43 protein-coding genes and 2 tRNA genes are annotated in these 57,521 nt (G+C 53.5%); 30 read left to right on the top strand and 15 right to left on the bottom strand.

The features are described 5' to 3' along the window. Window positions 1-139: 139 nt before the first annotated feature. Window positions 140-511: a hypothetical protein gene (locus JXO48_01945; GenBank protein MBN2282630.1), complete on the bottom strand. Its 372-nt coding sequence runs from the start codon at window positions 509-511 to the stop codon at window positions 140-142. A gap of 313 nt (window positions 512-824) precedes the next feature. Between JXO48_01945 and JXO48_01940 the strand changes: the two genes are divergently transcribed. The 5 genes from JXO48_01940 (at window position 825) to glk (ending at window position 5,896) form a co-directional block, all read left to right on the top strand. Continuing rightward, entirely contained in the window at window positions 825-2,402 is a 1,578-nt protein-coding gene (locus tag JXO48_01940; protein MBN2282629.1) for an NAD(P)H-hydrate dehydratase, read from the top strand. 257 nt (window positions 2,403-2,659) lie between these two features. Further along, window positions 2,660-3,847, top strand: coding sequence for a pyridoxal phosphate-dependent aminotransferase (locus JXO48_01935; protein ID MBN2282628.1), 1,188 nt, complete (start codon window positions 2,660-2,662; stop codon window positions 3,845-3,847). 36 nt (window positions 3,848-3,883) lie between these two features. After that, window positions 3,884-4,222, top strand: a complete 339-nt coding sequence (locus JXO48_01930; protein ID MBN2282627.1) for a phosphomannose isomerase type II C-terminal cupin domain — start codon at window positions 3,884-3,886, stop codon at window positions 4,220-4,222. 114 nt (window positions 4,223-4,336) lie between these two features. After that, a complete protein-coding gene (locus JXO48_01925; GenBank protein MBN2282626.1) occupies window positions 4,337-4,831 on the top strand; it encodes a hypothetical protein in 495 nt (164 codons plus the stop codon). A gap of 75 nt (window positions 4,832-4,906) precedes the next feature. Further along, complete coding sequence (gene glk / locus JXO48_01920) at window positions 4,907-5,896, top strand: glucokinase (protein ID MBN2282625.1); 990 nt, start codon at window positions 4,907-4,909, stop codon at window positions 5,894-5,896. 302 nt (window positions 5,897-6,198) lie between these two features. Here the strand turns inward: glk and JXO48_01915 are convergent, their stop codons facing one another. Further along, window positions 6,199-7,107 carry a DMT family transporter gene (locus tag JXO48_01915; protein MBN2282624.1) on the bottom strand — a complete coding sequence of 303 codons (909 nt, stop codon included), beginning with the start codon at window positions 7,105-7,107 and terminating at the stop codon, window positions 6,199-6,201. Between the two features lie 157 nt (window positions 7,108-7,264). On the opposite strand from JXO48_01915, the gene JXO48_01910 reads away from it, so the two are divergent. The 3 genes from JXO48_01910 to JXO48_01900 all read left to right on the top strand — a co-directional run bounded on the left by JXO48_01910 (window position 7,265) and on the right by JXO48_01900 (window position 11,202). Next, window positions 7,265-8,062, top strand: coding sequence for a DUF3108 domain-containing protein (locus JXO48_01910; GenBank protein MBN2282623.1), 798 nt, complete (start codon window positions 7,265-7,267; stop codon window positions 8,060-8,062). 424 nt (window positions 8,063-8,486) lie between these two features. After that, window positions 8,487-10,172 (top strand): acyl--CoA ligase, encoded by a 1,686-nt coding sequence (locus JXO48_01905; protein ID MBN2282622.1) that lies wholly within the window; start codon window positions 8,487-8,489, stop codon window positions 10,170-10,172. Between the two features lie 49 nt (window positions 10,173-10,221). Continuing rightward, on the top strand, window positions 10,222-11,202 hold the full coding sequence (locus JXO48_01900) for a phosphotriesterase-related protein (protein MBN2282621.1): 981 nt from the start codon (window positions 10,222-10,224) through the stop codon (window positions 11,200-11,202). Between the two features lie 25 nt (window positions 11,203-11,227). Here JXO48_01900 and JXO48_01895 read toward each other — a convergent pair whose 3' ends face one another. Next, window positions 11,228-12,088 (bottom strand): EamA family transporter, encoded by an 861-nt coding sequence (locus JXO48_01895; GenBank protein MBN2282620.1) that lies wholly within the window; start codon window positions 12,086-12,088, stop codon window positions 11,228-11,230. 85 nt (window positions 12,089-12,173) lie between these two features. On the opposite strand from JXO48_01895, the gene JXO48_01890 reads away from it, so the two are divergent. Further along, on the top strand, window positions 12,174-12,383 hold the full coding sequence (locus JXO48_01890) for a hypothetical protein (GenBank protein MBN2282619.1): 210 nt from the start codon (window positions 12,174-12,176) through the stop codon (window positions 12,381-12,383). 36 nt (window positions 12,384-12,419) lie between these two features. On the opposite strand, the gene JXO48_01885 is transcribed toward JXO48_01890, so the two are convergent. The 5 genes from JXO48_01885 to JXO48_01865 form a co-directional block, all read right to left on the bottom strand. Next, window positions 12,420-12,902, bottom strand: coding sequence for an asparaginase (locus JXO48_01885; protein ID MBN2282618.1), 483 nt, complete (start codon window positions 12,900-12,902; stop codon window positions 12,420-12,422). 137 nt (window positions 12,903-13,039) lie between these two features. Beyond that, a complete protein-coding gene (locus tag JXO48_01880; GenBank protein MBN2282617.1) occupies window positions 13,040-13,693 on the bottom strand; it encodes a hypothetical protein in 654 nt (217 codons plus the stop codon). Between the two features lie 311 nt (window positions 13,694-14,004). Beyond that, window positions 14,005-14,280: an acylphosphatase gene (locus JXO48_01875; GenBank protein MBN2282616.1), complete on the bottom strand. Its 276-nt coding sequence runs from the start codon at window positions 14,278-14,280 to the stop codon at window positions 14,005-14,007. A gap of 42 nt (window positions 14,281-14,322) precedes the next feature. Continuing rightward, on the bottom strand, window positions 14,323-16,362 hold the full coding sequence (gene ligA / locus JXO48_01870; GenBank protein MBN2282615.1) for an NAD-dependent DNA ligase LigA: 2,040 nt from the start codon (window positions 16,360-16,362) through the stop codon (window positions 14,323-14,325). Beyond that, window positions 16,362-16,640 carry a hypothetical protein gene (locus JXO48_01865; GenBank protein ID MBN2282614.1) on the bottom strand — a complete coding sequence of 93 codons (279 nt, stop codon included), beginning with the start codon at window positions 16,638-16,640 and terminating at the stop codon, window positions 16,362-16,364. Before JXO48_01865 ends, ligA begins: the two co-directional genes overlap by 1 nt. A gap of 128 nt (window positions 16,641-16,768) precedes the next feature. Here JXO48_01865 and JXO48_01860 point away from each other — a divergent pair, with 128 nt between their 5' ends. From JXO48_01860 to JXO48_01845, 4 genes are read left to right on the top strand one after another with little or no spacing between them, the layout of a single operon-like run. Next, window positions 16,769-17,257 carry a metallophosphoesterase family protein gene (locus JXO48_01860; GenBank protein ID MBN2282613.1) on the top strand — a complete coding sequence of 163 codons (489 nt, stop codon included), beginning with the start codon at window positions 16,769-16,771 and terminating at the stop codon, window positions 17,255-17,257. A gap of 34 nt (window positions 17,258-17,291) precedes the next feature. Continuing rightward, on the top strand, window positions 17,292-17,774 hold the full coding sequence (locus JXO48_01855; GenBank protein ID MBN2282612.1) for an HIT domain-containing protein: 483 nt from the start codon (window positions 17,292-17,294) through the stop codon (window positions 17,772-17,774). Between the two features lies 1 nt (window position 17,775). Next, complete coding sequence (locus JXO48_01850) at window positions 17,776-18,084, top strand: LapA family protein (GenBank protein MBN2282611.1); 309 nt, start codon at window positions 17,776-17,778, stop codon at window positions 18,082-18,084. Window positions 18,085-18,091: 7 nt separating this feature from the next. Then, window positions 18,092-18,559 (top strand): hypothetical protein, encoded by a 468-nt coding sequence (locus JXO48_01845; GenBank protein ID MBN2282610.1) that lies wholly within the window; start codon window positions 18,092-18,094, stop codon window positions 18,557-18,559. Here the strand turns inward: JXO48_01845 and JXO48_01840 are convergent. After that, a complete protein-coding gene (locus JXO48_01840) occupies window positions 18,528-19,106 on the bottom strand; it encodes a MogA/MoaB family molybdenum cofactor biosynthesis protein (GenBank protein ID MBN2282609.1) in 579 nt (192 codons plus the stop codon). The two genes, JXO48_01845 and JXO48_01840, sit on opposite strands and share 32 nt — an antisense overlap. Beyond that, the gene (gene fusA / locus JXO48_01835; GenBank protein MBN2282608.1) at window positions 19,024-21,099 is read right to left on the bottom strand and encodes an elongation factor G; all 2,076 of its coding nucleotides are present in this window, start codon (window positions 21,097-21,099) and stop codon (window positions 19,024-19,026) included. Before fusA ends, JXO48_01840 begins: the two co-directional genes overlap by 83 nt. Before the next feature lie 205 nt (window positions 21,100-21,304). Here fusA and JXO48_01830 point away from each other — a divergent pair, with 205 nt between their 5' ends. From JXO48_01830 to ispD, 3 genes are all read left to right on the top strand, one after another. Then, entirely contained in the window at window positions 21,305-21,787 is a 483-nt protein-coding gene (locus JXO48_01830; GenBank protein ID MBN2282607.1) for a CarD family transcriptional regulator, read from the top strand. Between the two features lie 265 nt (window positions 21,788-22,052). Continuing rightward, window positions 22,053-23,060, top strand: a complete 1,008-nt coding sequence (locus JXO48_01825) for a TRAM domain-containing protein (GenBank protein ID MBN2282606.1) — start codon at window positions 22,053-22,055, stop codon at window positions 23,058-23,060. Between the two features lie 111 nt (window positions 23,061-23,171). After that, entirely contained in the window at window positions 23,172-24,428 is a 1,257-nt protein-coding gene (gene ispD, locus JXO48_01820) for a 2-C-methyl-D-erythritol 4-phosphate cytidylyltransferase (protein ID MBN2282605.1), read from the top strand. Window positions 24,429-24,470: 42 nt separating this feature from the next. Here ispD and JXO48_01815 read toward each other — a convergent pair whose 3' ends face one another. After that, a complete protein-coding gene (locus JXO48_01815) occupies window positions 24,471-26,024 on the bottom strand; it encodes an acyl-CoA carboxylase subunit beta (GenBank protein MBN2282604.1) in 1,554 nt (517 codons plus the stop codon). A gap of 256 nt (window positions 26,025-26,280) precedes the next feature. Between JXO48_01815 and JXO48_01810 the strand changes: the two genes are divergently transcribed. The 10 genes from JXO48_01810 (at window position 26,281) to JXO48_01765 (ending at window position 38,953) form a co-directional block, all read left to right on the top strand. Then, on the top strand, window positions 26,281-27,489 hold the full coding sequence (locus JXO48_01810; protein MBN2282603.1) for a phosphoglycerate kinase: 1,209 nt from the start codon (window positions 26,281-26,283) through the stop codon (window positions 27,487-27,489). Between the two features lie 94 nt (window positions 27,490-27,583). Next, on the top strand, window positions 27,584-28,321 hold the full coding sequence (truA, locus tag JXO48_01805; protein ID MBN2282602.1) for a tRNA pseudouridine(38-40) synthase TruA: 738 nt from the start codon (window positions 27,584-27,586) through the stop codon (window positions 28,319-28,321). A gap of 77 nt (window positions 28,322-28,398) precedes the next feature. Continuing rightward, window positions 28,399-29,244 (top strand): dTDP-4-dehydrorhamnose reductase, encoded by an 846-nt coding sequence (gene rfbD / locus JXO48_01800; GenBank protein ID MBN2282601.1) that lies wholly within the window; start codon window positions 28,399-28,401, stop codon window positions 29,242-29,244. A gap of 269 nt (window positions 29,245-29,513) precedes the next feature. Beyond that, window positions 29,514-31,319 (top strand): DNA mismatch repair endonuclease MutL, encoded by a 1,806-nt coding sequence (gene mutL / locus JXO48_01795; GenBank protein ID MBN2282600.1) that lies wholly within the window; start codon window positions 29,514-29,516, stop codon window positions 31,317-31,319. A gap of 18 nt (window positions 31,320-31,337) precedes the next feature. Then, on the top strand, window positions 31,338-32,270 hold the full coding sequence (gene miaA, locus JXO48_01790) for a tRNA (adenosine(37)-N6)-dimethylallyltransferase MiaA (GenBank protein ID MBN2282599.1): 933 nt from the start codon (window positions 31,338-31,340) through the stop codon (window positions 32,268-32,270). A gap of 221 nt (window positions 32,271-32,491) precedes the next feature. Next, window positions 32,492-33,631 carry an S-layer homology domain-containing protein gene (locus JXO48_01785; GenBank protein MBN2282598.1) on the top strand — a complete coding sequence of 380 codons (1,140 nt, stop codon included), beginning with the start codon at window positions 32,492-32,494 and terminating at the stop codon, window positions 33,629-33,631. 69 nt (window positions 33,632-33,700) lie between these two features. Next, window positions 33,701-36,361, top strand: a complete 2,661-nt coding sequence (locus tag JXO48_01780) for a valine--tRNA ligase (protein MBN2282597.1) — start codon at window positions 33,701-33,703, stop codon at window positions 36,359-36,361. Window positions 36,362-36,368: 7 nt separating this feature from the next. Then, window positions 36,369-37,211: a carboxylating nicotinate-nucleotide diphosphorylase gene (gene nadC / locus JXO48_01775; GenBank protein MBN2282596.1), complete on the top strand. Its 843-nt coding sequence runs from the start codon at window positions 36,369-36,371 to the stop codon at window positions 37,209-37,211. 53 nt (window positions 37,212-37,264) lie between these two features. Continuing rightward, window positions 37,265-38,050, top strand: coding sequence for a biotin--[acetyl-CoA-carboxylase] ligase (locus tag JXO48_01770; protein MBN2282595.1), 786 nt, complete (start codon window positions 37,265-37,267; stop codon window positions 38,048-38,050). Window positions 38,051-38,188: 138 nt separating this feature from the next. Then, entirely contained in the window at window positions 38,189-38,953 is a 765-nt protein-coding gene (locus tag JXO48_01765; GenBank protein MBN2282594.1) for a type III pantothenate kinase, read from the top strand. A gap of 29 nt (window positions 38,954-38,982) precedes the next feature. On the opposite strand, the gene trmFO is transcribed toward JXO48_01765, so the two are convergent. The 3 genes from trmFO to dprA form a co-directional block, all read right to left on the bottom strand. After that, the gene (gene trmFO / locus JXO48_01760) at window positions 38,983-40,314 is read right to left on the bottom strand and encodes a methylenetetrahydrofolate--tRNA-(uracil(54)-C(5))-methyltransferase (FADH(2)-oxidizing) TrmFO (protein ID MBN2282593.1); all 1,332 of its coding nucleotides are present in this window, start codon (window positions 40,312-40,314) and stop codon (window positions 38,983-38,985) included. A gap of 373 nt (window positions 40,315-40,687) precedes the next feature. Next, on the bottom strand, window positions 40,688-42,967 hold the full coding sequence (gene topA / locus JXO48_01755) for a type I DNA topoisomerase (GenBank protein MBN2282592.1): 2,280 nt from the start codon (window positions 42,965-42,967) through the stop codon (window positions 40,688-40,690). A 43-nt stretch (window positions 42,968-43,010) separates the two neighbouring features. Beyond that, complete coding sequence (gene dprA / locus JXO48_01750) at window positions 43,011-44,144, bottom strand: DNA-processing protein DprA (GenBank protein ID MBN2282591.1); 1,134 nt, start codon at window positions 44,142-44,144, stop codon at window positions 43,011-43,013. A gap of 718 nt (window positions 44,145-44,862) precedes the next feature. On the opposite strand from dprA, the gene JXO48_01745 reads away from it, so the two are divergent. From JXO48_01745 to JXO48_01730, 4 genes are all read left to right on the top strand, one after another. Beyond that, window positions 44,863-47,736 carry a hypothetical protein gene (locus tag JXO48_01745; protein ID MBN2282590.1) on the top strand — a complete coding sequence of 958 codons (2,874 nt, stop codon included), beginning with the start codon at window positions 44,863-44,865 and terminating at the stop codon, window positions 47,734-47,736. A gap of 288 nt (window positions 47,737-48,024) precedes the next feature. After that, window positions 48,025-48,101: transfer RNA gene (locus JXO48_01740), tRNA-Arg, on the top strand. Between the two features lie 13 nt (window positions 48,102-48,114). After that, a tRNA-His gene (locus JXO48_01735) sits at window positions 48,115-48,191 on the top strand. Between the two features lie 61 nt (window positions 48,192-48,252). Next, window positions 48,253-48,690 carry a hypothetical protein gene (locus JXO48_01730; GenBank protein ID MBN2282589.1) on the top strand — a complete coding sequence of 146 codons (438 nt, stop codon included), beginning with the start codon at window positions 48,253-48,255 and terminating at the stop codon, window positions 48,688-48,690. A gap of 236 nt (window positions 48,691-48,926) precedes the next feature. Here the strand turns inward: JXO48_01730 and JXO48_01725 are convergent. Next, window positions 48,927-57,521: hypothetical protein (locus JXO48_01725; protein ID MBN2282588.1), on the bottom strand; the 8,595-nt coding region annotated here is incomplete at its 5' end.

Below are 57,521 nucleotides of genomic sequence, written 5' to 3'. Positions count from 1 at the left end.
TTGTATCCATTATCGTTTCTGGGTTTTTTCGAGGGCATCATTCCCCGGGCGTGACGGGGAGATCAACGGTGGAAGTTCGTCGCCTTCCTGGTCCGGCCGGGCGGTGCAATAAAAATCTTATGATATAAAGGTGATGTGCTTAAAAACGGACCCGAACGATATCGATCGATGCCGTCGTGTCAGGTGCCGAAACGGAGCCATAGGACCATTGCGGCGTGGGGAGAGCGATTTTCATGTCTCCCTTTTCGATTTCAACAATGGCCGTTGCTTCATATACACCGAACAGCATACCCACAATGGCGCCACTGGCCGCGCCATAACCGATATACATGAGATGGTCTCCCGGGTCTTCCGTAAAGGCCATAACGGCGGCTCCGATGACGGCGCCGGTCACGGTTCCGAACAGGGTGTCTTTCAGAATGAGACTGCCGCCCGTTTCAAAGGCGTTTACACTGCCGCTGAACGAGAATAGCATCAGAACGCTTATTATCAGAACAAGTATCTTTTTCATATCCGTCTCCTTCCTTCTGGTCCTCATGGATGATGGAGCACCTGATGACGCGCCGGCTGTGGCGTGTGTCAGGCACAGCCATTCCACTGTGTCCGGTTTGCGTGAAAGCTATCATACTTGCCCTTCTCAATCAACGGGTTATTCTGATCCTTCCCGAGGCCGCCGTCCTGTTAATGATTGCTCATTTGTATGAAGCATGATATTTTCACACAGTTTTACGGGGAGTTAAAATACGATCCGGTAACGGGGACGAGTTCACACCGGTAAGAGGATCTGAGTGGAAAAAGCGGCCGATGATCCAGGAGGGATGCACATGAAGGTAAGTTCCGTTGCGGAAATGAGGAACCTCGACAAAGTCGCGATCCTAAAATATGGAATAGAGGAAAAACTGCTGATGGAAAATGCCGGGTTGGCGACCTGTCAGCTGATCCTGCGGGAAGTCGGAAGCACGAACAAAAAATTCGTCGTTTTCTGCGGGGTTGGGAATAACGGGGGAGACGGATGTGTCATTGCGCGAAAACTCCATTCCATGGGTGGCACGGTGAAGGTGTTCATCCTCGGTGATCCCACAAAATACACGGGCGCCGCGAAGATGAATCTTGATATCATTCAGCGGTTGCCATTGGACACGAAGAGCATTACCCGTGCCGCGGCTGCCGGAAAAGACCTGGTTCACTGCGATGCCGTCATCGATGCCATCTTTGGGACCGGCCTTGCCCGGGAGGTTACCGGCCTGTATCATGATGTGATAGAACTCATCAATCGGAGTGGAAGACCTGTCTTCAGTGTCGATATCCCCTCCGGAGTCAATGGAGATACGGGAGCGGTCATGGGTGCCGCTGTTCGTGCTGACCACACGGTCACATACGGTCTGCCGAAACGGGGGAATCTGCTTTACCCGGGGTATGGACTCTGCGGCCGCCTCTACGTCAGTCACATATCCTTCCCTCCCGAACACTATGATCAGAAAGAGATACTGGTGTCCGTCAACCGGCCGGGTCCTTCACCCCTGCGAAAGGCGGACGGCCACAAGGGCGATTTCGGCGAAGCGCTCTTCATTGCGGGAGCAGCCGGGTATTTCGGAGCGCCCTATTTTGCGGCGCTCTCGTTCATGAAGGCGGGAGGCGGGTATTCGAGACTGGCATCGCCCCGATCGATAACACCCTTCATCGCGACCAAGGGAAGCGAGATCGTTTTTATCCCCCAGAATGAAACACCGGCAGGGAGTATCGCCCTGTCGAACGAGAGCGAACTTGTGGAACTTTCCCGGCGCATGGACATTGTTGTTATGGGTCCCGGAGTGTCCCTGGAAGATGAGACGCGGCGCCTGATGAAGAACCTGACGCGCCGTATCGAAAGGCCGATTGTTCTCGACGGGGACGGGATCACCGCCCTTTGTGACGATATAGCCATCCTTCGCCGGAGGAAAAGTCCGACCGTACTGACCCCGCACACTGGTGAAATGTCGCGCCTGACCGGTCTTTCCGTTGAAGAGATAGAAAAGGATCCGATCGGCATTCTGCAAAGAACGGCGGCGGACCTGAAGGCCATCATCGTACTGAAGGGGGCACATTCCCTGATTGGATTTCCCGATGGCCGGGTAAGAATAAACATGAGTGGAAATGCGGGAATGGCGACGGCGGGGTCCGGCGATGTTCTCACGGGTACCGTTGCGGCTCAGTTCGGCCTGGGGTTACCTTTGGAGGAGGCCGTTTCGAAAGGTGTGTATCTTCACGGTCTCAGCGGAGATCTCGCAGCTCTCGAGATCGGTGAAGACGGTATGACGGCGCAGGACATTCTGGAATATCTGCCTTGTGCCCTTGCTGTCGACCGAAGGGGGCCGTCCTCTGTGCCGGGGTTGATGGAACGTTATGATATTCCGATGCTGTAGGAAGGGGGCCGGGGTTTCCGGCGACCAGCTCCGTGACAATGCCGGTGAAAACGGTGCGTGCCGTTTTGAATAAATCGTCCGGTTCTTCTATCCCTGATTGAATATGATGGTTGACCTGTGTATAATACGCCGCCTGTGGGAAGGAGATACCTTTTACGTTTTACAAAGTGGCCGGTCACATTGAGAGACGGCATGGGAATATACCGGAAAGGCACGATAAAAAATATGAAAAGGGAAACAGACGGGAAGGGGCTGGTATGGCGATTTCAAGAAAAATAGAGGGTTTTATGTCCCAGTCTTCATGGATAAGGAAGATGTTCGAGGATGGGCTGAGGTTAAAAAGAGAACTGGGCGATGAGAATGTCTTTGATTTCAGCCTCGGGAACCCCAATATACATATCGATACACCGGACAGGTTCAAGGAACTTCTCGCCGAGGTGGCCGACGATGTGGCCCTGGGGGTTCATGCCTATATGCCGAATGCCGGCTTTCCCGGTACCCGGAAAGCAATCGCCGACTACCTGAGCGAAGAACACAGTGTAAAGATGCATATCGACCATGTCGTCATGGCCTGCGGCGCCGGCGGCGCATTGAACGTCGTGCTGAAAACACTGCTTGACCCCGGTGATGAAGTTATTATTCCCGCACCCTATTTCGTTGAATATCGTTTCTACATCGATAACTTTGACGGGATCCCCCGGATCGTGCCGACCCACGAAGACTTTTCACTCGATGTCGAGGCAATAGCAGCGGCCGTAACGGAAAAAACAAAAGCCGTGCTGATCAATTCGCCCAACAATCCTACGGGAAAGGTCTATGACGAAGATTCCATCCGGGAGCTCGCCGCAGCACTCCAGGAAAAAGACAGGCGTTTCGGAACGGATATCTATCTCATATCCGACGAGCCCTACCGGGACATTATCTTTGACGGCATCAAGGTACCGAGCGTGTTCAAGGCGTATGCACACAGTATCATCGCGACGTCCTATTCAAAGAATGTGTCCATCCCGGGTGAGCGGATCGGCTATGTCGCATTGAACCCGCGGATAGGGGGGGCGAAAACGCTCATGGACGGCCTCGTGCTTTCTACCCGGATTCTCGGTTTTGTGAATGCCCCCGCATTTATGCAGCGAGTGATCGAAAAAATGCAGGGTGTTGTGGTCGACACGACGATCTACCAGACGAAACGGGATATGCTCTGCGAAGGCCTTGCCGCAATAGGGTATCGCTTTGATAAACCGCAGGGGGCCTTTTACCTTTTCCCGCGTTCCCCCATAGATGATGATGTGGCATTTGTCCAACTCCTGCAGCAGAAGAACATCCTGACCGTTCCCGGAAGCGGATTCGGCAGGGGAGGGTATTTCAGGATAGCCTATTGTGTCGATGACAGGACGATCGCCAACTCAATGAAGGGTTTTGAAGAAGCATTCAATGAATGTCAATAACAGGTCCGTTGCTCACGGCGCCGGGGGCTTAGTGTCATGAAAAACCATCGACCCTGGGGATACTATGAGGTCCTTTCCGATGACCCGGATCACAAGGTGAAGCGAATCGTCGTTCATCCCGGAAGGCGGTTCAGCCTCCAAAAGCATGGTAAGCGTGATGAACACTGGTATGTTGTGAAAGGCGATGCGGTGGTAACCGTGGGTGAGCGGAGCATGGTCCTGAACGCCGGAGATTCCATAGATATCCCGCGGTGCATGGTTCACCGGTTACAGAACGGCGGAACGGAAGATGTGGTGTTCATCGAGGTCCAGCGCGGTGAATACTTCGGTGAGGATGACATAGAACGTATCGAGGACGACTACGGACGGACCTGATTCTGCGATTCCCGTCTTTCACGAGGTGAAACGGACGTCCGGAATCTGGTGTTATGCGAAGGGGATCGCTCTGTGCGGTTTAAATGTATAATTATCATATGTCTCTTTATGTGTATGCCGGTCATTGTGACGGTGAGCTGCTCCGCCCCGGAACCGAGACACAGGGAACTTCAACTACAGACGGAAGAACTGGAAAAAGAATTTGTCGAGCTGAAGAAACGATACCGTTTGCTGAAAAAAAAGAACCTCACCATAACCCGGGAACTTGAGGAGATAGAGGAAGAGCGTCCGAAAACGCCCGAATACTATTATCAGAAAGGCCTCGAATACGAGGGAACGGACACGTTCACGGCCTATGATTTCTTCAGGATCCTCCATGACCGGTATCCGGGACACGATTTGACGGATTCAGCGATCAGAAAGATGCAGGAGATCGGGAAACTGAATTACGACCGAATCATGAGAGACCTGAACAGCAAACCGACGCGAGTAGAAAAAATAGAATCCCTGGAACAGAACCTCCTCATTTACCATGAGTATCTCGGCAGGCCCGACCTTGAACTGCTTGTAAAAACGCTCAAAACTCTCAAACAGTCTGAAGATCAATAATATACGGACGGTTCTGTCGGCAGGTTTCTTCCAGGGCGGTGCCTGCCGGAGAGGCATGTGATCAGGAGGTATATTATGCTGATTGCCGGTGACATTGGTGGAACAAAGACCATCCTCGGGATTTTTTCAAAGGAGGGGGGGAGCCGCAAACCTCTGCGGGAAGAACACTATTCAAGTAATCGGTATGAGGGACTTGAGCCCATGATTCATGAATTCATGAGCGGACTCGATGTTTGCTTAGATGGTGCCGTTTTCGGGATAGCCGGTCCCGTCAGGGGAGGAGCCTTTGTTGAGGTTACGAATCTGCCCTGGACGGTTACCGCGGACAGCCTGAAAAAATATCTGTCCATTGAATCGGTGTTGCTTCTGAATGATGTTCAGGCAATGGCATACAGCATACCACTGCTTGCCGGCGATGATCTGAGGACGATCGAGGAAGGTGATCCGCATGCCTCGGGAGTGACGGGCGTTGTGGCACCCGGGACGGGGCTTGGAGAAGCGTATCTGACAGAAAGGAACGATCGGTACCATGTCCACGCTTCTGAGGGAGGCCATGCCGACTTTGCGCCCATTGATGATATCCAGATCCAACTCCTGCAGTTTGCCGGAAAGCGTTTTGAGCATGTGAGCTGCGAAAGGGTCTGCTCAGGCGGCGGCATGAGGCTTCTTTATGAGTTTCTCAGGGACATCGGTTACGCAGAGGAGCCACGGTGGTTTCAGCAGGAAATGGCTGAAACAGACGATGCCGGGGCATTGATAATCAGGTCCGCCCTCGGTGAATCGCGTCCCTGTTTTCTCTGTCGCGCGACGCTGAAGCTGTTCCTGTCCATTCTCGGAGCGGAAGCTGGAAATTTCGCTCTGAAGGTATTCGCCCTCGGCGGCATCTACCTGGGCGGCGGTATTCCGCCGCTGATACCGGATGAACTGTATCGCGAATGCTTTTTGAAGACCTTTACGGCAAAGGGGAGATTCACCGGCCTTCTCAGGAAGATCCCCGTGAAGGTCATCATGAACCGAAAGGCCGTCCTCATGGGGGCGGCGGCACTCGGACTGGAGAAACTCTAGATTTGGCTTTCCTTCTTTTGATAACAGCAAGATGATGGAATGGTCCTTGTTCAACAATAAATCTCTTTTGAAGCGGCCATTGAAACGTTTTTGTCATACATCTCGGCGAAGCGGAAGATCAGCGATCTCATCTGTCTGAGCCGCAGGCGAGTTTTGAGATCGCCTGAAGCAAGCCGCAAAGATGTATCAAAAACGTTTCGGGCCCAGCGAAAAAGGGATTCATTGTTGAATGAGAGGCAAACCATTCCTGGCAATCCAGCATACAGAACGCGTGAACCATTGCAGATCGCAGTTTCTTCAGGTTATGGTTTTCTTGTCCGGTTTTGAAAGAATCCCCAGAGCTGGGAGACAAGCATTGCTGAAAACATGAGGGCGCAGCCCATGAACTGGCGGAGGTTCATTGTTTCCTGCAGGAGCATCCAGCCACCCAGGGCGGCAAAAACAGATTCCATGCTCAGAAGGATCGATGCATGGGCCGGGTGTGCCTTTCTCTGGCCGATCACCTGAAGGGTATAGGCGATCCCGACGGACATGGCTCCTCCATAGAGAATGGCAGTAGCGGCACCGGAAAGACCCTGAAGGGTGGTGTCCTCGAAAACGGCGGAGATCCCGGTGCTCAGAAAGGATACAACGGCGTATTGAATAACGGCGAGTTTCAGTGAATCCACTCTTGGTGAAAGCCAGCCGATCACAAGGACATGCGCGGCGAAGCAGGCCGATCCGATCAACACGAGAACGTCACCGAAGTCAATGGTGAACTGCTCAGTCACGCTCAACAGGTACAATCCGGCGGCGGCAAGGAATGCGCCGAGCCAGGTGCCCCGGTTCGTTTTCTTTCTGAAAAACAGGGCAAGGACGGGTACGATCACCACGTACAGGCCGGTTATGAATCCGGCCTTTCCGGCCGTCGTGTATACGATTCCCACCTGCTGAAAGGACGATCCGGCGAAGAGAGCCAATCCCGCCAGGAAACCTCCGGTGGCAAGGAACCTTCCGTTTCCCGTTCCTCCCATGCCGGGGGGCTGAGATTGCCCAGCGCCTTTCATGATGATGAAGGGGAGGAGCACAAGGCAGCCGAGGGCGAATCGAACGCCGTTAAAGATAAAGGGACCCACATGGTCCATGCCGACCCGCTGGGCGACAAAGGCAAACCCCCAGATGACCGCTGTTGTGAGAAGAATGATGTCTGACTTGAACGATGTTTTTTCCATGGAACGTCTGAACACTGGAATTTATTGGCAGGGGGCGACAATACACGGTGCGGGAGCGGGAGTCAAGAAAAGATGATCCCGGAACTCGCGGTTTCGGTTTTACCGTGGAAGATGATATACTGAACGCACAGTACCCCTCATAACAAGAGGTATCCCCATGAGGTTGTCCGTATTTGTCAACGCACTGGCCGCAGTCCTTCTTTTTGGTGTTACCGGTTCAGCCGGTGCCCTCGAAGATTCGCTTCCATTTCCACCGGGGGAGAAGATATGTTTCAGTGCCAGATGGAATTTCATCCCCGCCGGTACCGGTTCCCTGGAAATCCGGTCCCTGACGGAGCTGAACGGTGAGCCCGCACGTCATTTCGTATTTACCGCCCGCACAAATTCATTCGTTGATCTGATATACAAGGTCAGGGACAGATATGATTCCTACACGGACCTTGGCATGACGCACTCACTTTTGTATAAAAGACGCAACGAGGGCAGAGAAAAACGCGATATCGTCGTTCAATTTGACTGGGAGCGGCAGGAAGTGTGCTATTCAAACTTCGGTAAGACCGAGGAACCGGTGCCGGTGCTGGCAGGTTCTTTCGATCCGCTTTCGGTGTATTATGCGTTCCGGCTTCATGATTTCGGTGTCGGTGATGTGGTCCGGTTTCCAGTGACCGATGGGAAAAAATCCGTAGAGGGTATTGCCCGTGTTACGGCCAGGGAAACTATAGAAGTCGACGGTATCCATTACGATACCTATAAAATTGAACCAAGTCTCGAACACTTCGGCGGTGTTTTCAAGAAGAGCCCCGAAAAAAAGCTTGAGATATGGGTCACCGCCGACCAGCTCAAGATCCCTGTAAGAATGGAGGTTGAGGTTATTATCGGCAGTGTGGTTTTTGAAAGAACTCACAATGGTGAATACTGGAGAAAAAGAGACGCCACAGAGAACCCCGGATGCTGAATATTCAATCATCACTTGACAAAATTCGATATCTTCCGTATTTCTTATGCGTTCCGTCATGAAAGAACCGGCCTTTTCATGCCACATGACGGTTTCTTCCAATTACCAGTCTTACAGCGTGACGAACCGGGAGGTGATCGATTCGGTTCAAGAGAAGCATTTATTGCTCCTGACGGCTGAACCTTCAGGAGCGGCGCTGTTCGGGCGGTTATCAGAATGCATCTCGCGCCGCGTGCTTCGAACCGGGAAAACCGTTTTACTGACAAGTCGCTTAATATCTCTTCTTATTGTCTCTTACGCATGGTCTCAGATTGATCTTCCGATTTTCCGGGAAATGGGTGATCGGAATGTTGTCGGCGTTAACATGTGTTTGGTTTCATAAAATACTCACCGTTTTTCCCAACGACCGAAAGGAGGGACAGGAATGCCGGAGAATGTCGAAAAGGGAGGGATAAAACCACCTCACCGGTGGCCGAAAGAGGGGGTCATTACCGTCGGTTTCGAAAACGAAGTACAGGATGTCTGGGCGCAGCGCTATGGAACGCTGACGGAGGTCATGAAAGAGGGTGCTGCCCGGTTCGGTGACCGGGAAATGCTCTATTTCCCCGATTTCAATATTCGATGGACCTATAATCAGTTCGATTCCGTGGTGAACAATGTTGCCTTTTCACTGATGAAGGATTACGGGATTCGAAAGGGCGACCGGGTCGCCATCATGATGAACAATATTCCGGAAGCATTCGTCATGTATCTCGCCCTGTCACAGATAGGGGCGATATCGGTGATCATCAACGCACGCCTCGCCGGCGACGAGGTCGAACGCCAGTTCATCGACAGCGGATGCATCGCCGCCGCGATAGAGGCACCGCTCTGGGAAACGGTCAAGCACATTCCTGAAAAGCTGCCGGGGTTGAAACGCCTGTTCATATCCGGCAGGGAACAGAAGAACGGTTCAATTCCGCTGGCAAAGCTCATGGAGACAGAGGCACCGAGAGAGGTGTATGTCGATGTGAACGAACGCGACATCTGCAGCCTGATCTATACATCGGGGACGACGGGACGGCCGAAGGGAACAATCACGCTGCACCGGGCCGTCGTCAACAACGCGATGAACTGCAAATACTCGCTGGCCAGGATCTATGATGATGAAGCCGATCTCAGTGCCTGGCGGCAACTCATCGTGACACCCTTCTTTCACGTCACCACACTGCATACGCTTGTCAACCTCAACCTCATGGGGGCAAGCGCCGTCGCGACAACCACCTTCAATCCACAACAGGTGCTCGATCTCCTGATAGAAGAAAAACTCAACTTCAGCGTCATGGTCACGGCCATGTACTGGATCCTCAGCCTTCAGCCCCGATACCAGGAACTTGTCAAGGCGAACAACCTTCAATATATCATGCAAGGAGGCTCTCCGATGCCGCCCGAGATCTGCAATAAACTTTCCGGAGAATTTCCGAATGCGAAGATCGGTAACGGATATGGCTTTACCGAGGGAGCTTCCGTCGGCTGGTTGCTGTTCATGGGGGGCGATGTGGAGACCGTGCTTGCCAAGCCGGGAAGCGTGGGCGGTACCGTGGGCAACAGTCTCCTTCGCATCGTGGATGAGGACATGAAGGATGTGCCCCGTGGCATACCCGGTCAGATCCTGGCGTCAAGTCCCAGTATCAGCCCGGGGTACTGGAACCTGCCTGAGGAAACGGCGAAGAGCTTCGTCACCGACAAGGAAGGCAGGCGCTGGTTCCTGACGGGAGATGTGGCCTATATGGATGATGACGGGTATACGTTCATCATTGATCGCATCAAGAGCATGATATGCCGCGGTGGCGAAAATGTCTATTCCGTTGAGCTCGAGAACCTCATAAGCCAGCACCCGAAGGTCCTTGAGGTCGGGGTGGTCGGTGTCCCCGACAAGGTCCTCGGTGAGAAGATAAAGGCCGTCATCTGGCCCGTCCCGGGAGAGACCCTGACGGAAGATGAGGTCAAGGAGTTCTGTAAGGGAAAGATCGCCGAGTTCAAGGTGCCCGACTATGTCGTATTTTCGGAAATGATGCTCCCCAAGAATCCCGGGGGGAAGATCATGAAGGATGAACTCAAGAAGATGTAAGGGTAAGGATTGAGAAGATACTGCACGGTGTGCGGAAAAAGGAGGTGACATGATGGGGAAGGTGAATACTGTCTTAGGGCCTGTTTCAGCCGAAGAACTGGGGAGGACGCTCGTCCATGAGCATTTCCTGTTCGGATACCCCGGATGGTCGGGGGATGTGACACTTGGCCCCTTTGACCGGGAAGGGTGCCTGAAGGCCGGGCTCGAAATGGTAGAAAAGGTACGGGCTCATGGTGTCAATACCATCGTTGATGCAACACCGAATGAAACCGGCCGGAATCCTGAAATTCTCAGAGAGATAGCCGAGAAGACCGGCATGAACATTATCTGCTCAAGCGGTTTCTATTCCGAGGCGGAAGGCGCGTCCGCTTATTTCAAATTGCGGAGTCAGCTTGGCGACGGGGTTGCCCAGATACAGGAGATGTTCAAAAAAGAGGTCACCGAGGGCATCGGAGAAACGGGCATAAAACCATCCGTCTTCAAGCTGGCCTCAAGCAAGGGGACGATAACCGCTTACGAAGAAATGTTCTTCAAAGCGGCGGCACATGTTTCCAGGGAAGAGGGGGTCTCGATAATCACACATACGGAAGAGGGAACAATGGGACCGGAACAGGCGGACCTTCTCATCAGCGAGGGGGCGGATCCGAAACGGATCGCCATTGGCCATATCGGCGGTAATACGGATATCAATTACCTGATGAACGTTCTTGAAAAGGGAGTATATATCTCTTTCGATCGTTTCGGTATAGAAGGACTCGCGGGGGCGCCGACCGATGAGAGGCGGAAAGCCTGCCTGATCGGCCTCCTTGGTGTGGGATACGCTCACCAGATCATGATTTCACAGGACTGGGTGAATCACTGGCTTGGAAGGCCGGGTGTTACCGAGATCGTGAGTATGGTGATGCCCCGCTGGAGCCCGACGAACATTTTTGAAAACATTATACCGGCATTGCTTAAAGCCGGCGTTACGCAGGACCAGATCGACACCATGATGATCGAAAACCCCCGTCGCTTTCTCACGGGGGCGTAAGAAAGGCCTGCGGAAAGGAATTGGTCTACATTCTCATCAGGACGATCGAAAGGACCGTCAGGATAATTGCGAACACCCGCGTGAAGGTCAACCGTTCCCGGTAGAAGATAAGGGAAAGTATGATCGCCACAATGAAATACATCCCTGTTATGGATATGATAAGCGACAGAGGGCCCATGGACAGGGCGCGAAGGAGCGAGTAGAACCCGAGAAAATTGACCAATCCCATGAAAAACCCGATACGCAGGGCTTCGCCGGCGCAGCCGTTTTCCCCGTTTCTTTGAAGCCTGTTTCTCAAGGCAAAGGAAAAGACCATGCTCATCAGGTACGAGAGGGCCATGAATCCCAGGATATTGGTGTGAAGGGCGGCGAACTTGCTTGATATCGCGGCGATCGCTCCCGCCAGGGACGCAACGAAAACGAGCAGCAGCCCGGCGCGCGTTTCTCCCCGCGAATTCTTTCGCTCATCGTCAAGGCCCGCAAGGAGCAAGATGACGACCATTGCCAGAAGGATTCCTCCGACCTGGCAGGGGGACAGGTCATCCTTGAAATACAGGACCGAAAAAATGACCACGATACCCGTGTTCAGTCGTATCAAGGGGTAGGCGATGCTTGCGGGGACCCGTTTCAACGCCTCCATGGTTGTCATTGTTCCCGTAAGAAAAGTGGCGCTGTTGACAAAGGAAATGATGATAAAAAAGGCGAATCCTTCCACCTTTTGAGCAGTGGCAATGAAAAAGGCGGTACTGAGGGCCGCCACGGTACCCATGAAGGCGAAACTCGTCCATGCCGTATTGCATCCTCGTTCAGCGGAAACCTTGTACAGGAAGCGCTGAACACCGAAAAGAACGAGCGCTCCAACAGTAAAGAGAAACCAGGGAGTCATGGACATTTCCTTTATTTGAAAATCATGTACATTACCAGAGAAAAAAATTACTGCATTCGCCGACCTGATCGTGTGCGAATCAGCCATGCCAGATGAGATGAAGATAACGGGACACCTGACACCATCCCTGGCGGGGTTGATCGCCTCTGAAGCGGGCGTGGGCAAGCTTGCCCTGACCCACCTGTTCCCAGAGTGCGACCAGGTGGACGTGGCAGCGCAATGCTGGACCGCCTGCCATGGTGACCTTCAGGTAGCTGAGGATCTCATAAAAATTGAATTGTCACCGGCGATTTAAACAGGCGGCAGGAAGTAAGCAGGATCGGGAACCATATCAGATTTCCTCAAAACAGCCCTTGTCGACGTTCTTTCTGACCCGGTGTGACTCAAAGATGGTTCCGCTCATGGCGATATAGATGCCGGGCGGTTTTGACTGGACGGCCGCTATGGCGCTTCCCACATTGAAGACGGCGTCGCTTGTTCTGAACCGCGCCGGTTGCATTGAGCCTGTCAGGACGATGACCTTATCGCGGATGTCTTCAAGGACCCGGGCGGTTTCCACCATGGTGTCTGTGCCATGGGTGATAACGATCAATCGCTCCGGCTCGCTCGAAATTTTCCCGTGGATGATCAGGCGGTCTTCATCGGTGAAGTCGAGGCTGTCCTTTTTCAGAACCGATTCTATTTCATATTCAAAACCGACGTTCGCCTCACGAAGTATCTCGTTCAGGAGGGATTCCCCTACTTCATAGGTGTTCTTACGGTCAAAATATATCTTGTCTATTGTTCCGCCAACGGTAAAGAATTTTATTTTCATCGTTTGTGGCTCCGGATCCCGTGACCTGCATGCTTCGTATTGCACTGAGGCAAAACATACAGAATCCGGTAAAAAAATCAATGAGAATTATAGAAAATCAATATTCTGGATGACACAGATGTGAAAAATAGAAGGGCCTAAAAAATAACATAAAAGTTGAATGAGAGTGCCACTTTGTATCTTTCGGTTTTTGATGACACGAAAGTTGAAACCTGGGCCGTACCGGTTATATCTGTCCATCGAATTTCCTTTTTACTTTCTGCCCTGATCTCACATGTATCATAGACCATTTCCAGTCCGTAGCTGATCGATCTATCTCTGAGAAATTCAACACCGACAGCTCCGAAGAAACCGGGATCGGTGCCCTTGACGTAATCGCCGGCGATAATGTGTCGGATAAACCCCATCCTGAAATAGGGTGAAATTGATCCTGAATTATTAAATGTATAGCCGACATTAAAATTTACCGGTGTGTCTATATAGTCCACATTCCCATACATATATGAACATGGGCCGAGACCGACACCGATCCGCATGCCGTTATCAAACTGTAAATATGGTTGGAAATTAATACCTGCCGGAATTGCACCTTCTTCTGTATCCGAGACGCCGGCGTAATCCAAATTTTTTTCAAAGGTATCTGCTAATTCAGAATAGACGTTCATGTAGCTGATTCCCAGGGCATAGCGCCAGTCATCGGCATGAACCGGTTGAGCAAAGAACAGGATGGTGCTTATAAGTATCAGCATCGTCACCAGCAGGGAAGATTTCATTCCGTTGGATTTTTGCATGGATCCCCTCGATCATTACCGGCGGGGTCGCTTTTCCCACCGCACCCTGTATCGCATAAATTCATAGCATCGGGAGGGATGATGGTCAAGCTAAATTGGTGAAATTCATACATAGACTTTTGTTACCACGTTGTCAATATCGACAGCTACAGAGGGCCAAATCGACAGATGTGATAAAAAAATTGTAAATCGTGATGCATGCAACGTAAGGTATTAAACGTGAAGCGAAAAAAATATTCCGAATTGCGGTTCACGAATTCCGATCCCTTAGGCCCATCATTTCAAAAAGAGCATATCCAGGCAGCATGCTCTCAATACCGGATATTAAAATCGCTAAATTCCCCCCGGTATTCCTCCTCGATGGTTTCAACATGGTCGACAAGGGAAAGCGCCGGTCCCTGCGAACACCAGGCGACCATCTGTTCCACGGCGCCGTCGTCTCCCTCAAAAAGCGCCTCGACCCTTCCGTCACGAAGATTTCTTACCCAGCCGGTCACTCCAAGCCGCTGTGCAGCATCGTTCGTTTCGGACCGGAAGAAAACACCCTGGACGCGGCCGCTTATATACACATGTACCCGTTTCGTCATTTGCCTGTGCCCCGTAATCCGTAATCCATAATCCGTAATCCTTTATTGCAGATGATCCTGTTCCGCTCCGAGAAGTTGCAGAAATTCTTCCTCGGTCAGTATCGTAATGCCGAGTTCCTTCGCCTTGACAAGCTTCGAGCCGGGGGCTTCCCCTGCGACAACACAGGAGGTCTTTGCCGAGACCGCCGATGAAACGGTGCCTCCCCGTGATTCTATCAGTTCCTTGGCGCGGCCACGGCTGAATGCCTTAAGGCTTCCCGTCAGCACGAAGCTTCTCCCGACCAGGGGTGAAGATGCCCCCCTGTCGGGTTGCCGTTCCCGGGGGTGTACACCCGCCGCCAGGAGCCTGTTGATGACACCCCGGTTCTTTTCATGACCGAAAAAGGCCAGGATACTGCCCGCAACCTCGGGTCCGACTTCGGGGACGGCCAGGAGTTCCTCCCGTGATGCGTTCATGATGGCGGCGAGAGACCCGAAGCGCCTGCTGATGACCATTGCGATGTGTTCCCCCACATGGCGTATCCCCAGAGCGAATATGAACCGCTCCAGGAACGGAGCTTTTGATGCCTCAATGGCATGCAGGAGATTTTCCGCCGATTTTTCGGCCATCCGATCAAGTCCGGACAGTTGGTCCCTGGTGAGATAATAGAGGTCTCCGGGATCGGCGATAAGCCCCTTTTCCAGCATCTGAGATACGAGCTTTTCCCCGAGGCCCCGGATATCCATTGCTCCCCGTGATGCAAAGTGAGTTATCCGTTCCTGTATCTGAGCGGGGCAATCCATATTGATACAGCGATGTGCCGCCTCTCCTTCCAGCTTCACGACAGGGGTGCCGCAGACCGGGCACTCTGGTGGCATATGAAAGGGGACCTCACGACCCGTTCGTCGCGAGGGGATGGATTTGACCACTTCCGGAATGACATCGCCCGCCCGTTGAACAATGACGGTATCACCTTCGCGGATGTCCTTCTTGTCTATTTCGTCCTGATTATGAAGCGTTGCCCTGCTGACAACGACGCCGCCCACCGAAACGGGCTGCATGATCGCCACCGGCGTCAGGACACCGGTCCTTCCGACCTGGACCTGTATACGCTCGATGACCGTTGTCGCCTGTGTCGCCTCGAATTTGCAGGCCAGGGCCCACCGCGGGCTTCGAGAAACGGTACCAAGGCGATCCTGAAACGGCAGGGAGTCCACCTTGATGACGATGCCGTCGATCTCGTAGGGAAGATGTTCTCTCTCTGCCGCAATTTCGTGATAATACCGGATGCATTCCTCTATATCGCCGGCGCGGCGGACGCGTGGGTTTACCGGAAATCCCCATTCACGCAAGGTCTGGAGTATTTCCCACTGTGATGTAAAGGTCATTCCCTCTATGGCACCCACGGCATAACAGAAAATGTCGAGAGGCCGGCGCGCCGTGACACGGGAGTCGAGTTGCCTCAGTGAACCGGCGGCGGCGTTACGCGGATTAGCAAAGGGTGGTTCGCCGTTCCGAAGCCTCGCCCGGTTCATGGCCTTGAAGGATTCCCGGGATATGATCACCTCACCGCGGATCTCGATCTTCTCCGGGATCGCATGGTGAGATGAATTCCGGAATTTCAGGGGAAGCGACCGTATCGTCCGTATATTCTCCGACACGTTTTCACCCCGGTAGCCGTCACCGCGGGTTGATCCAATCGAGTAATAACCCTTTACATACGTTAGATTTACGGCAATACCATCAAGTTTTGGTTCAACAACGAAGGGTATGGTATCGCCGGTCTCGAGCAACCGCCGGGTCCTTTCATAAAAGGAAATGATATCGTCTTCGTTGAAGGCATTTGCCAGGCTCAGCATGGGGATCAGATGGACCGACGATTCGAATTTTTCCAGCGGCGGCGCGCCGACCCGTTGCGTGGGTGAGTCGGAAACATCTATTTCACCGGCATAGCGGCTCTCGAGGGATATGAGCTCCTGCATCAGCCGGTCGTATTCGGAGTCGCTTATCTCGGGATCGTCAAGCTGATAGTATCGCTCGTTGTGATAGGTGATCAAATCCCGGAGGTGCCTGATTCTCTGGAGGTCGGTGTCTCTTTGCATTACTTGATGCGCTTCAGATAGGGGATGTCCTTTGTGGTCGACAGAGTTTTCCCGGGCTCTTTTTTTCCGCCCTGATTCTGCGTCACCTGATCGTTGAATATGTGGTTCTTTACCCGGACGGCATTGATGATAAAGAAGATAATGACCGCTTTTTCCCATTCACGGGACGTATCAAAAGATTCCATCCGCTGCCGGTATTTTTCCCAGAGGGTGCTGAGAGATGCCTCGTCAAGGTTCAATATTTTTTCGGCAATGTTTTCGAGTGCTTTTTCAAGCATGTCTGACCGTTCTTCCCCCTGAAACCATGATAAATACTCTATCCATAGACAGAAGAAAAGTCAAACCAAAAGGTTAGTAAAATAATTCTTGTCTTTTAACCCGGGATGATGGTAATGCCACACAGACAATGAAAACGATAAAGATCGGTGTCGTTTCGGATACGCATCTGACACAACGCAATCCGTGGTTTGAACAGATCATAGAACAGCATTTCAACGATGTGGACATGGTCTTTCACGCGGGAGACCTGATCTCTCTCGATATTCTCTCCGCCTTCGGTGACAGAGAGGTGTTGGCGGTCAGGGGAAATATGGACCCGCAATCCCTGTGCACGGTACTCCCGGAAAAACAGGTGGTCGAGGTCAACAACCACCATATAGGACTTATACACGGATGGGGGTCACCCTTCGGGATGGAGGAGAAATTGCTGGGTGAATTCGAGGATATTCATTGTATCGTTTACGGTCATACCCATCGACCAGTAAATACGGTCATCGATGACATACTTTTTTTCAACCCCGGATCACCCACGGACCGCCGCTTCGCTCCTTTCAATTCAGTCGGAATACTGGAAGTCGGTGATACCATCAAGGGTTGTATTGTTGAAATAAAATAAAGAGACGGGTATTATAAAACCCGGTGACGGCAATATGGATGTCATAATTTCCCCCGGACGGATGGAGTACTTGAAGAGTTCGAAGCCTGACGGCTGCATATTTTGTGAGAACTCGATACGGGACGCACGCCTGGTGCTTTTCGAGGGGCGGTCCTGCTATGTGATGATGAACAAATATCCCTATACGACGGGGCATCTCCTGGTGATCCCTTACCGTCATATCTGCGAGATCTCGGATATGACGGCCGAAGAGAAACAGGAAATGATGAACCTGACCGATCGATGCATCGGGATATTGAAACAGGCAATGAATCCGGAAGGTTTCAATATCGGCATCAATCTCGGTAAAGCCGCCGGCGCCGGCGTGGACTGTCATCTTCACCTCCATATCGTTCCGCGTTGGATCGGTGATACGAACTTTACGACGGTTTTAGGAGAGGTGAGGGTCATTCCTGAAGACATTGAAACGACACGGAGTGTTTTATTGCCCTGTTTTCAAAATTACGAGGAGGTCTGAGATGAAGTTTATCTATGTTGTTATCGGTATGATAGTCATGCTTTTTTTCATCACTTTTTCTCTGGAGAACAATACCCTCGTGACCCTGACCTACTATGGCATGGAGGGATATACCATACATCTCTATCTGCTCATCTTCATATCCTTCGGCGCGGGTTTCATCCTTGCGGCATTTCTGAATGTGTTCGAGCGTTTCCGGCTATCCTGGAAGGTCAAAAGACTTGAGAAACGAATACGGCTGCTGAAACGACAGCAACCGCAGGGTGAAACTCTTCCTGTGAATTCAGGTGGTGAGGCCTCCAAAGTTTAGTATTTCAATGAAATTCATAGCCGATCCTACCCTTGGAAAACTGGTCAAGCTGCTGCGCATCCTGGGGTATGATACGGTCTACAGCCGGGGCGGGATCGATAGGACGCTGCTGAACCGCGGCCTTCGGGAGGATCGAACGGTTCTCACCAGGCGAAGGGACATGACCCGAAGGGATTACCTCGGCAGCATGCTTCTCATCCGCTCGGACCGGCCGGTGGACCAGGTCGCGGAAGTATTGCACGGGCTCTCCCTTCATCCGGACCCGCGGAATATGCTGACCCTCTGCCTTCACTGCAACATCCATCTTGAAGACATGCCCCGGCAGGATGCGGAAGGGCTGGTTCCGCCGTACGTCTTTCAGACGCAGGAAAGTTTTCTCCGGTGTCCCCGGTGCCGCAGGGTCTACTGGGCCGGTACCCACAGAGAAAACATGCTCCGATACCTCAGGAAGCACAATCTGATTCATCTCCCTTGATCTTTTCAACGGCATGTTTCAGCGCGGGAAGGATGACCTGAAGGTTTTCCCGCGCGCCCCGGGGGCTTCCGGGCAGATTGATGATGAGCGTTTCTTTTCTGATTACCGCCAACGCCCTCGATATCATGGCGTGAGGCGTTTTATTCATGCTTTCCCGCCTCATGGCTTCAGCCATGCCGGGAATCTCCTTGTCCATGATGCGCCGGGTAGCGTCGGGCGTAACATCGCGGGGACCAACGCCCGTGCCTCCCGTCGTAATGATAAGATCTATGTTTTTCCCGTCGGAATATTCGATAAGGGTTGTTTCTATCCTGTCGGTGTCGTCCGGAATGATTTCATAGGCAACAACCTGAAAAGGCGTCTCCTTCAACAGGTCCATGATCTCTTTCCCGCTCAGGTCTTCTCTCTCGCCGCGGGACCCCTTATCGCTGACTGTTATGATGGCGGCCGAGAACAAGGGGAGGTCATTCCTCCTTCTTTTTCTGGGACTCCGCGATGACCTTTTCCTGAAGATGCGCCGGGACCTCTTCGTAATGGGAGATGTCATAGGAGAACGTTCCCCGCCCGCTTGTCATTGATGTCATGTCCGGCGCGTAGTCGAGAATCTCGGCAAGGGGGACCTGCCCGCGGATGATCTGGATTCGCCCTTCCTTGTCCATTCCAAGGACCCGTCCCCTGCGGCTGTTGAGGTCACCGATGATATCCCCCGTATAATCGTCGGGGATCTCTATGGTGATATTAACGATCGGTTCGAGCAGTGTCGGCTGGCACTGCATGAACCCTTTCTTGAAGCCCATTGATGCGGCTATCTTGAATGCCATTTCCGATGAATCCACGGTGTGGTAAGAGCCGTCAACAAGGGATACCCGGACGTCGACAACAGGATACCCGGCGATAATCCCTTCCTCCATGGCTTCAACGATGCCTTTTTCCACGGCGGGAATGTACTGTCGTGGCACCACACCTCCCACGATCCTATCGACAAATTCGAATCCCTCGCCACGGGGCATCGGTTCGATATCGAGCCAGGCGTCACCATACTGACCCCGTCCCCCGGACTGCTTCTTATACTTGCCTTGAATATTTGTCTTGCCTTTGATCGTTTCCTTATATGGGACCTTCGGTTTTCGGAAGGTCATCTCAACGCCGAATTTTCTTTTCAGCTTTTCCACCGTAACATCAATATGCACCTGCCCGACGCCGGAAAGAATCGTCTCTTTCGTTTCGTCGTTTCGCCTGATGGAAAGGGTCGGGTCTTCCTCGGTCAATCTGTTCAGGGATGATACGATCTTTTCTTCGTCACCCTTTGACTTGGGTTCCACCGCGTAGGAAACGACGGCCTTAATGGGCGGCACGGGATCATAGATGATAGGGGTTTTCTCGTCGCACATGGTATTTCCCGTGGCTGTTTCCTTGAGCTTGGCAACGACGCCGATGTCTCCGGCGATAAGAGATTCAGCCGGCTTCTGGGTCTTTCCTTCCAGGTAGAATAAATTGCCGGGGCGCTCGCTCAGTTTTTTCGTCGCATTATAGAAGTTCGAGTCAGATGTGAGTGTGCCGGAATAAACCCGGAAGATCGTCAATTTGCCGGCGTAGGGATCGGCGATTGTTTTAAAGACGAGCGCCGAAAACGGTGCTGACTCGTCAGGTAACCGTTCCTCCCTGTCATCTGAATTCGGTTTTCGCCCGGACAGGGGACCCCGATCGACAGGGGACGGGAGATATTCAACTATCATGTCAATGAGTTCGGAGATTCCCGTTGCAGCGAGAGAGCAACCGCAAATGGCCGGAACCAGTTCACCCGAATGAATGCCCTTGCGCAGTCCACGCTCGATGTCCTCGATCGAAAGTTCTCCCTCATCAAGATATTTTTCCATCAGTTCTTCGTCGCATTCGGCGATATCCTCCACCATCGATTCCCGGTAACTTTGCGCCGTCTCCATCAGGTCTGCCGGGATGTCTTCCTTTTTCGGTTTCGGGCCGTCGTAGAGAAGGGCCTTCATAGTGATCAGGTCTATAAGACCCCTGAAAGACTGCTCCGCTCCGATGGGGAGATAGCAGATGGTGATCTTTCTGCCCAGAACCTGATTCACGCTCTTGATGGCCGAGAAGAAATCTGCCCGTTCTCGATCCATCTTGCTGATATAGACGATACGGGGAAGTTTCAGTTCATCGGCGTATCGCCAGACATTCTCGGTCTGGAACTCGACACCGCTCGAAGCGTCGATGACGATCACCGCGCTGTCGGCGGCACGAAGACCGTATCTCATATCAAAGGAAAAGTTGCTGTCACCGGGAGTGTCTATTATGTTGATCTTTCTCTTGCTCCAGTCGAAGAAATTGACGGCGAGGTTGATCGATATATGTCTCTTTTGCTCTTCCGGCTCAAAGTCGAGTGAGGAGGAGCCGTCGTCAACACGGCCGAGCTTATCCGTTTTTCCACTGACAAACATCATAGATTCGCAGAGCGATGTTTTTCCCGTTCCACCGTGACCTGCTATCGCGATGTTCCTGAGATTCCTCGATTCATACTTTGCCATTGAAGATCCTTCCCTCGGTGATGTTCGGGCGGCCCGTCGGCACAGGCCCGTCAAATTTCATAAGTCAGCATGTTTAATATATTCCCATTTTCAAAGTCAAGATAAAATTCCCTTTCATGCCTGCTCAGTGATGATTTAATTGACTGAAACGGTTAATTATGGTATGAGTAATAGTTCGTTAAATCACTGAGGAGCATAAACGGGAATGTTTAAGATTGGTGATATGGCTGTCTACCCGGCACACGGCGTCGGGATCATAGAAGCTATCGAAAACAAGGAGATAATGGGCAGCAAGCAGCATTTCTATGTCATGAAGATCCTCGGAAACAACGCAAAGATCATGATCCCCCAGAACGGTGCCGAATCGGTCGGATTACGGGAAGTCATTTCCGCAAAGGAAATACCGAAGATCTTTGAGATATTGAAAGAAAAAGATATTATCGTCGATAAGCAGACCTGGAACAAGCGATACAAGGAGTACTGGGAAAAGATAAAAACAGGCTCCGTGTACGAGATTGCGCGGGTTCTCCGAGACCTTCTGACCCTCAAATGTGACAAGGACCTTTCTTTCGGAGAAAGAAAGATGATGGATACGGCGAAGAATCTCCTTGTAAAGGAAATATCCATTGCGACCAAGAGTGATGAAGGAAAGATCGAACGGGAACTCAGCGCTATTTTCAATAATTGATCTCTTTATTCATTGACATTTTTGTAAAAAGTCCCCATGCGGTGCCGGGCTTTCCCCCTCATCATGGCGATGCATGCATGAATCATCCTCATTTTTCCTCCCGATGCGCATGCAACAGCCGTGGAAATTTTTACGGAACAGGCCTTTTTTATTACCGATCTTTGATTTTTGTGGTGACATCATTCATTATTAACTTATCTTACTTGTGGTTGCAGCACATTCATCGGTTCTTTGAAAATTATTAAAAATGAAAGGAAGGGGAAAAATGTTTCAATTTATTATCAGGCTTTTATTAATCTTAGCATGTTCCCTCAGCGGTTATTTTATCGCCCTTGAGTATTATGGATCTCCCACCGCCATGCTGGGTATTGTCGCAGGGCTCATCGTGGCGCTTCTTGTCATCGAAGTTGAGAAAACCATTCTGAAACTGTCGATAAAGGTCATTATCGGCGGGGCTCTCGGGCTGATAACGGGATTTCTCATCACGTTTCTTCTCGTATACGGTCTTCAGCTTATCCCGGAAATTCAAAGCCGGACGATCATTCCCTGGGAGTATCTCTACCTTCTGTTCATCTTTATTTTCGGGTATCTCGGTCTGTTTCTCGGTGCAAAGAAAACTGAAGAGCTGAACATAGCCGTTCTCGGTTCCCATGAAACCGAAGACGAATGCAACAAATGCAGGATCCTTGACACCAGCGTCATCATTGACGGTCGCCTGGCCGATATCTGTGATACGGGTTTTATCGAGGGAAGCCTGGTCGTTCCCAGGTTCGTGCTTGATGAGCTGCAGCAGATAGCCGATTCATCGGACCACATGAAACGGTCGCGGGGGAGAAGAGGCCTGGACATTCTCAACCGGATGCAGAAAATCCCGGGAATAGATGTCGAAATCGTCGATATCGATTTCCCGAAGCTCAAGGGGGTCGATGCAAAGCTCGTGGAGCTGGCGAAACGTCAGGAGGGGAAGATTGTAACCAATGATTACAATCTCAATAAGATAGCCGAACTGCAGGGAATAAAAATTCTCAACGTCAACGAGCTCGCGAACGCCCTGAAACCCGTCGTCCTGCCGGGTGAGACGATGGTCGTCAAGGTAATAAAGGAAGGCAAGGAACAGGGACAGGGAGTCGCCTATCTCGATGATGGAACGATGGTCATCGTCGATAACGGGATCCGTCATCAGGGAAAGAACGTTCAGGTAACCGTTACGAGTGTTCTGCAGACAACGGCAGGGCGGATGATATTCACGGACATGAAGGATGTCGTACCGTAGGTCTTCCTGCTCCGTTTGACACAGTGACGCCCGGGATGCTTCGGCGGTCCCGGGCATTTTATCATTCGGAAAAGAACACCCGGGTGAACCGCCGCGGCGGAGGCCGATGAAATGAGGACCGTTGCAATAATCGTTGCCGGTGGTTCAGGCAAGCGAATGAACACACCGGTGCCGAAGCAGTTTATCAACCTGGGGGGAATGCCGGTACTTTCACGGACGATCAGCCGTTTCGAGCAGGCATCATCGGTAACCCGTATCGTGCTCGTCGTGCCGAAGGGTGATATGGAGCACGTCCGGCACTCCATCGTCGGAGTGCAGCCCAGGACGAAGGTCATCGATGTGGTGGCGGGGGGAGCGGCGCGGCAGGATTCGGTCAGAAACGGGCTCGGTGCCGTTGGTGACGAGGCCGATATCGTTGTGATCCATGACGGGGTCCGTCCATTCGTGGATGTTGCCCTTATCGAACAGGTAATAGCGGAGGCGGTCCGCTTCGGTGCAGCCGCTTTGGCGGTTCCGGTCCGTGATACGGTCAAGGCCGTCGGTACCGGGGGGGTGGTACTGGATACACCGGACAGGGAAACCCTTCGATTCATTCAAACGCCGCAGGCCTTTCAAAGGGAAATACTCGCCGAGGCATACCGAAAAGCTTACCAGGATGGATTCTACGGGACCGATGACGCCGGACTTGTGGAACGCATGGGACACCCGGTCAGGGTCATGGAAGGATCATACCGAAATATAAAGATCACCACGGAGGACGATCTTCTGCTGGCGGGGCTTCTTGCCGAAGCCGAGGACGGGGAACCGGGGGAAGGTGATGCCGTGGGGCGATATTCAGGAGTTTGGAGCATGAAGACCGGGTTCGGTTATGACAGCCACCGTTTTGTGGAAGGGCGCCCGTTGTATCTCGGCGGAGTGGAGATACCTCACGATAAGGGTCTTCTGGGACATTCCGACGCCGATGTTCTTCTCCATGCCATCGGGGACGCGATCCTCGGGGCACTGGGAGCCGGAGACCTGGGACGGCACTTTCCGGACAGCGACCCCCGTTACCGGAACATCAGAAGCAGGAACCTTCTCTCCGAGATCTGTGACATGGTCCATGCCGGTAAATTCCGGGTGAGCAATGTTGATGCCACGATAATCCTTGAACACCCGAAACTCGCAACGTACCGTGATGCAATAACGAGATCGACGGCGTCCATACTGGGGATACCGGAAAAAGCCGTCAACGTGAAGGCGAAGACGAACGAAGGCATGGGATTCATCGGTCGCGGCGAGGGGATCGCCGCCATGGCGGTTGTGACGCTGGAGAAGACCTGGGGATTAAGGGATTACGGATTAACGGATTACGGATTAAGGGATTAACGGATTACGGATTACGGATCACGAATCCCGAATTACGATTCCTCAGAGGGGAATATTGCTGTGTTTCTTCGGCAGCATTTTCTCCGCCTTGTCCTTGAACGTTTCAAGAAGAACGACGATCCGTTTCCGTGTTTCCCGGGGTGCGATGATCTCTTCTATGCTTGCCATGTTGGCGGCGAAATAGGGGTTATAGAACTGCTTCTCGAATTCCTCGATCAATTCCCGCCTCCGTGCATCCGGATCGGCGGCTTCGGCGATCTCTCTCCGGTAAATGATACTACAGGCGGCCTCAGCGCCGAGGACGGCCATTTCGGCCGACGGCCAGGCCATGACGTAATCCGCCCCCAGATTCTTGCTGCACATGCCGATGTATGCCCCGCCGTAATCCTTCCTGACGACAACGGTGATCTTCGGTATCGTTGCTTCTGAATATGAATAGAGCAATTTCGCCCCGTGAGTGATGATACCGGACCATTCCTGTTCGGTGCCCGGCATATACCCGGGGACATCGGCGAAGGTAATGATGGGGATATTGAACGAATCGCAGAACCGGATGAAGCGTGATGCCTTGTCGGACGCATCGATGTCGAGCACTCCCGCGTTATAGCGCGGATTGTTCGCCACAACGCCGACGGGTGAACCCATTATTCTGATAAAGCCGACAATGATGTTCCGTGCCCAGAGTTCGTGGGGTTCGAACATTTCATTGCCGTCGGCGATCGCCCTGATGATCTTTTTCATGTCGTAGGTGCGCGAAGGTCTGTCGGGGATGATGTCATCAAGTTCCGGGCACTCCCTGTCGGGGCTGTCCGAACAATTCACCGCCGGAAGCGGGCTGTGGCAACTGTCAGGCAGGTAGGACAGGATGGTCTTTATTTTTTCAATGCAGTCCCGGTCGCTTTCGGTGGCGAAGTGGCAGACGCCGCTCTTCGTCGCGTGGACCATGGCTCCTCCGAGCTCTTCGTGGGTCACGGTCTCACCGATCACCGTCTTTACCACTTCCGGTCCGGTGATATACATGTAACTGCTTCCCTTGACCATGAACACCCAATCGGTGAGAGCGGGGGAATAAACGGCGACGCCAGCCGTGGGACCCATTATGGCGGCGATCTGGGGGATATAGCCCGAGGCCTTCACCTTTCTGAAGAATATGCCACCGCCGCCATCGAGGGCGGGTACCCCTTCCTGGATTCGAACACCGCCCGAATCGTTAAGAAAGACGATCGGTTTCCTGGCGTCTATGGCCATGTCCATGATCTTCCAGATCTTTTTTGCGTGCATTTCACCGAGACTTCCGCCGGAACTGGTGAAGTCCTGAGAGGCGACAAAGACGGTCCTGCCATTGACCTTCCCGAAGCCGGTAACGATCCCGTCTCCCTTGATCTCCTTGTCCGCCAATCCGAAGAGGTTCGCGCGGTGCTTTACGAAGAGCTGCACTTCCTGGAAGGAACCCTCGTCGAAAAGGAGGTCCGTTCTCTCCCGGGCGGTCAATTTACCAAGACGGTGCTGCTTTTCTATCATGGCGTCGCCACCCATGGTCATGAGGCGGTCGCGCTCCTTTTCAAAGGCCTTGATCTTGTCGGCGGTGGTCATCATGCATCCCGTCCCTTTCTTCACGCTATAGACAAAATTTTTGCTTAAATATCACGGATTTTATTGTAAATTCAACACAAGAATTCCGTCTTGACCTAATCCGTTCTCTCATATATATCACAATCGCGCCGGTCATCCAGCACGAACAGTCGGTCCGGGCTTTCGCTGAACTGTCCCGGCAATCGGTGATTCCATCGCTCTTTTCGGTTTCACCGGAAGCTTCTTCAGTCCGATACCGACCGCAATCCGGAGTGAGGAGATGGTTATGAGATTCATAAATGAAGTGGATATCAATGAAAAGCGCCTTCTGTGCAGATTCGATTTCAATGTTCCTCTCGATGAGAACCTGACTATCGCCGACGATCGACGGATCCGGGCGGCCCTGCCGACCATCAATTATGCCCTTGACGAGCATGCGAAGATCATCATCGTTTCCCACCTTGGCAGGCCGAAGGGAAAGGTCGTGGAAAGCCTGCGACTGACACCCGTGGCACGACGGTTGTCACGTTTTCTCAACAAGGAGATCATTCTGGAACGGGACTGTGTCGGTGAAGACATCTCTTACCTGGTGAACAATATGAACCCGGGTTCCATCGTATTTCTCGAAAATCTCCGGTTCCACAAGGGGGAGACGGAGAATGACGACAATTTCGCGAGAACCCTTGCAAGCTATGCCGATGTGTATGTGGATGACGCCTTCGGCAACGCTCACCGCAGTCATGCCTCCAACGTCGGGATCTGCAAGTATGTCGAGACATGCTGCGCCGGGTTCCTTATGAAGAGGGAATTGAACTATTTCAAGAACGCCATGGAAAACCCATACCGTCCCCTGGTGGCCATCATCGGTGGATCCAAAGTGTCCGACAAACTGGCAGCCTTGATAAACCTGGTGAAGATCGCCGATAAAATCATTGTCGGCGGGGGCATGGCCTTTACCTTCATGAAGTCTCTCGGTGTGGAAGTGGGGAGTTCTCTCGTCGACGACAGCCAGCTTGAAATAGCTCAGAAGATACTGAGAACGGTGAACGAGTCGGGCATAAAGTTCTATCTTCCCGTGGACTGCGTGATCGCCCAGAAGATCGACAAGGCGGCGGTGACAAAGATCGTCCCCGTTCAGGAAATGATCCCGAACTGGATGGGGCTCGACATCGGTCCCGCGTCGATCAGACTTTTTTCAGAGGTCATCAGCAATGCCAGGACCGTCATCTGGAACGGCCCGCTGGGAGTTTTCGAAATAGATGCCTTCAGCAGGGGGACCTATGCGATGGTGCATCGCGTGGCTGATTCCCATGCATTGACAATCGTCGGTGGAGGTGATACTGATGTTGCCATCCATCGAGCCGGTGAAACGGACAACATTTCATACATATCGACGGGGGGCGGTGCCTTTCTCGAACTTCTGGAAGGGAAGCCCTTGCCGGCGATCCAGGCCCTCGAAGATTGTGATGACCGAGAGACGGGAAACTGAAAAAGGTCTGCCGTCATCATAGTTCCGTCGGGATCTCTCATGAGGGTTAACCGTCAAACGGTTAACCCTCATGTAATTTGAGCGAACCTGCATGATGAGAAACATCAAGTTGATCATCGAGTATGATGGCAGCCGCTATTGCGGCTGGCAGCGGCAGCCCAACGGGACCAGCGTTCAGGAGGTGCTGGAGGAGACCATCGCCATGGTCACCCAGCAGCGGGTCCGTTTGACCGGATCGGGCAGGACCGATGCCGGGGTTCATGCTCTCGGTCAGACGGCGAACTTTCAGACAGAAAGCCTCATTGGGACAACAGGTCTGCTCAAGGGCCTGAACAGCCTTCTGCCGGCAGACATAGTCGTGCGGGAGGTATGCGACGTGGAGCCTTCATTTCACGCCCGTTACGACGCGAAAAGCAAGGTGTACCTCTATCGGATCATGAACGGTCAAGTTCGTTCCCCCCTCCTGAGGAACCTTGCATGGCATGTTCGCGAACCGCTTGATATTGATCTCATGAAACAGGGCTTGCGGTTTCTGGAGGGACGTCATGATTTCGCATCTTTCCAGGCTGCCGGCAGCGATGTAAAGACGGGAGTCAGAAACATCCTGTTCGCCCGGATCGATCGTACCGATCCGGAATGCATTGAAATTCTGATCGAAGCCGACGGCTTTCTGCGCCACATGGTGAGAAATATCGTGGGGACCCTTGTCGACGTGGGAAAGAAGAAGATGGCCATCGATGAATTTCATGCGTTATTGGAGCGACGGGACCGCACCCTGGCGGGTCCGACGGCGCCGCCGCAGGGTCTCTGCCTGAAGGAGGTCAAGTACTGACAACGTTTCTCGCCTCACGCTTCACGAGACGGCATGTTACTGAATTCATCTTTTTCATCAAGCCCGAAAGGACGGATATGAAGATTCTGGTACTGGGTCACAAGGGGATGCTCGGCGGCGAAATCATGTCGCGCCTGGGCAGGCGTCATGAAATGGAGGGCAGGGATATCGATGAGTTCGATATTTCCCTCCGGGATGACTGCCGTGATGCTATCGAGAGCACCGATCCTGATGTTGTTATCAACGCTGCCGCCGTTACAGACGTTGATGGTTGCGAGGACCGCGAGGATGATTGTTTCGCCGTCAATGCCGAGGGTGTCCGGCACGTGGCGGCGCTCTGCCGTGAAAGAGGGATAAAGATAGTTCATTTCAGCACCGATTATGTCTTCGACGGAACCGCCGACAGGCCTTACGATGAAGACCACATCTGTAATCCTATCAACAGTTACGGGCGGTCCAAGCTCCAGGGAGAAATATATCTGAAAAAAGAGGCGGGCGACTTTCTTCTGGTACGCACATCGTGGCTCTTTGGAAAGGGAGGGAATAATTTCGTCAAGGCGGTCGCCGAAAAGGCCAAAGGAGGCGGAGAGCTGACCGTCGTTGCCGACCAGTTCGGTTCACCGACCTATGCCTTTGATCTGGCCGGTGCCGTGCAGGAATTGATAGAAGGGGATTTTCGAGGTACCTTCCATGTGACGAACAGAGGTTCATGCAGCTGGTATGAATTCGCCCTCAAGATCCTTGAATATCGAGAACAGGCGGATGCCCGGATCATACCGATCGAATCGAAGGACCTGACACGAAAGGCCATGCGGCCCCGGTACTCGATCCTGAGCTGCAGAAAATTCATTGAGGCGACGGGGAAGACCATGCGTTTCTGGCAGATAGCGCTGAGAGACTATGTGAATAGAATGGAATATTAAAGGGCAGGTGACTGCACATCCCCTGCAGTCAGTGACAAAGGGGCAAAGCGACAGAGTGACAGAGTGAAAATCACAAAACGTATAACAGAAAAACACCAACGCAACTGTAAAGCGATACTGATTTTCCGAATCACGATTCCCGATTCTCAAATCACGCTCCCTGCAAAACGTTTCAATGGCCGCTTCAAAAGGGATGTGCGGGCAACAGCCGGTGATAATTGGCTACTCAGTAAATGTCCATAATCTTTTAATGCTGCGGGTGGAAGGTCATGGAGAGAAGAAAGATCATAGTCATGCCCGAGGAGCTTTCGAGCAAGATCGCGGCCGGTGAGGTCATAGAAAGACCGTCGTCGATCGTGAAGGAGCTCGTCGAGAACTCGATCGACGCGGGTGCGACGGAGCTCGTCGTCGATATAGAGAAAGGCGGTAAGAGATCAATACGTGTGGCGGACAACGGTGAAGGCATCGACCGGCAGGATGTCGCCCTCGTTTTCGAGCGGCATGCAACAAGCAAAATGTATGAATTCGACGATATCTATCGGACCGGGCTGTTCGGATTCCGGGGAGAGGCGATCAACAGCATTGCAGCGGTTTCACACGTGGAAATACTGACCAGAACCGATGGATCTCTCTCCGGTGTCAGGGCGGTCGCCGAAGGAGCGGAAGTCCGGGAGATCACCGATGTCGGCTGTCCCGTGGGAACGACGGTCACCGTTACGCGCATATTCGCGGCGACTCCCGCCCGTCTGAAGTTTCTCAAACGTGACGCGACGGAACAGGCCCATTGCCTCGATGTCATTGCCCGACTCGCCCTCTCTCACTCCGGTATCAGGATGCTCGTGAGGGCCGACGGACGTGAGGTTCTCAGCATACCGCAAACAGACGACACAGCTCAGCGGGCCGCCTTCATTTTCGGGAAGGATTTCAGAAAGAGATTTTTGTCCGTGCAGGGTTCGCGGGGTTCCATGCACCTGAAGGCGTACCTGTCACACCCGCAATTCAGCCGATCGAACACCAGGGAAATGTTCTTTTTCGTCAATTCGCGGCCGGTACGCGACACGTTCCTGCACACTGCTGTCATGGCCGGCTATCGACACGTGATGGAAGCGAGAAGGTACCCCGCCGTCGTGCTCCATGTGGACATGCCCCCTGAGGATGTCGACATCAATGTTCATCCCGCGAAGAGTGAAGTTCGATTTCAGTCTCCCCGGGAGCTGTACGGCTTCGTTTCGGACATGGTTGCAAGCGCCCTGGCGACCGGTCCCGTGAACGAGCACGCGCAGACGCCGGTTTCTCCACCGGGGGTGGAAAAAGATGCGGGATACCCCCATGCCGGCGATGTCTTGAAGGCGTTGAGAAGGTATACCATTTCCACCGGTTCGGATAAAAAGACTTTCAAAGGTGTATTCCAACGGCACGGTGTCCCGCATGGTCCGGTGATGACGCCAGGCCTGTATGACAGCCCTGGTCAGGAACCGGGCAGCCGGGAAGGGTTCTTTTCATCTCTGCAATACCTGGGGCAGATAGCCGGGACCTATCTTGTCTTTGCTTCAGGAGATGAACTGGTGCTGCTCGACCAGCATGCCGCCCATGAACGGGTTCTCTTTGAAAGGCTGAAGAATTCACGGGATGACACCACGTTGGAAAGCCAGCACCTGCTGATCCCCGAGATCATCACCCTGAATCCCGCCGTTTTCTCCCGGTTTTCAGAATCCATGCCGCTCCTGCAGGAAGCCGGGTTCATCGTGGAACCCTACGGTGAGAACACCATTGCCGTGAAGGCCGTGCCCACCCTCCTTTCACAGGTGAGTCCCGCCCTGCTTATCACCGATGTCATCGATGAATTCAGTACAACCGGGACAGCGGGTAACATTGATGGCCGTAGAGAAAAGCTGTATATCCTCCTTGCCTGCCGAGGTGCCGTCAAGGCGAACACCGTTCTTTCCGACGCCGAGATATCAGCCCTGTGCCGCGAACTTGATTCCATATCCTTTGCCGCGACCTGTCCGCACGGCAGACCGCTCCTGGTTAGAATCACACGGACCGAGCTCGAAAGGATGTTCAAGAGAGCATAGAAGAACCGGGGACATGTCATGGACACCCGTATGGTCGTCATAGTGGGACCGACCGCCGCCGGAAAGACGGAATGCGCCGTTTCGCTGGCACACACCTTCGATGGCGAGATCATCAGCGCCGATTCAATGCAGGTCTATCGATATATGAATATCGGAACGGCAAAGCCGACCGCCGAGGAGCGACGGGGTATTCGCCATCACCTGATCGATGTGGTAGACCCCGATGAGGAGTACAACGTCGCCCGGTTCGTCGATGAGGCAAGAGAACACATGGAACAGATAGAGGAAAGGGATAAGAACATATTTGTTGCAGGGGGAACGGGACTGTATGTGCGGGCCCTCATCGGCGGAATATTCCCCGGTCCGGGGCCTGACAGCGAATACCGCAGAGCGCTGCGCACAGATGCCGATCGATTCGGTTCGCACCATCTTTTTGAGCGACTCCGGGAAAAAGACCCCGCGGCGGCCCGGCTCATTCATCCCAACGATACGGTGCGTCTCATCCGGGCCCTTGAAGTGTTCAATGACAGCGGTGAATCGATCGTCGACCTGCAGAGGAAGCACGGTTTCCGGGACGAGCGGTACAAAAGCCTTGTCATCGGTATCGTGCCGGACCGATCGGAACTGTATGACAGGATAGACAGGCGGGCCGACACCATGATCTCCCGGGGACTGGTGGTGGAAGTCGAAGGATTGCTGGGCAGAGGATACCATGGGGACCTGAAGCCGATGCAGTCAATGTGTTATCGTCATATCGTCGCGTTCATTCAGGGGGTTCATGGTCTCCCCGAGGCAGTGGCGCTCATGAAGCGCGACACACGGCACTACGCGAAGCGGCAGATGACCTGGTTCCGGCAGGAGCGGGACATACAATGGGTTGGGTCTGAAAACCGGGAACGGGTGGAGCGCATTGTTGGTGAGTTCCTCGATCGTCACGGGCCTGAGGAATGAAGCAGGATTTCATGCGCGGGTGAAACTCCGGAAGCCTGGATCAGAGAGGAGCGGGCACTGACGACTTGTGAAAGGCACATATGACGCCGGCAGGCAGATCGGGGTCCGGTATCGATATTCCAAAAATTCTTGACTTGAACCGGAGATGCATATAAGTTTCCCCGTTACAGAAGGAGGACGCCTGCTGTGGCGCACCGGAGAAGTACCATAAGGAGCGGAAGATGATCCGCTATTATTGTTTCCGGGCCATGCTCATCAGTATACCGATACTGTTCTTTCTCACGAGTTGTGCGCCTTCGGAACGTCATCCACTCAGCCGGATCGATACGCCCGACCACCACTGTTACGCCGGCATTCAGTTGATGAACCAGGGTAAATATGATGATGCCGCGCGGGAATTCCAGTTGGCGATCATGCTGGATGAGGAACATTCACAGGCACACGCGGGGGCAGGTCTGGTCAAGGCCTTCAGGGGTGACTTCGCCGGGGCATTTGAATTCATGGCCGAAGCGGGTCGATTGGCTCGCCAGAGGCAGGACAAGGCCTTTTATCATGTGGGAATGATGCGTCTCTACACCATGCGGAAGGGGATCCCCGACTGGCTTGATCGTACACGACGCGAATTTGAACAGGCACTGATCCACGAGCCTGCATCCGCGGCAGCCCATTATTTCATGGGGCTAGCATGCAAGGCCGGTCTTCAGTTCCAGGATGCGGCGTCCATGTTTGCCCGGGTCCTCGATTTGAATGAAGAATACATCGAGGAAACATACAGGGAGTGGAAACTGGTTCAGAAGATTGTAAAGGCACAGCCTGAAACGGAAACGGCGAAGAAAATAGCTCTCATGGACAGCATCACCCGGGCCGATATGGCGGCACTCATGATACGGGAGTTGCGGATCGATGAACTTTACGATTGCTGGAGGTCTCCGGCGGTCGGTGAAGAGAAGCTTCAAAACGCAAAAGGTCAGGCGGTGAAGGATATCGCGGGCCATGCATTTGAAGAGGAGATACAGAAGGTTCTCGGCCTGGAGATCGAAGGTCTGGAACCGTATTCCGATGGAACATTCCGTCCGGACGATCTTGTTTCCAGGGCAAATCTTGCCGTCATGCTCCAGGATGTTCTCGCCGTGGCAGAGCGTGATGATACACTGTCAACAAAATACCGTGAAGAGGTTTCACCTTTCCCGGACGTCAAAAACGACAATCCCTCCTTTAACGCCGTCATGGTTGTCACTGCGCGGGGGATCATGAAGGCCCATGACCTTACATCCGGTGAATTCGCGCCGTTTGCTTCCGTGCCCGGCCCGGATGCTCTGTTGATCATGAGGAACATGAAGGAAGAATTAAGGATGTATTGATTGACGGAGAACCTGAAAAGAAATCAATACGATCGTATCTCATAAAATCAAACCGGCAGGTAGGCAGTAATGGAAAATGAATTGTTGGACAAATCCTATAACCCGCAGGATGTAGAGGACAAATGGTATCAGTACTGGATCGATAGGGGGTATTTCCGGGCGTTGGACAAGAGCGACCGGGAGCCTTTCTGTATCGTCATACCACCTCCGAATGTAACGGGAATGCTTCACATGGGGCACGCGCTGAACAACACCCTCCAGGATATCGTAATCCGGTTCAAACGGATGCAGGGATATAACACCCTCTGGATGCCCGGCACCGATCATGCCGGCATCGCCACGCAGAACGTCGTGGAACAGGAACTTGCACGGGAAGGTACAAGCAGGGCTGTCCTCGGCCGGGAGAAGTTCATCGAGCGGGTCTGGGAATGGAGGGAAAAGTACGGCGGCATCATATTGAACCAGCTCCAGAAGCTCGGCTGTTCCTGTGACTGGTCGCGGGAGAGGTTCACCATGGACGATGGGCTCTCGCGGGCCGTCAGGAAGGTCTTTGTCGATCTCTATAACGAGGGGTTGGTCTATCAGGGAGACTATATCGTCAACTGGTGCCCCCGCTGTCACACGGCAATATCGGACCTCGAGGTGGAGTATGAAGAAGAGGCCACACACCTGTGGCATATCAGGTACCCCTTTGCCGACGGTTCCGGGGAAGTGGTGGTAGCCACAACAAGACCGGAGACGATGCTGGGAGACACAGCGGTCGCCGTTAATCCCGATGACGACCGGTATCGGGGCCTTGTCGGGAAAACGGTCATCCTTCCCCTGGTCAACAAGGAAATACCGATCATCGCCGATGATTATGTTTCAAAAGAATTTGGAACAGGTGCCGTCAAGATCACTCCCGCCTGCGATCCGAACGACTTCGCCATGGCGGAACGGCACGGGCTCGAGATCGTGATCATCATGGACGGCAATGCGATTATCAACGAGAACGGCGGCATATATGAGGGACAGGATTGTTACACCTGTCGCAACAACGTAGTGGAAGACCTGAAAAAGCAGGGCTACTTCATAAAGGAAGAACCCTATACGCATAATGTCGGAAGATGTTACCGCTGCAAGACGATCGTTGAACCGGCCGTATCAAAGCAGTGGTTCGTCAGGGTCAAGCCCCTGGCAAAAGAGGCGAGCGCCGCCGTCATAAAAGGAAAGACGCGGATAATTCCAAAGACATGGGAAGGTACCTACTTCGAGTGGCTTGAGAATATCCGTGACTGGTGCATATCCCGGCAGATCTGGTGGGGGCACCGGATTCCCGTCTGGTACTGCGGTGACTGCGGACGGATAATCGTTCAGGTGGATGAACCGGAGGCGTGTCCGGACTGCGGCGGAACATCGCTCAGGCAGGAAGAAGATGTGCTCGACACCTGGTTCAGTTCCGCCCTCTGGCCTTTTTCCACCCTCGGGTGGCCGGAGAACACAGAGGCGCTGAAGACCTTTTATCCCACTTCGCTGCTCGTGACGGGTTTCGATATCATTTTCTTCTGGGTCGCCCGCATGATGATGATGGGGCTGCACTTCATGGGGGACGTACCGTTTCACGATGTCTATCTCCACGCCCTGGTCCGTGACGAACGGGGCGAAAAGATGAGCAAATCGAAGGGGAACAGCATCGACCCCCTCGAGATGATCGAGCGCTACGGTGCCGATGCCTTTCGCTTTACCATGGCCGCCTTTGCCGCCCAGGGAAGGGACGTTAAAATGTCCGAAGGGCGAATCGAGGGCTACCGCCACTTTGTGAACAAGATATGGAACACGGCCCGGTTCTCCCTGATGAACCTCGCGGATTTCCCGCCAGCGGAGAACACGGGTGCCGACGGGGACCTCTCACTTGGTGACCGTTGGATAAAAGACCGTCTGAACGAGACGATCAGGGAAGTGACGCGCTATCTTGAGGAGTATCGGTTCAATGACGCGGCTAACGTCATCTACCAGTTTTTCTGGCATGAATTCTGCGACTGGTACGTGGAGATGATAAAACCGGTACTTTACAGTGTCGAGAACGGAAGCAGGCGCCGGGCGGCCCAGGCGACGCTGAGGCTGGTCCTGAAGGATTCCCTCCTTCTTCTCCATCCCTTCATGCCCTTTGTGACCGAGGAGATATGGAAACGGATGGACCCCGCGGGCGATTCGATCATGATCAGCGGCTTCCCCGCAGAGAACGATGATCTGAAAGACAAAGAGGCCGAGTACCGGTTCAATATCATCAGGGATATTATCACCAGTATCAGGAATATTCGGGGAGTGGTCAACATTCCGCCGTCAAAAAAGCTGAACGCCCTTGTAGTTGTTTCCGACGAGGAACTGAGAGCGGTCATTGATAACGGTGCGGACTATATCACGGACCTGGCGAATCTATCAAAATTGACCATACAGGACCGTGCCGGGGAACTGCACGGGGTCGCCGTCGATGTCGTGGGGAGTATCAGGATATTCGTGTTTCTTGAAGGCCTGGTGGATGTGGCGGTGGAATTGGCCCGACAGGAAAAGAAACAGGAAAAGCTGGCCAAAGAGATCGCCGTGGTGTCGAGAAAACTCGGGAATGCGGATTTCATGGAAAAGGCCCTTCCGGAGATCATAGAAAAAGAGCAGGATAAGTTTGAAGAGCTGAAACGCAAAAGCGATATCCTGGAAACATCGATACGGCGTCTCAGGGAGATCGAGGCGTGATCGGGTGATGAACAGCGAAAAAATCAGGGAACTGATCCGGGAGGCCCTTGCGGAGGATATCGGGACAGGGGATGAGACCTCATCGCTCATTCTCAGCGGCAGAGAGAAGGGGACGGCACGGGCGGTCGCGAAAGGCGACGGCATTGTGATCGCCGGAATGGACGTGTTTCGCGAAGTATTCCTGTCACTGGACGAAACGACACAGGTCCTCACGGTCGTTCGTGACGGCATGACGGCCGCACAGGGGACCGTTCTCGCTGAGATCGACGGTTCGTTGAAGAGCATGCTCACTGCCGAGCGAACGGCGCTGAACTTCCTGCAGCGCATGAGCGGCATTGCCACAGCGGCACGCCGTTACGTCGAGCAGACCCGGCACACGAAAGCGGTCATCCTCGATACCCGGAAAACAACACCCACCCTTCGTAAACTCGAAAAGTACGCCGTCAGTATCGGTGGCGCTTCCAATCATCGGTTCGGTCTGTACGATGCAATAATGATAAAGGATAATCATATCAGCGCCGCGGGCGGGGTGAGCGCCGCCATTCGGAAAGTGACGAAAGGAAATATACGAAAACTCCCGGTGGAAGTGGAAGTTAAGAACCTCACCGAGGTTCGGGAGGTCCTTGCCGCGGGGGGCGTCGATGTCATCATGCTTGATAATATGAGCGTGCCTGAAATGAAGGAAGCGGTGAGACTCATCGGCGGCATGGCCAAAGTTGAGGCTTCCGGAAATGTGACCCTCACAAATGTGAGGGAGATCGCCGAGTGCGGTGTTGACTTCATTTCGGTCGGTTCCATTACCCATTCCGCTCCGGCGGCGGATATATCCCTGCTTTTCGGAACCTCCTGATATTCCTTGCTCTGCCCCGCGCCCCACTCAGGCCTCGAACACAGAAGAAAGAAATGAAAACAACACAGCAGGAAAAGCCCCTCATGGGGAAAGAGATTCATTTTTATGATGAATTGCCGTCGACGAACGGTCATGCCATGACCCTGGCGTTACAGGGTGCCGGTGAAGGTGAAGTGGTCATCGCGGACCGCCAGATCGAGGGACGGGGAAGGCTCGGCCGGACATGGCAATCGCCGCCGGGGGTCAATCTCTATCTGTCGGTGATCCTTCGGCCCCGGATAAAACCTGCCGATGCTTCATGGATCACGCTCATGACGGGTGTCGCCGTTGCGCAGACGGTTTCCCGTTACTGCCCGGATAGTGTCTCGATCAAGTGGCCCAATGACGTGATGGCGCACGGGAAGAAACTCTGCGGTATCTTGACGGAGATCAAGATGACGACCAGCGGCATCGATTTCGCTGTGGTCGGCATCGGGGTGAACATAAACATGACCAAGGACACCTTTGACGAAGGGTATCGCTATCGCTCAACATCCCTGAAGGAAGAATGCCGCTGTGATATTTCGCGTTCCGAGTTCACCGCCGCGCTCCTTGAATCGTTTGAAGAATGGTATGAGAAACTCAACGCGGACGGGTTTCCTCCGATCCGTGAGGCCTGGATGAACTATGCCTCCGTAACGGGGAAGACGATCGAAGTGAACGACAGGGGAACGGTTAGGACGGGCACCTTCCTGGGGATCGACGAAACGGGGGCGCTTCTGTTGAAAGAAGAACAACAGGGAACAACGCAGGTCCTCGCCGGCGATGTTACTGTGATAGAAGAGGAAACATGCTATTGACAACTTCCCGAAAAGTCCCTATGCTGCGTGGCACTTTCACTTAAGAAGAGGGTTCAAGGGGTCAAGGGGTCGAAACCTGAAAAACAGACAGCAACTTTTTCGGATATAAGCAAAAATTCAAGATTATACGGGGACGTCATGTTACTTGTTGTCGATGTGGGTAACACAAATACGGTTGTCGGTCTGTACGACGGCGAAAAACTGCTGAACAGCTGGCGTGTGAGGACGGTCGCCGACCATACGGTCGATGAATATGGAATGCTCATCCTCAACCTCTACCGGACGGGCAAGATCCAGACGAAATCGGTCAGCGACATTATCATATCCTGCGTGGTGCCGCCCATGCTCAATATCCTGGAACCTCTCTGTCAGAAGTACTTTCATCTCAAGCCGCTGATCGTGGGGCCCGGGATCAAAACGGGCATGCCCATTTATTACGACAACCCGAAGGAGGTCGGAGCCGACCGGATCGTGAACGCCGTGGCAGCCCACGAGAAATATGCCGGGGACCTTATAGTCGTGGACTTCGGAACGGCGACGACCTTCGATTATGTCACGGCCAAAGGTGAGTACATGGGGGGCTGTATCACACCGGGTATTATCATATCGACGGAAGCACTCTTCAAGAGAGCGTCGAAACTGCCCCGTGTCGAATTCGGCAAACCCAGAACGGTTATTGCGAAGGATACCGTCAGCAGCATGCAGGCAGGTATCATCTACGGTTATGCAGGCCTTGTCGACGGGATCGTCCAGCGAATGAAGGACGAGATCGGTCATGAAACAACCGTCGTTGCCACCGGCGGTCTGATCAGCGTTATCGCGTCGGAAGCGAAGTCCATTGACATAATCGATGAGGCGCTCACCCTTGAAGGTCTGAGAATTATTCACTCACGCAATAGATGACGGCTCCGTTGGAGATCGTGGGTCGGGGATCAGGGTTCAGGGATAACGGAATACTTTTCCATCCACTCGTGAAGTGCTTGAAGAGCACGGTCAGCGTAGGCCGCTCCTCTCCTGTTCCGGGGTACTTTTTTTTCGAGGGGAGGGAAGAGACCGAAGTTAATGTTCATGGGCTGAAAATTCCCGCCCGCTTCTCCTTTAATATGACGGATCAACGATCCCAGCGATGTTTCCGGCGGCGCTGAATGCCAGGGAACACCTGAAAGGTACCGGCCGGCGCTGATCCCGACCAGCAGGCCCGACGCGGCGGATTCCACATACCCCTCCACCCCGGTGATCTGCCCGGCGAAAAAGAGGCCCGGCCCGTTCGCCAGCATGAAATTGTCGGTCAGAAGACGGGGTGAGTCGATAAAGGTATTACGGTGAATGCTGCCGAAGCGCATGAACTCGGCCTTCTCGAGTCCGGGGATCATCCTGAAGATTCGCTTCTGTTCCGGCCATGCCAGTTTTGTCTGGAAACCCACCATGTTAAAGAGGGTCCCCTCCCGGTTTTCACGGCGAAGCTGTAAGACGGCATGGGGCCTGCGTCCCGTCCGTGGATCGTTCAGCCCCACCGGTTTCATCGGGCCGAATCGCAGTGTCTCCGGACCCCGCCGCGCCATTACTTCAATGGGAAGACACCCCTCGAAGCACCTGCGGTCCTCGAAGTCCCGCAGGGGGACTTCGCGACCTTTGAGCAGGGAGCTCAGAAAACGTTCATAATCGGTTGTCGAGAGGGGGCAGTTCAGGTAATCCCCCGGCTGCTCCTCATCGTAGCGCGAAGCCTGGAAAGCGATGTTCCGATCGACCGACTCCGCCAGGACAATGGGCGATATGGCATCGTAGAAATAGAGCGAATCGGCGCCGGTCATTTCGGAAATGGCATGTGCCAGCGCATCCGACGCGAGAGGACCCGCCGCGACAATGACGACCGAGCCGTCACGGGGAATTTCACGGCACTCTCCCCGAATGATGGAGAAGCCCGGTTGTGAGAACAGACGGTCTTCAATAAAGCGGGAAAAGAGCTTTCGGTCAACGGCGAGCGCCTTGCCCGCGGGAACGGCCGTCGCGTCGGCCGCCATCATGATCAGGGAATGAAGCTCGCGCATTTCCTGCTTCAGAAGCCCGACGGCGCTGCCGATGTCTGCGGAACGAAGGGAATTGCTGCACACCAGTTCCGCGAGATGCGGCGATGTATGGGCGGGCGAAAAACATGCTGGCTTCATTTCCTTCAAGTCGACGGAGAAACCCCGCCGCAAAAGTTGCCAGGATGCTTCGCAACCGGCGAGACCGGCGCCGATGATGGTTACTGATTCTTTGTTCATTTCAAGTTTTAAAGTTCGACAACCTGGTAAAAATCTTTAACTACATAGTGTTCATGGGTAACAGTGGCAAAGTGACAAAGCGACAGAGCGACAGAGTGAAAAAGTGACAAAGCGACAGAGTGACAGAGCGACAGAGTGGCAGAGTGACAAAGTGACAGAGTGAAAAGTTCCCCTTTGTCATTCCGGAATCCGCGTCAGCGGATATCCGGAATCCAAGGGCATTTGTATGTACACAATAAAACCTGGATTCCCGCCTTCGCGGGAATGACATAATCTGCTCCGTACTCCATACCCCGTAATCCTTACTCCATACCCCGTAATCCGTACCCCGTACCCCGTACCCCGTACCCCGTAATCCGTAATCCGTAATCCCTCACTCCCCCTTTTCCTCTTTATACCCACACCCCTTGTTGGGGCAGGCCTTGATAAGTCCCTTGCCGCGGACCGCTTTCTCGACGAGGAACGGGTGATCACAGAGGGGACATTTTTCGGGGATTGGTTTGTTCCATGTGGCGTACGTGCAATTCGGGTAGTTCGAACAACCGAAAAAAAGTTTTCCTTTGCGGGTCCGCTTCTCTGTGAGGACACCGCCGCACCCCTCCACCGGGCAGGAAACGCCGGTATCGATCGATTTTGTGTTGGTGCATTCGGGGTAGCCGGTGCATCCATAGAAACGGCCGAATTTGCCTTCCTTGATGACCATGGGCTTTCCGCATTTATCACAAATGACCTCATTATCCCCGGTCACTGTAACGTTTTCAGTGCCATTCTCACTGTCGACGGATGGGATATTGGCCGTGTTCCGGCATGCGGGATAATTTGAGCAGGCGAGAAATCTGCCGTGCCGCCCCCACTTGATCACCATGGGACTGCCACATTTATTGCAGACATGTTCCGTCGGTATCTCTTCACGCTTCAGGTTCCTCATTCCTTTCTTTGCCGTTTCAAGTTCGGTCTCAAAGGCCGCGTAGAAATTCTGAAGCGTCTCATGACGGGTCGCCTGACCCTCCTCGATCCGGTCGAGCGTATCCTCCATGGCGGCGGTAAACCCGACATCGAGGATCCGTGGAAAATTGCTCACCAGGAGTTCATTGACGATGGTTCCCAGTTCCGTCGGGTAAAACCGTCCCTTGTCGAGTCTGACGTATTCCCGGTCCTGAATGGTGCTCAGAATGGCAGCATACGTGCTGGGGCGGCCCAGACCTTTTTCCTCGAGTTCCTTTACCAGTGTGGCCTCGGAAAACCGAGGGGGCGGCTGAGTGAAATTCTGTTCGCCCTCAATGGAAATGACGGAAAGAACTTCTCCCGTTTCAAGGACAGGAAGAACGGTGCCTTTTTCACGAGCATCGGGAGATGACCCTTTTTCTCTGTTGTTTTCCTCGTCCCTGCTTTCTGCGTAAAGGACCGTGTATCCCGGGAAGATCACTACCGAGCCCTGTGCCTTGAAAAGGTATCGATCGGCGGTGATGTCAACGGTCGTCTGATCGAGGACCTCGGGGTTCATCTGGCTGGCCACGAATCGGTTCCAGATCAGCTGGTAGAGCCGGTGTTCGTCGCGGGAGAGGAACTGCTTGATATTATCGGGAGCGTATATGAGAGAGGCGGGCCGTATCGCCTCGTGGGCGTCCTGAGCCGATTTTGAGGTCTTGAAGACCCGCGCCTTCTGGGGAAGATAGTCGTTGCCATAGCGCTTTCGAATAAAATCACGGGCCTCTGAAAGCGCTTCCGGTGCGATCCGCACCGAATCTGTCCGCATATACGTGATCAGGCCCACCGACCCTTCGTTGCCGATCTCTATGCCCTCATACAGTTTCTGGGCTACGCGCATCGTCTTTTTCGCCGGGAACCGCAAGCGGCGGGACGCTTCCTGCTGGAGCTTGCTCGTCGTGAAAGGGGGAGGGGGGGTCCGCTTTACTTCCTTTTTTTCAATTCCCGCAATGATGAAAGAACGCCCCGCGAGATCGGCCAGTATGCCGTCAGCTGCTGGCTTGTCGCCGATACGGGCCTTTTCCTTCCCGATCTTTACCAGGCGTGCCTCGAAGGAGGGCTGTTCGGTTCCTTCCAGAAGTGCCGTGATATGCCAGTACTCCTCGGTGACAAAGTTCTGTATTTCTTCCTCTCTCTCGCAGATGATGCGGACGGCGACGGACTGAACACGTCCCGCGCTCAGACCCCGTTTGACCTTTTCCCAAAGAAGCGGGCTTATCTGGTAGCCCACGAGCCGGTCGAGGATCCTCCTGGTCTGCTGGGCTTCGTAGCGTTCAAGGTTCAGTTTCTGCGGGTTCTGGATCGCGTTGAGGATCGTATGTTTGGTGAGATCGTTGAAGAGAACGCGGTATATGTCCTGCCCCGGCCCGGTTATTTCTTCCATTATGTGCCAGGCGATGGCTTCGCCCTCTCTGTCCGGGTCGGGAGCGAGATAGATCGAACGGGCCTTCCGTGCCGATTTCTTCAGGTCATCGATAACTTTTTTCTTGTCCTTGATGACCGTATAGGTCGGTTCGAACCCTTTCTGAATATCAATGCCCAGCTTGCTTTTCGGCAGGTCCTTGATGTGTCCCACAGAGGCCTTCACATCGAAATCGGCGCCGAGATATTTCTTTATGGTTCTTACCTTTGCGGGGGATTCAACAACGATCAGTGCATCCGCCATGGCTGAGTATTTCTCCTTCCGGTACCCGCTGGTGCAAGGGGCGTCACCGCCGTACCCTGAAAATTTTTCCTGGAAGCTGTTCCAGGCATCCTCTGAGTTCGAGAGACAGAAGCGTGTTCAGAACATCCTGAACGGGACGTCCGGTAACGGCGGCAATGTCGTCAATGTGGCAGGACTTTTCTCCGAGCAGTTCGAGTAATTGTCGCTCGTGGCCCTCGAATTCTCCGTCCGTAAGGACGTCTGTCCGCTCATCGGCTGTCAAATGGTTCTGTTCATGCAACCGCAGTTTTTCCGTTTCCCCTATCTGAGAAACTATTTCTTCAAGAACATCATGGACGGTCTCGACCAGTTTGGCACCCTCCCGAAGCAGCCGGTGGGTTCCTCTGGATCCCGGTGAATCGATCATTCCCGGTACGGCGAAAACCTCTCTGCCCTGCTCGAGAGCAAGGCGGGCCGTGATCAGGGAACCGCTTTTTTCTCCGGCTTCCACGACGACGACACCGTAGGACATGCCACTGATAATTCTGTTCCGGCGTGGAAAATGCTCGGCCTTCGGCTGTGTCATCTGCGGGAACTCCGTTACGACGGCGCCGCTCCCGGCTATCTGATGAAAGAGCTCCTTATTCTCAGGCGGATAGATGACGTCCATGCCCGACCCCATGACGGCGATTGTCCGTCCACCCGCGGTCAGCGCCGCCCGGTGCGCTGCCGAATCTATGCCGCGTGCAAGCCCGCTCACGATGGTGACATTCTGTAGGCACAACTCACGGCAGAGCCGCTCGGTCATGAATCTACCGTAAGTGCTTGCCTTTCGGGAACCGATAACGGCGATGGTTACCTCGCCGGGATGAAGCGTTCCCTTGACATACAAAAGCGGGGGATAATCATGAATATGGCGAAGCAGCTTCGGATATGCGGGACTGTTCGCCGTAATGATGGAAACTCCCCGCCCCTCGCAATCATCCAGTTCCCTCTCAACGGCGGACCAGTCGTTGAATCTTCCTATCAGTGAAGCCGTCTGACGGGTCAGACCGGCCCTTTCAATAAGCTCGGCAACCGGGATATTGAAGACACTCCGCGCGGTGCCGAATGTGTCGATGAGCCGGTTGACTGTACTCGGACCCATGCCGTGCATACGTCCCAAGGCAAGCCAGTATTTCAATTCATCCCGTTCCATTACGTGTTCACGTAAAGATTATTTCCGGGGGTGAAACAGGGGCATAGAAATATATTTCATGGAGCTCCTTGTCAAGTATTTTTCGGTATTGGGGAAACGTGAATCGGGATTCGGGAAACGTGAATCGTTTGATAAAGTGACAAAGGAGTAAAGCGACAGGGCGACAAAGGGGTAAATACAGGGTACGAGAAAGAAATGTAGTTGCCCGATTCATCGGGCGCTTTTCACCTCCTTTTTGAAAAAGGGAGGCAGGGATGGATTTATAAAAGAGGGAAATTCGAAAACTCAGGCAATTTTCTTCCAATTTGTAATCCGTAATCCGCTTAATCCATAATCCGTTTTCACCATGCCCCTTTGTCATTCCGGAATCCGCGTTAGCGGATATCCGGAATCCAGGGGGTCTGTATGTACGTGATAAAAGCCGGATTCCCGCCTGCGCGGGAATGACAACCTGAGTGTGTCATGGAGCCGAGAAGCGGCGCGGCAATCTCGCCGGAACACCATAATCCGTTAATCCACTAATCCACTAATCCGTTAATCCATTAATCCGATTAATCCATAATCCCGATTCCTGATTTCCGAATAACGAATAACGAATAACGATTTCCGAATCCCTCATCTTGACAACCCGGTGTACATATAATAGCGTTGCCGCGTGAGCAGAAAACAGCGGTCATCGGGCCGGCCAGGTCCGGGAAGTCCTCAGAAAAGGTGGATCATGGGTTCTCGAGCATTGATATGCGGTATCGTTCTTGTCATGGTGTGCGGCATGGTGCTCATCACGTCCTCCTCGATCCACGCTCGATCGACGGATCTGCTGGTAGAACCTGAAACCGTGGACTTCGGCATCGTCAGAGGGAGAGAATTAAAGAGCCGCACGCTCCTGCTGACCCGAAGTCACGGTGTGGACCCTCTCCGCTGGTGGATCACCGAAGGCAATGGAAACGGTCTTGATATCAGTCCCGGCTCCGGCATTCTCGGTGCCGAGCCGGTGTCGATCATCCTTACCCTGGATCCCCTTGACCTGAAACCCGGCCGATATGATACACGGCTTATCATCGCATCTTCGGCAGGCATCCAGACCGTGCCGGTGTCCTTTACCCTTCTCGCGTGGCGATCGGCCCCGCCGCCGATCCTTGAAGAACTGATCATCACCGGGGGGACGGAAGCGATTCCCGCCGGCGGGAAAAAGCGGTTCCAGGCCCGGGGAGTATATGCCGATGGTTCGGTTCGTGACCTTTCGGATCAGGTCTCATGGAGATCGGGAAACACCCGCATCGCCGCCTTTGAAAGAGGCGGGCTTCTGAGCGCACGGACCGAGGGCGACACCTTTATTATTGCAGAAAAGTCACAGGTGCGCAGTCCCGTTGTCATTATACGGGTCGATGCGACGGAGGGGCCGGTCCTGGCCGTGCCGTCCACTGAGATTTCCGTCGGGCGGGTTCCATCGGGCATGCTTCGGGACGAATTCATCAGTATCAGAAACAGCAAAGACGGGGAGCTTGAATGGAAAGTCACCGCTTCCGGCGGCTGGATACGATTTGCCAAACCGGGAGCGCCCGTCAGGGCAACAGTGGAACCCGAGAGCGGCTGGGGCTTGCAGGAGGGAGGACCCGGGGGGGATGAGGCAGGTCTGCAGGTTCTTGCGGGGAAAGGCCCTGCACGGGTGCCTGTCTTCATTGATACGACGGGACTCCCCGCGGGTACCTATCATGAACGATTGTATATAGAGTCAAACGGCGGAGATGAGGCGGTCGATATATCCATGGAGGTGGTGACACTCAAGGAAATCCTTCTGAGCCCCGTAAATGTTTTCATGAACAAGGGCGATACGATGGACTTCAGGGTCACCGGCATCTGGTCGGACGGGCGCAGAAGCGATCTTTCGACTTCTCGTGACGGAAACTGGCTGGTATCGGATGCTGCAAAAGGTTCTTTCACCGCGGGCAGGGCACGTTTTGCCGCAAAGGAGGAAGGACACGCCGCGGTGTCGAGAATGATCGGGGGGTCCCGCAGCAACGAAGTTCACATAGATATCCAGGACGTACCATTAAGTCCTGTTTTGAAGGTGACGCCTCACGAAGTGGGCCTTGGAAAGATCGGCCCCGGTGAAAGCGGCCGGGGGGTTTTCCTGCTCAGCAACGTGGGGACCGGAACGCTCGAGTGGTCTGCCGGCTTCAAAGACGTGCCGGAAGGGGAGGAAAGGCGGTCCTTGAACGGTGCCGTTACCCGTCATCGGCGATATTTAAATATTTATGCGCGGTCACTGATCGATGATGGTTCAGATGCGCCTCTTCTTCGGAAAACCTATCCCGTCCAGTTGGTCGTTGAATCGGATACGGGGCGCATATACCACCGCAGGGACCTCCCGCAGGGCCGGTATCGTGAGGAACTGCCCATCGAATATAACGGCGGGGCGCGAACTCTCTTTGTTGCTTACGAGGTGACCGGAAAACGTACTCGACCTGAATTGTACGTGGAGCCGCATGGTCTGGATTTTGGTGTTCTCGGGACGGGAACACGGTCCGTGAAAAAGGTGACCATTGAGAACAGAGGGAAAAACGTTCTTGCATGGAATACGATCGCACAGAAAAACCGAACGAGCTTTCGGAATTTTCCGCTCACCCGGGGCCGGTACTATTCGTTTCTGAATGAAACGGATCCAGGCACCACTTCCTACATCGTGCCGGAGCATATCAAGGGAAAGCTCTTTTTGTCCGGGGAGTGGGGACAACACGATGGATATCCGTTAAGCACCGCGAACCGTGACACCCTCCGTTTCACCTTCAGCGGAACGGGGGTCGCCCTCTATCTCTGGAAGGACAGCAACGGGGGGATCGTGAACATCTTTATGGATGGTGAGGCCCGGCAAGAAATAGACTGCGCCTCTTTTAAAAGAGAGAGGATCGTCGTTCCCATCGACGAGGAGCTTGATGCGGGGTTGCATATACTTACCCTGACGGTTCGTAAGGGCGTGGCTGAAATCGAGGGTGTGACCGTTTACGGCGGAGAGATAAAACGGGGAAGGGGGCAATGGCTTCAGATCTTTCCCGACCGTGGAACAACCACGAACGAGACCGATTATGTGAACGTGACCGTCGATACCGGGGGACTGCCGGCCGGACAGTATGCGGAAAACATCATTTTTTACACCGATGAAACCAGCGAGATAGTTCAAGTAGCACTTGATATTATGGAGGGTAACCCCTCTGATATGATAGATATATATTCGTACCAAACAGCAGGCTCCGTGCTGCTGTCGACACGAACTGAAGGAGCTGAACAACCCGTATCATTCCGACTCTTTCAGAAAGGTTCTCCGGGAACGACGGAGTTCTTCCGCTGGTTCAATCCGCAACTGAAGGATTATTATTATTCTTATGAAACCGAGGTGGAGAAAACGGATCTGGAAGGCTATGTCCTTGAAGGTCCTGTCGGCAGTATCGCCACTATCCCCCTGCCGGGAACGAAGGAACTTTACCGGTGGTACAACGTGAATACGGGCAGGCACTATTTCACTACCGACCCGGCGGGGGAAGGGTATCAGAACCGGGGATACCGGTATGATGGGATAGCGGGGTATGTGAAATAAGAAATGCAGCGACAAAGGGGCAAAGCGACAGAGTGACAAAGTGATAGAGTGACAAAGGGGCAGAGCGACAAAGTGCTAAATACACGGTACGAGAAAGAAATGTAGTTGCCCGATTCATCGGGCGCTTTTAAAACGCCGATAAATCGGCGAACCACAAACAAAAATAAGCACAGTAATATCGAATGATGAAGTGCGATACAGCATATGAACTTTTTACGGAATTGTTCACCATACTCCTTGACAAATTTTATCAAAGGCGCTAGTGATATCGGTCTCATGAAAGGATGTGCGCCTGTAGCTCAGCTGGATAGAGCAACGGACTTCTAATCCGTAGGTCCCGGGTTCGAATCCCTGCAGGCGTACCATAAACTATATGTGGTGGGTGTAGCTCAGTTGGTAAGAGTGCCGGGTTGTGGCCCCGGAGGTCGAGGGTTCAAGTCCCTTCACTCACCCCAAAAATATATCGGGGTGGCGGCGCAGGCCGTCACCCCTTTTTTATCAGGAGGCATGGAAAGGATGGAAACACAGTCCGTAACAATAACGATACCGACAGACCTTTTGAGCAAGATCAGAGAGCGTGGTAATGACACGGATGCAACCGTGCGGGACGCACTGGAGGCGTTCTTTCAGCTCATGGACGTAACAGCACAGACCATGAAAGGCCGTTTTTCCCTGAAGGAAGCGGCCCTTCTCTGTGACATCTTCCGGAGCACACAGATGGACATCGAGAGGCTCGCGGACTGGCCCGACATATTCGCCTGGGATGTGGAGGATACGGAAAAATATGAAAAGCTGGGCGAGCGCGTCGGTGTCAATGCCGAAGCTCTTGCCGAGAAGCTGGGTGCCCTGCAGCCGATCCAGACGCTCTGGCTCCATGACCGCATCAGGATCTTCTGGAACCGGGCGGCATCGGACGAGGAGAACCGGGAACTCCTGGCGGAATTGTTCGGATGAGAACGTGCCTGAGTGCCTGAATCGGGATTATGGATTAATTGGATTACGGATTACAAATTGGAAGGAAATTGCCTGAGTTCCCCGAAATTCCCTCCTTTATAAATCCCTCCCGGCCTCCCTTTTTCAAAGGGAGGAGAAAACCGCCCGATGAATCGGGCAACTACATTTCTTTCTCGTGCTGTGTGTTTGACACTTTGTCACTCTGTCGCTCTGCCACTTTGTCGCTTTTCGACCCCTTACGGAACTACCGTAGATGTGCCGGCTCCATTCCCCGTGAATAACCCAGGCATAAATACATCTCCACCGGAAACAGGCAACTGAGTTATGGTTCCAGCCGCGGCACCATTGATATCTACGTTGTATCCACCGACCGACCCGGAGGGATATCCTCCATACCGCATATATATTTCCGCGGACCAGGGATCTAGCGCTTTGTCTCCCCACTGCTGTATTTCCAGGATGACATTCTCACTGAATCCCGTGCCATCCATTATGGCCTGGTCGCCCGGAGAGGGGGCTGAAATGAAGCTTCCGTAGACCTCATTGGTTGCCCATATTCTCGGTGGCGCACCCGAAGAATATCCGAAGAAGATGACGTTATCCATATATACAACATAATTTTCACCGGGACCCCAACCCACGAGGTCGGTTCGTCCGATCTCTACAGCGGGAATTTTCAATTTGTCGAGTTCCGTGGGATTGGTACTGACCATGTCGAGGAATTTCTCCGTATCCATCCACGTTCCGAGGGCGGTGGCCTCCCAGGTGAACGTTGCCGCATTGAAGGTCCCTTTCAAAGTGCCCCCCATGACGCCTGTGACGGCATCGTTCCAGTCCAGCCAGGCGCCGGTAACATCAGCCTGGCAGGTGTTTTCCCCGTCATTCCAATCGGGGCTGTATATCTCCACCCACTGGTGGATTTCTCCCGTATCATCTGCAAGCGAGAGCTGCCAGTAATCGGGTGAGCTTTCATCATATCCTGCATCGAAATCATATCCGCCATAGAGATTCGTCCACCATATACCCCAGTTCTCGTTTTTTATGGAGGTGAATTCGGAGGTGTATTTGGCATCGTAGAAACCAGTGTCAGCCGATATATATCCAATGTCAATATAACCATCACCACTTAACCAGAAAGCCCCTTCACCGCTGAGGATCAGCGCATCATCATCGCGATTGAGCGGGTCTGAAAGGTCTCCCGGCAGGAGATCTCCTGACTGCATGCCGTTCACAGAAGCGCCCCATCCGGTTATTTCAAACATTTCAATGGCCGGGCAGATGCGCCCTTCGAGATAATTAATAACCCGGTAGCCGGCTCCAATGCCGTCCGGATCAATGTACATGCCGATCAATCCGCCTGTCAGGATATCGTTGTGGTGATTTCCACCAATGTATCCATAGAAGTGGCCGCCATCATAGGTGGTATTCGTACCGTCCACGAAGTTATGGCTATAGAATGTGCCTGACCAGATAGATCCAGGGCCCGGTGGGATGTAGTCCCCGATAAAAGTTGACCGGAATTCATCCTCCACTGAGATAAAACCGCCCAGGATGCCGCTCAACGTTCCCGATGAAATGACCTCGATCTGCTCCAGTTCAGGATTGTAAGAGGCCGCTGTAAGTGGGATCGTTACGTCTGACGCGTAGTTCAAAAGATGTCCCCCATAAAACCCGACGCTTTCACCGATCCATGTGCCGTCTTCCACAGTGTCATGCAATCCGTAGAGCCATCCGCCCATGTTTCCCGTCTGCCGGTGCGTTATGTAAAATCCCACTAAATCCGGGACATCGCCGGCGGTCCATACGCCGAAATAACCGTTGATGGTGCCGTCACCATACCAGCTTCCCAGAAGCGACGCGATCCAGTACCCTGTGTCATCACCAGAATCCAAAGAATACCCGAATGTTCCCGTTCCACCAGTGTAAGCAAGAAATACTATGTCGTCAACAAAGGGTTTCCCTTCATAGGTATTCAAAGCACCGCCGAACTTCAGATCACATACTCCCCAGGTAAAAGGTGTTTCCTTTCCCGGTGATATTCCGGAATCATCATAGAAGAACATCGTTTCGCTCCACCAGAGGTCACCATTGATGATCCCTGTGGGTTCCATCACTTCATCCACAAAAGATCCGGATAATCCCGAAAAGGTTATACCAAGGTTGCCAGAGCCGACCTTATCAGGGTTGATCGTTTCATCAATAAAAGGAGGTTCCGATAATTCGACCCAACTGAACACGTCCTCGCTGATCCCGATCATCCACATTTTCAGTAACGGATCCGCATAACCGCTGATATCGGATACAAGAAATCCAATCGGCACGTCTGTGATTGCGATCATGTAACCGTCCATTATGGTGGTATCTCCAGAGCGCCAGAGACCGGCGGTGAATCCTTCGAACGTGTTTCCATCAAAATCACCGCCGGATACCCTGCTGTTCCAGAGAAGGTCACAGAAAGCCAGTTCTTCGTCACAGTCATATTTGCCCATGGCCACAAGCATCAGGCCTTCGCCTTCAATGGCACCGATGAGGCCCCACTCATGGCCGCCGAGTACGAAGGAACCGTTATCGAGGTAGTAGAGGCTTGCAGGCGGGTATGAATCGCCACCCCAGGTCCCGCCGAGCGCCAGGTCATCCCACTTGATAAAGGTGATATCGTCCCAATCGTATCCGCAGGTCCGCGTTTGGTCATCGATCCAGAATGCGCTCCCGGGAAGCTCTATAATGCCGATTTCCGTGCCCGTCATGTATTGAATGTCACTCGACGAGAGATCCCAGTAGCCAAGCTCGCTGTCGTAATCACCCCACAATTCTCCCATGAAGAGAACCGTGTTATCGAGTGACCCGCCGCCGATGTATCCGTTGAGAGATCCACCAAAACCAAAGAGGCTGTCTCCGTCATAGATACCAAGACACAGAGAGCCAACCGCCGTTCCGGGGTCTCCCCACGTCGGGTCGCCCACAAGCGGGTCTGTGCCGCCGATGATTCCTTCCACGTATCCTCCAAAACCATCTCCGACCTCGACATCGCCATTGAAACGACCGCTGAAGGTGAGAGAATCGGTTGCTTCGTAAGCGCCGACACTCTCCCCGATCCAGGTGCCGGAGGTGCCGGCATCAGAAATGCCGAAGAATGTGCCGGTCATGGTCCCCGTGTACAGTTGCGTAAGAAAGACGCCGTCGAGGTTCCCGATGATCTCGCCCGTATCGGTCCAGGTGCCAAGAACGGTGCCGCTCCAGTACCCACTGCCACTCTCGTCGAATTCACCATCTCCACCGATGCCTGCATACCATTCGGCATCCCCCGCCGGTTTGAGGTCAAATCCTCCACCGAAGGCCGTCGCCATCTTGAAGTCATAGATGCCCCATCCCGGTGCTTCTCCCTCATAGAGGAAAAAGGTCGTGCTGCCGTCATCAGGCCCACCGTAAATATATCCGACATAGCCATCATTCAGGAACGCTCCGGCCAGGTTGGCATACATGAAGGGTGGATTTTCCGCGTATACGTCGGATGAGAGTTCGCAGGAAGCGACATCAATCCCGGCATTTTTGATGCCGGCTCCAATTAAACCATCGAAATACCACAGTGAATGCCCCGAATCACTATCATAATACCAATCATAGTAACCGCAGTTGTCGACATCGCCGGTAAGAAATCCTGCTTCGCCGTCTTCATTGATGAATATGGCGATGGTGTTGCCGAACAGGTTTTCCGCGACGGCAATGCCGCCGGTATACCCCGCGACGAGACCATCGGCGCCGCTCGTTTCCTGTGCGGTCACTGTCCCGTTCCACAGATAGTGCGTATAGACATGATCGAAAGTAAAACGTCCCATTGATCGGTATGGAGCAGCTATCGCATCCCAGGGGAGACCCGTGGAGCCGATGAGCCCTGAAACGTCTCCGGCATACAGAACGGTGCCGCTGTCGTTACGGTACAGGTTCCCCGATACCGTGCCGCTCAGGAGGAGCCGTTCCCCTTCATACATCCCCAGGCCTATCCCCGCCCAGTCGGCTTCATCATAATAATAGCCCGTCAATTCCCCCGAGATGGTTCCCATTCTGTATTCGCTCAGGAAGATGCCCGGTGAGACGGTTCCGGTCAGAGAACCATCCTGCCAGGTTCCGTCAGAGATAGCAGCTATCCAGTAGCCCGTATCGTCAACGTTTTCGGAACCGTCCCAGACGGTCCCGAAAACGGCATTCCCGCCCAGAGTTCCCGTCCAGACCTGTTCGTCCAGGGGATTGTCCCACGAGCCGTCAAGGATGCAGGTGAAAATGCCGAAATCCTCATCGTCGAGATACCGCGTCCATCCGTCAAGGACGTTGAAGACGTCGCCACTGATCGAGCCGCCGCTGGTAAAGGTGCCGTAAATACCGCAGGGAGCGAACCTCGATTCCTGAACCGATTCATAGAAAAGATCAGCCGGGATAACCGTGGTCCCCAGGGTAATGGGTTCCCAGCTGCCCGTTACCTGAAACATCCGCAGATCATGGTAAAAACCGCCACCAAGTGAGCCCAGGAGCACCCCGATGGTTCCGTCGGGAGCGCGGTAGAGGGCCGTAACGCCGGCATCAATGGCACCGCCGTTCCACGCGCCTCCGATGAATCCGTAAAAGGCGCCGTCATCGAAGGTTACCTCGTCAAGAGGGCGGGAATCATCATGGCTGTAAAGGTCGTTGATCCAGATATACTGATACAGATCATCATAGTCGGATCTGTAATCACCTATCACAACGATGTCGGCAGGTCCATACCAGGGAGAAGCGAGGCCGCCGACGAATCCCGGTGGAACATCGTCGAGCCAGCCAAAAGGCTGTTCAGGGGGAGCACCATAGAGTTCATAAGTCCCTGGTGCGTTATCGGTAAAGGCGAAGTATGCAAGTTCGTCACACTCCCAGGCACCCACGCTCTCGCCGATCCAGGTATAGGTTCCACTGTCACTGATGCCGTAAAAGGGACCCTGGAGGGTTCCCATCAGGTAATAGGAGAGAAAGATACTCCACGTGTCGGGATCATCTGGCAATTCCGTTGGATCGTTTCCCAGATATCCTTCAAGGACACCATCGGCGGACCAGCTTCCATTTACCGAGGCAAGCCAGTATCCCCAGTCATAGGCGGCACCATCATAGCCGAACTCACCAGAACCGCCGGTAACCGCCTGCCATGAGTCTGCACCGGCAGGACGGGAAAAGATGTTTTCGCTGGAACCGATCTTGAGATCGTAGATACCCCAGGGAGCACTTCCGGTAACATCCGAGTAAAAGAAGAGGGTCGTTCCGGACAGATCGGCCGCACGGATATATCCATCACCATCAAAGGTACCGGAAAAGGCATAATTCCCGCTCATCATGGAAAGGGTCCCTTCTACAGCGCTCACATTTCCGAGGGCATGCTCTTCGGTGAACAGGAGGGTCAGGGTTGACGTTGCGTCCCACATGCCGATTTCCGGGTAGAAGGATCCCGAAAAGGAACCGTCAGCGAGGATGCCATACATGTCATCGCTGTCACCGTAGAGGGCGAGAATGCTTCCGAACATCGACTCACCGCTCCAGACACCGGCGGCATATCCGAGACAGTGCACATCGTCTCCCCCTGTGGCCGTATCCCAGCCTTCAACAACCGTATTGAACAGAGACGGGGACGGTTCCTCATATAACCCATAGATCCCCATGATCGAACAGGTCATGGGTCCCGCCGCCGGCAGGGTGAAAGAACCAATGAGTCCGAATTCATCGCCCCCGGCGGTAAAGTTGCCGGCATTGTTGTAATACAGTGTTCCCCCTTCTGTTTCCCCCCATTGCCCGCTGAAGGCAAGCGGGACACCTTCATACACGCCCATACCGGTGGCGGCCCAGTTGCCGGATTCATCGTAATAACCAAGCATATCACCTGTAATGCTGCCCATCCGGTATGCGCTTATAAACGTTCCCGACAGGGTACCGTCAAGAATGCCATCCTGCCAGCCACCGTCCGGTATGCCGGCGATCCAGTATCCCTGGTCACTAACATAACCTTCTCCATCGAACACAGTTCCGAACACGGCCGTACCACCCAGCTTTCCCGTCCAGTCGGTATCACCGTCGGGATTGGTGTACCCGCTTCCGTAGCCGTCGATAATGACGTTGTAGATACCCCAGTCCAGGCCGTCAAGATACTGCGTCCAGCCAGCCCAGGTGATGTCACCATCGATAAGGAGGGATGAGCCGTTGAGTGAGCCGTTTCCCCCGCTGAACGTTCCACCCAGTACTACATACATGTCTGCGTCGGTGCTGATGCTTTCATAAAAAACTGCAGGATCGAGCAATCCAGGAGAGGAAATGACGGTTGATGTCCAGGTGCCATCAGCTTCGTATATCCCGATGTCATTGGAATACAGGTCCTGATAATACCGGCCGGCAAGGTCTCCCGTTAGGTAACCCACCGAGCCGTCAGGAAAAACGGACAGCATGATGGTCCGGCCGGTAATGTCCGAATCCGACCAGACGCCTCCGGCAAACCCCCGGTATGCCCCGCCGTCATACGTGGTATATGTATCGTCAAGCCAGTTGTATGAGTACACAACGCTGTTCCAGATATAGGGTGTGCCGGGAGCGTATCCCATGGCGTCATATTCTCCCTGATACACGACGGCAAAGGGATCCGGATACCACGTTGATTCAAGCCCTCCCATTAAGCCCTCAACATACCCCCCGGTAAAATCAAATACTTCTCCCGTATCGGTGTACAGTTGAAAGGCCGGTCCTTCGTCCCAGCCGTTCAATTCGTATATGTCACCGCTGAAGGAAAGGGGCTCGCTGTTCCATGCGCCCAGGAAAACGCCTTCCCAGGAACTCTCAAGGGAATTTGACGAGAGGAACCCGTCGCCGCCCATGGTTCCCAGCGTGGTGTACGTCAGGAAACGGCCATCAACGCCTTCTCCCTCTTCATTCTGCCAGACATCCAGCATGAAATACCCGTAATTGCCTGTTCCATCGCCGTAGGCACCGAATGAGCCGTCGCCGCCGATGGTCATGGCCCAATCGGTTGTTTCATTCCAGAATGTCCCATATAGAGAGAGACCATATATACCCCAGTTCTGAGCGACCGATGAAGAATAGTCAAAAATGGACAGGGTGTCCCCCTGAGCGCAGTAACCACCGATCATCCCGCCGTCGAGGAACTCACCGCGTATGACCACGGGAACGATGAGCCCATAATAAAGGTTGTCGCTCAGGTCCTGCGCCGCTATGCCACAACCTGCCGTGACCGCATCACGGTTCATGGTGCCGGTCATTTCGAACATGTCTATATCGGGATAGCCCGTCCCCTCGAGGTCGCCCAGGAGATATCCCGCTTCACCGTCAGGGGCGATGTAAATGCCCAGAAAACCGCCCCGAAGGAGGTCGTTTTCCTCCACGCCGCCCATCAGTCCGCAATAGGCGCCGCCGTCATAGGTGGTATAGCTCTCATTTGAAGCGTTGCTACTGTAGATCTCGCTTCCATACCAGGCACTTTTCCCCTCATGGCTGTATGAGCCCAGGAGATAGGAATATATATCGGTCCCATCCCAGAGAGTAGCGGAACCACCCATGAGGCCGGCAATATCGCCGGCATTTACAAAGCCGGGATATCCGTCATTGTCCTCTCCGTAATAAAAAGAGGCCCCGATATCGCTTGAAAAGGACAGGGATATTTCAGAAAGCTCGTCGATGCCGCTGTCCTGGATATCCCAGGTGGAGCTTCCTGCATCGTATGAACCGGTCACCGTTCCGGTATTGCCTCTGCTGATCGTCGTTCTCGTCAGGTATGTCAGAGAAGAAAATCCGGACATGTCGGTGCCGTCATAGGTGCCATTTGCACTGCTCAACCAGTATCCGACCGAAAGTTCATTTTCATCCAACACATCACCGCCCGAGAGAAGGTTCCAGGCGAGGGTGTGTGTGCCCGTATAAGTTCCGTTCATATCAATGAGCCAGCTACCCCAGTTATCATCCAGAACAACGGATACATCACCGGTCGCTGAGCCTTCAAGGTCACTTCCTGTTCCTGAAGCAAGGCCGGAGAGAAAATACCGGTTCAGATAAAAGGAATAACTGTTTTGAGTGTCGTTACCGGCGAGGTCGGTTGCGGATACGAGAAGATCCACCTGTCCGGCCGGGATGTCGGATACATCGAGAGTTCCTCCTGTAACGTACCATGTTTCACCGCCGTCGAGGCTGTAAGAAAAGGTAACTATTTCATCGCTGGACGTGGTGATATTCGACCAGATTGTCCCTGCAACAGGGGTAACCGTGAGGGCGTCAATGAAAGGGTTTGTCATATCGACGGCCCATCCATAGGCGATGGCAGGGGATGTGTTCCCGGCTTCGTCCGTTGCCGTGAGCAGGATCTCATACACACCTTCACCGAGACCAAAAAGGTTAAGGGTGTCGCCTGTTCCAATCCATGTTTCCCCGTTGTCGAGACTGTAAGAGTACGTTACAGGAGCTTCATCTGCACCGAAGGAGAAAACTGCCATGGGCTGATTGATGAATTCATCGGGTGTGCCCATGAACAACACGTCAGGTGCAGTGTAATCAGTTGACCAGATGTAAATTGCAATGTTGCTTTCGTTCCCGACGTTGTCGCTTCCTTTCATGAAAAGTTGGTTCTCGCCCTCGGGAATGCCCGAAAGATCGAGTGTGGCGCCGGTGGCCGTCCAGATCTCACCGTCGAGACTGTAGGCATAGGTGATGGGTGTTTCTTCACTGCCGAAGGTGAAGGCCGCCGTGTTCTGATTGGTAAGCTCATCAGGTCCGCCGGTGATGCTTACATCAGGGCCCGTGTAGTCCGTCGTCCAGGCATAGGA

The sequence above is a fragment of the Deltaproteobacteria bacterium genome, assembly GCA_016933965.1.
Classification (GTDB): domain Bacteria; phylum Desulfobacterota; class Syntrophia; order Syntrophales; family UBA2210; genus JAFGTS01.
The sequence above is the reverse complement of the archived record's forward strand: the minus strand, read 5'-3'. Positions and strand labels throughout refer to the sequence as shown.

Excerpts from the sequence above, each read along its gene's own strand:
- JXO48_01745 (MBN2282590.1), top strand. The coding sequence starts at position 44,863 with ATGGGTTCTCGAGCATTGATATGCGGTATCGTTCTTGTCATGGTGTGC.
- JXO48_01780 (MBN2282597.1), top strand. The coding sequence starts at position 33,701 with ATGGAAAATGAATTGTTGGACAAATCCTATAACCCGCAGGATGTAGAG.
- JXO48_01730 (MBN2282589.1), top strand. The coding sequence starts at position 48,253 with ATGGAAACACAGTCCGTAACAATAACGATACCGACAGACCTTTTGAGC.
- JXO48_01850 (MBN2282611.1), top strand. The coding sequence starts at position 17,776 with ATGAAGTTTATCTATGTTGTTATCGGTATGATAGTCATGCTTTTTTTC.
- JXO48_01915 (MBN2282624.1), bottom strand. The coding sequence starts at position 7,107 with ATGGAAAAAACATCGTTCAAGTCAGACATCATTCTTCTCACAACAGCG.
- topA (MBN2282592.1), bottom strand. The coding sequence starts at position 42,967 with ATGGCGGATGCACTGATCGTTGTTGAATCCCCCGCAAAGGTAAGAACC.
- JXO48_01905 (MBN2282622.1), top strand. The coding sequence starts at position 8,487 with ATGCCGGAGAATGTCGAAAAGGGAGGGATAAAACCACCTCACCGGTGG.
- JXO48_01785 (MBN2282598.1), top strand. The coding sequence starts at position 32,492 with ATGATCCGCTATTATTGTTTCCGGGCCATGCTCATCAGTATACCGATA.
- JXO48_01935 (MBN2282628.1), top strand. The coding sequence starts at position 2,660 with ATGGCGATTTCAAGAAAAATAGAGGGTTTTATGTCCCAGTCTTCATGG.
- JXO48_01840 (MBN2282609.1), bottom strand. The coding sequence starts at position 19,106 with ATGACATCTCCCATTACGAAGAGGTCCCGGCGCATCTTCAGGAAAAGG.
- JXO48_01830 (MBN2282607.1), top strand. The coding sequence starts at position 21,305 with ATGTTTAAGATTGGTGATATGGCTGTCTACCCGGCACACGGCGTCGGG.
- JXO48_01890 (MBN2282619.1), top strand. The coding sequence starts at position 12,174 with ATGCCAGATGAGATGAAGATAACGGGACACCTGACACCATCCCTGGCG.
- JXO48_01770 (MBN2282595.1), top strand. The coding sequence starts at position 37,265 with ATGAAAACAACACAGCAGGAAAAGCCCCTCATGGGGAAAGAGATTCAT.
- mutL (MBN2282600.1), top strand. The coding sequence starts at position 29,514 with ATGGAGAGAAGAAAGATCATAGTCATGCCCGAGGAGCTTTCGAGCAAG.
- JXO48_01765 (MBN2282594.1), top strand. The coding sequence starts at position 38,189 with ATGTTACTTGTTGTCGATGTGGGTAACACAAATACGGTTGTCGGTCTG.
- JXO48_01865 (MBN2282614.1), bottom strand. The coding sequence starts at position 16,640 with ATGCTTGAAAAAGCACTCGAAAACATTGCCGAAAAAATATTGAACCTT.
- truA (MBN2282602.1), top strand. The coding sequence starts at position 27,584 with ATGAGAAACATCAAGTTGATCATCGAGTATGATGGCAGCCGCTATTGC.
- JXO48_01875 (MBN2282616.1), bottom strand. The coding sequence starts at position 14,280 with ATGACGAAACGGGTACATGTGTATATAAGCGGCCGCGTCCAGGGTGTT.
- dprA (MBN2282591.1), bottom strand. The coding sequence starts at position 44,144 with ATGGAACGGGATGAATTGAAATACTGGCTTGCCTTGGGACGTATGCAC.
- JXO48_01895 (MBN2282620.1), bottom strand. The coding sequence starts at position 12,088 with ATGACTCCCTGGTTTCTCTTTACTGTTGGAGCGCTCGTTCTTTTCGGT.
- JXO48_01900 (MBN2282621.1), top strand. The coding sequence starts at position 10,222 with ATGATGGGGAAGGTGAATACTGTCTTAGGGCCTGTTTCAGCCGAAGAA.
- JXO48_01825 (MBN2282606.1), top strand. The coding sequence starts at position 22,053 with ATGTTTCAATTTATTATCAGGCTTTTATTAATCTTAGCATGTTCCCTC.
- JXO48_01855 (MBN2282612.1), top strand. The coding sequence starts at position 17,292 with ATGGATGTCATAATTTCCCCCGGACGGATGGAGTACTTGAAGAGTTCG.
- fusA (MBN2282608.1), bottom strand. The coding sequence starts at position 21,099 with ATGGCAAAGTATGAATCGAGGAATCTCAGGAACATCGCGATAGCAGGT.
- JXO48_01945 (MBN2282630.1), bottom strand. The coding sequence starts at position 511 with ATGAAAAAGATACTTGTTCTGATAATAAGCGTTCTGATGCTATTCTCG.
- ispD (MBN2282605.1), top strand. The coding sequence starts at position 23,172 with ATGAGGACCGTTGCAATAATCGTTGCCGGTGGTTCAGGCAAGCGAATG.
- JXO48_01885 (MBN2282618.1), bottom strand. The coding sequence starts at position 12,902 with ATGAAAATAAAATTCTTTACCGTTGGCGGAACAATAGACAAGATATAT.
- JXO48_01810 (MBN2282603.1), top strand. The coding sequence starts at position 26,281 with ATGGTTATGAGATTCATAAATGAAGTGGATATCAATGAAAAGCGCCTT.
- miaA (MBN2282599.1), top strand. The coding sequence starts at position 31,338 with ATGGACACCCGTATGGTCGTCATAGTGGGACCGACCGCCGCCGGAAAG.
- JXO48_01845 (MBN2282610.1), top strand. The coding sequence starts at position 18,092 with ATGAAATTCATAGCCGATCCTACCCTTGGAAAACTGGTCAAGCTGCTG.
- JXO48_01930 (MBN2282627.1), top strand. The coding sequence starts at position 3,884 with ATGAAAAACCATCGACCCTGGGGATACTATGAGGTCCTTTCCGATGAC.
- trmFO (MBN2282593.1), bottom strand. The coding sequence starts at position 40,314 with ATGAACAAAGAATCAGTAACCATCATCGGCGCCGGTCTCGCCGGTTGC.
- JXO48_01940 (MBN2282629.1), top strand. The coding sequence starts at position 825 with ATGAAGGTAAGTTCCGTTGCGGAAATGAGGAACCTCGACAAAGTCGCG.
- JXO48_01880 (MBN2282617.1), bottom strand. The coding sequence starts at position 13,693 with ATGCAAAAATCCAACGGAATGAAATCTTCCCTGCTGGTGACGATGCTG.
- JXO48_01815 (MBN2282604.1), bottom strand. The coding sequence starts at position 26,024 with ATGATGACCACCGCCGACAAGATCAAGGCCTTTGAAAAGGAGCGCGAC.
- JXO48_01910 (MBN2282623.1), top strand. The coding sequence starts at position 7,265 with ATGAGGTTGTCCGTATTTGTCAACGCACTGGCCGCAGTCCTTCTTTTT.
- rfbD (MBN2282601.1), top strand. The coding sequence starts at position 28,399 with ATGAAGATTCTGGTACTGGGTCACAAGGGGATGCTCGGCGGCGAAATC.
- glk (MBN2282625.1), top strand. The coding sequence starts at position 4,907 with ATGCTGATTGCCGGTGACATTGGTGGAACAAAGACCATCCTCGGGATT.
- JXO48_01860 (MBN2282613.1), top strand. The coding sequence starts at position 16,769 with ATGAAAACGATAAAGATCGGTGTCGTTTCGGATACGCATCTGACACAA.
- nadC (MBN2282596.1), top strand. The coding sequence starts at position 36,369 with ATGAACAGCGAAAAAATCAGGGAACTGATCCGGGAGGCCCTTGCGGAG.
- JXO48_01925 (MBN2282626.1), top strand. The coding sequence starts at position 4,337 with ATGCCGGTCATTGTGACGGTGAGCTGCTCCGCCCCGGAACCGAGACAC.
- ligA (MBN2282615.1), bottom strand. The coding sequence starts at position 16,362 with ATGCAAAGAGACACCGACCTCCAGAGAATCAGGCACCTCCGGGATTTG.